The sequence below is a fragment of the Dyadobacter sp. HNCC25DJ183 genome (assembly GCF_056895175.1).
The window spans coordinates 402730-460400 of record NZ_JBXHAP010000007.1 but is presented as its reverse complement, the minus strand read 5'-3'; the positions used below and the strand labels follow the sequence as shown (position 1 = coordinate 460400).

The 57671-nt window shown below is 46.6% G+C and carries 44 protein-coding genes (2 of these 44 only partly in view); 14 read left to right on the top strand and 30 right to left on the bottom strand.

Annotated features, from left to right (window positions below; genetic code table 11):
• Window positions 1-1645, bottom strand: partial view of a translocation and assembly module lipoprotein TamL gene (gene tamL, locus AC1XTG_RS19770; protein WP_484843129.1) — the 5' portion only. Its footprint begins 821 nt before the window's first position; the window shows 1645 of its 2466 coding nt (coding positions 1-1645); the start codon lies at window positions 1643-1645; its stop codon lies beyond the left edge, outside the window.
• On the opposite strand from tamL, the gene AC1XTG_RS19765 reads away from it, so the two are divergent.
• Window positions 1645-2406, top strand: coding sequence for a TrmH family RNA methyltransferase (locus AC1XTG_RS19765; RefSeq protein ID WP_484843128.1), 762 nt, complete (start codon window positions 1645-1647; stop codon window positions 2404-2406). The two genes, tamL and AC1XTG_RS19765, sit on opposite strands and share 1 nt — an antisense overlap.
• Here AC1XTG_RS19765 and AC1XTG_RS19760 read toward each other — a convergent pair.
• From AC1XTG_RS19760 to AC1XTG_RS19725, 8 genes are all read right to left on the bottom strand, one after another.
• The gene (locus AC1XTG_RS19760; RefSeq protein WP_484843127.1) at window positions 2403-3194 is read right to left on the bottom strand and encodes a queuosine precursor transporter; all 792 of its coding nucleotides are present in this window, start codon (window positions 3192-3194) and stop codon (window positions 2403-2405) included. The two genes, AC1XTG_RS19765 and AC1XTG_RS19760, sit on opposite strands and share 4 nt — an antisense overlap.
• 4 nt (window positions 3195-3198) lie before the next feature.
• Window positions 3199-4443: a pyridoxal phosphate-dependent aminotransferase gene (locus AC1XTG_RS19755; protein ID WP_484843126.1), complete on the bottom strand. Its 1245-nt coding sequence runs from the start codon at window positions 4441-4443 to the stop codon at window positions 3199-3201.
• A 72-nt stretch (window positions 4444-4515) separates the two neighbouring features.
• Window positions 4516-4686, bottom strand: coding sequence for a hypothetical protein (locus AC1XTG_RS19750; protein WP_484843125.1), 171 nt, complete (start codon window positions 4684-4686; stop codon window positions 4516-4518).
• Between the two features lie 121 nt (window positions 4687-4807).
• Window positions 4808-5713, bottom strand: coding sequence for a BT_3987 domain-containing protein (locus AC1XTG_RS19745; protein ID WP_484843124.1), 906 nt, complete (start codon window positions 5711-5713; stop codon window positions 4808-4810).
• A gap of 10 nt (window positions 5714-5723) precedes the next feature.
• Window positions 5724-7298: a SusD/RagB family nutrient-binding outer membrane lipoprotein gene (locus tag AC1XTG_RS19740; protein WP_056285565.1), complete on the bottom strand. Its 1575-nt coding sequence runs from the start codon at window positions 7296-7298 to the stop codon at window positions 5724-5726.
• A gap of 10 nt (window positions 7299-7308) precedes the next feature.
• Window positions 7309-10464, bottom strand: coding sequence for a SusC/RagA family TonB-linked outer membrane protein (locus AC1XTG_RS19735; protein ID WP_056285563.1), 3156 nt, complete (start codon window positions 10462-10464; stop codon window positions 7309-7311).
• A gap of 269 nt (window positions 10465-10733) precedes the next feature.
• Window positions 10734-12194 carry a SusD/RagB family nutrient-binding outer membrane lipoprotein gene (locus AC1XTG_RS19730; protein WP_056285560.1) on the bottom strand — a complete coding sequence of 487 codons (1461 nt, stop codon included), beginning with the start codon at window positions 12192-12194 and terminating at the stop codon, window positions 10734-10736.
• 6 nt (window positions 12195-12200) lie between these two features.
• Window positions 12201-15476, bottom strand: coding sequence for a SusC/RagA family TonB-linked outer membrane protein (locus AC1XTG_RS19725; RefSeq protein ID WP_484843123.1), 3276 nt, complete (start codon window positions 15474-15476; stop codon window positions 12201-12203).
• 426 nt (window positions 15477-15902) lie between these two features.
• Between AC1XTG_RS19725 and AC1XTG_RS19720 the strand changes: the two genes are divergently transcribed.
• A complete protein-coding gene (locus tag AC1XTG_RS19720) occupies window positions 15903-17222 on the top strand; it encodes an amidohydrolase (protein ID WP_484843122.1) in 1320 nt (439 codons plus the stop codon).
• On the opposite strand, the gene AC1XTG_RS19715 is transcribed toward AC1XTG_RS19720, so the two are convergent.
• From AC1XTG_RS19715 to AC1XTG_RS19675, 9 genes are all read right to left on the bottom strand, one after another.
• The gene (locus AC1XTG_RS19715) at window positions 17223-18023 is read right to left on the bottom strand and encodes an SDR family oxidoreductase (RefSeq protein ID WP_484843121.1); all 801 of its coding nucleotides are present in this window, start codon (window positions 18021-18023) and stop codon (window positions 17223-17225) included.
• A 4-nt stretch (window positions 18024-18027) separates the two neighbouring features.
• The gene (locus AC1XTG_RS19710) at window positions 18028-18960 is read right to left on the bottom strand and encodes a S66 peptidase family protein (RefSeq protein WP_484843120.1); all 933 of its coding nucleotides are present in this window, start codon (window positions 18958-18960) and stop codon (window positions 18028-18030) included.
• Between the two features lie 14 nt (window positions 18961-18974).
• Entirely contained in the window at window positions 18975-19244 is a 270-nt protein-coding gene (locus AC1XTG_RS19705; protein ID WP_484843119.1) for a Txe/YoeB family addiction module toxin, read from the bottom strand.
• Window positions 19232-19435, bottom strand: coding sequence for a DUF2683 family protein (locus tag AC1XTG_RS19700; protein ID WP_484843118.1), 204 nt, complete (start codon window positions 19433-19435; stop codon window positions 19232-19234). Before AC1XTG_RS19700 ends, AC1XTG_RS19705 begins: the two co-directional genes overlap by 13 nt.
• A 36-nt stretch (window positions 19436-19471) precedes the next feature.
• Window positions 19472-19798 carry a DciA family protein gene (locus AC1XTG_RS19695; protein ID WP_056285547.1) on the bottom strand — a complete coding sequence of 109 codons (327 nt, stop codon included), beginning with the start codon at window positions 19796-19798 and terminating at the stop codon, window positions 19472-19474.
• A gap of 61 nt (window positions 19799-19859) precedes the next feature.
• A complete protein-coding gene (locus AC1XTG_RS19690) occupies window positions 19860-22820 on the bottom strand; it encodes a serine hydrolase domain-containing protein (RefSeq protein ID WP_484843117.1) in 2961 nt (986 codons plus the stop codon).
• Between the two features lie 165 nt (window positions 22821-22985).
• Window positions 22986-23411: a helix-turn-helix domain-containing protein gene (locus tag AC1XTG_RS19685; protein ID WP_484843116.1), complete on the bottom strand. Its 426-nt coding sequence runs from the start codon at window positions 23409-23411 to the stop codon at window positions 22986-22988.
• Window positions 23412-23464: 53 nt separating this feature from the next.
• Window positions 23465-24607, bottom strand: coding sequence for a chromate efflux transporter (gene chrA, locus AC1XTG_RS19680; RefSeq protein WP_484843115.1), 1143 nt, complete (start codon window positions 24605-24607; stop codon window positions 23465-23467).
• Between the two features lie 58 nt (window positions 24608-24665).
• On the bottom strand, window positions 24666-25622 hold the full coding sequence (locus AC1XTG_RS19675; protein WP_056285538.1) for an isopenicillin N synthase family dioxygenase: 957 nt from the start codon (window positions 25620-25622) through the stop codon (window positions 24666-24668).
• A 153-nt stretch (window positions 25623-25775) separates the two neighbouring features.
• On the opposite strand from AC1XTG_RS19675, the gene AC1XTG_RS19670 reads away from it, so the two are divergent.
• The 4 genes from AC1XTG_RS19670 (at window position 25776) to AC1XTG_RS19655 (ending at window position 33172) form a co-directional block, all read left to right on the top strand.
• Entirely contained in the window at window positions 25776-26366 is a 591-nt protein-coding gene (locus AC1XTG_RS19670) for an RNA polymerase sigma factor (RefSeq protein ID WP_484843114.1), read from the top strand.
• Between the two features lie 87 nt (window positions 26367-26453).
• Window positions 26454-27590 carry a FecR domain-containing protein gene (locus AC1XTG_RS19665; RefSeq protein ID WP_484843113.1) on the top strand — a complete coding sequence of 379 codons (1137 nt, stop codon included), beginning with the start codon at window positions 26454-26456 and terminating at the stop codon, window positions 27588-27590.
• 166 nt (window positions 27591-27756) lie between these two features.
• Entirely contained in the window at window positions 27757-31257 is a 3501-nt protein-coding gene (locus tag AC1XTG_RS19660) for a TonB-dependent receptor (RefSeq protein WP_484843112.1), read from the top strand.
• Between the two features lie 16 nt (window positions 31258-31273).
• Window positions 31274-33172, top strand: coding sequence for a RagB/SusD family nutrient uptake outer membrane protein (locus AC1XTG_RS19655; RefSeq protein WP_484843111.1), 1899 nt, complete (start codon window positions 31274-31276; stop codon window positions 33170-33172).
• A gap of 115 nt (window positions 33173-33287) precedes the next feature.
• Here the strand turns inward: AC1XTG_RS19655 and AC1XTG_RS19650 are convergent, their stop codons facing one another.
• From AC1XTG_RS19650 to AC1XTG_RS19635, 4 genes are all read right to left on the bottom strand, one after another.
• On the bottom strand, window positions 33288-34142 hold the full coding sequence (locus tag AC1XTG_RS19650; RefSeq protein WP_484843110.1) for a sugar phosphate isomerase/epimerase family protein: 855 nt from the start codon (window positions 34140-34142) through the stop codon (window positions 33288-33290).
• Window positions 34139-34318: a hypothetical protein gene (locus AC1XTG_RS19645; protein WP_484843109.1), complete on the bottom strand. Its 180-nt coding sequence runs from the start codon at window positions 34316-34318 to the stop codon at window positions 34139-34141. Before AC1XTG_RS19645 ends, AC1XTG_RS19650 begins: the two co-directional genes overlap by 4 nt.
• 116 nt (window positions 34319-34434) lie before the next feature.
• On the bottom strand, window positions 34435-35811 hold the full coding sequence (locus AC1XTG_RS19640) for a M16 family metallopeptidase (RefSeq protein ID WP_484843108.1): 1377 nt from the start codon (window positions 35809-35811) through the stop codon (window positions 34435-34437).
• A 40-nt stretch (window positions 35812-35851) separates the two neighbouring features.
• Window positions 35852-37174, bottom strand: a complete 1323-nt coding sequence (locus AC1XTG_RS19635) for a M16 family metallopeptidase (RefSeq protein WP_056285516.1) — start codon at window positions 37172-37174, stop codon at window positions 35852-35854.
• A gap of 113 nt (window positions 37175-37287) precedes the next feature.
• Between AC1XTG_RS19635 and AC1XTG_RS19630 the strand changes: the two genes are divergently transcribed.
• Complete coding sequence (locus AC1XTG_RS19630) at window positions 37288-38091, top strand: endonuclease/exonuclease/phosphatase family protein (RefSeq protein WP_484843107.1); 804 nt, start codon at window positions 37288-37290, stop codon at window positions 38089-38091.
• A 2-nt stretch (window positions 38092-38093) separates the two neighbouring features.
• On the opposite strand, the gene AC1XTG_RS19625 is transcribed toward AC1XTG_RS19630, so the two are convergent.
• Window positions 38094-39821 (bottom strand): VRR-NUC domain-containing protein, encoded by a 1728-nt coding sequence (locus tag AC1XTG_RS19625; protein WP_484843106.1) that lies wholly within the window; start codon window positions 39819-39821, stop codon window positions 38094-38096.
• 224 nt (window positions 39822-40045) lie between these two features.
• Between AC1XTG_RS19625 and AC1XTG_RS19620 the strand changes: the two genes are divergently transcribed.
• On the top strand, window positions 40046-41236 hold the full coding sequence (locus AC1XTG_RS19620) for a phosphoglycerate kinase (protein ID WP_484843105.1): 1191 nt from the start codon (window positions 40046-40048) through the stop codon (window positions 41234-41236).
• A 116-nt stretch (window positions 41237-41352) separates the two neighbouring features.
• Here the strand turns inward: AC1XTG_RS19620 and AC1XTG_RS19615 are convergent, their stop codons facing one another.
• Entirely contained in the window at window positions 41353-43806 is a 2454-nt protein-coding gene (locus AC1XTG_RS19615) for a TonB-dependent receptor (RefSeq protein ID WP_484843104.1), read from the bottom strand.
• 285 nt (window positions 43807-44091) lie between these two features.
• On the opposite strand from AC1XTG_RS19615, the gene guaA reads away from it, so the two are divergent.
• Entirely contained in the window at window positions 44092-45621 is a 1530-nt protein-coding gene (gene guaA, locus AC1XTG_RS19610) for a glutamine-hydrolyzing GMP synthase (RefSeq protein ID WP_056285503.1), read from the top strand.
• Between the two features lie 57 nt (window positions 45622-45678).
• On the opposite strand, the gene AC1XTG_RS19605 is transcribed toward guaA, so the two are convergent.
• A complete protein-coding gene (locus AC1XTG_RS19605) occupies window positions 45679-45843 on the bottom strand; it encodes a DUF1328 family protein (protein WP_031526823.1) in 165 nt (54 codons plus the stop codon).
• Window positions 45844-46148: 305 nt separating this feature from the next.
• Between AC1XTG_RS19605 and AC1XTG_RS19600 the strand changes: the two genes are divergently transcribed.
• Window positions 46149-48011 carry a M1 family metallopeptidase gene (locus AC1XTG_RS19600; protein ID WP_484843103.1) on the top strand — a complete coding sequence of 621 codons (1863 nt, stop codon included), beginning with the start codon at window positions 46149-46151 and terminating at the stop codon, window positions 48009-48011.
• Here the strand turns inward: AC1XTG_RS19600 and AC1XTG_RS19595 are convergent, their stop codons facing one another.
• From AC1XTG_RS19595 to AC1XTG_RS19585, 3 genes are all read right to left on the bottom strand, one after another.
• Window positions 48012-50579 (bottom strand): DUF5686 and carboxypeptidase regulatory-like domain-containing protein, encoded by a 2568-nt coding sequence (locus AC1XTG_RS19595; protein ID WP_484843102.1) that lies wholly within the window; start codon window positions 50577-50579, stop codon window positions 48012-48014.
• Between the two features lie 210 nt (window positions 50580-50789).
• On the bottom strand, window positions 50790-51494 hold the full coding sequence (locus tag AC1XTG_RS19590) for a DsbA family oxidoreductase (protein ID WP_484843101.1): 705 nt from the start codon (window positions 51492-51494) through the stop codon (window positions 50790-50792).
• A 12-nt stretch (window positions 51495-51506) separates the two neighbouring features.
• Window positions 51507-52136, bottom strand: coding sequence for an NAD(P)H-dependent oxidoreductase (locus AC1XTG_RS19585; RefSeq protein WP_056285493.1), 630 nt, complete (start codon window positions 52134-52136; stop codon window positions 51507-51509).
• Window positions 52137-52231: 95 nt separating this feature from the next.
• Here AC1XTG_RS19585 and AC1XTG_RS19580 point away from each other — a divergent pair, with 95 nt between their 5' ends.
• Window positions 52232-52600 (top strand): winged helix-turn-helix transcriptional regulator, encoded by a 369-nt coding sequence (locus tag AC1XTG_RS19580; protein ID WP_484843100.1) that lies wholly within the window; start codon window positions 52232-52234, stop codon window positions 52598-52600.
• Window positions 52601-52602: 2 nt separating this feature from the next.
• Here AC1XTG_RS19580 and AC1XTG_RS19575 read toward each other — a convergent pair whose 3' ends face one another.
• Both AC1XTG_RS19575 and fbaA read right to left on the bottom strand, forming a co-directional pair.
• Window positions 52603-53433: a retropepsin-like aspartic protease gene (locus tag AC1XTG_RS19575; protein WP_484843099.1), complete on the bottom strand. Its 831-nt coding sequence runs from the start codon at window positions 53431-53433 to the stop codon at window positions 52603-52605.
• A 389-nt stretch (window positions 53434-53822) separates the two neighbouring features.
• Entirely contained in the window at window positions 53823-54902 is a 1080-nt protein-coding gene (gene fbaA / locus AC1XTG_RS19570; RefSeq protein WP_056285487.1) for a class II fructose-bisphosphate aldolase, read from the bottom strand.
• Window positions 54903-55363: 461 nt separating this feature from the next.
• On the opposite strand from fbaA, the gene AC1XTG_RS19565 reads away from it, so the two are divergent.
• The 3 genes in view from AC1XTG_RS19565 to AC1XTG_RS19555 are tightly spaced (at most 60 nt apart) and all read left to right on the top strand, a layout consistent with a single transcriptional unit that may run on beyond the window.
• Window positions 55364-56569, top strand: a complete 1206-nt coding sequence (locus AC1XTG_RS19565; RefSeq protein WP_484843098.1) for a hemolysin family protein — start codon at window positions 55364-55366, stop codon at window positions 56567-56569.
• Window positions 56570-56629: 60 nt separating this feature from the next.
• Complete coding sequence (locus AC1XTG_RS19560) at window positions 56630-57250, top strand: ABC transporter ATP-binding protein (protein WP_484843097.1); 621 nt, start codon at window positions 56630-56632, stop codon at window positions 57248-57250.
• Window positions 57251-57268: 18 nt separating this feature from the next.
• Window positions 57269-57671, top strand: the beginning of a protein-coding gene (locus AC1XTG_RS19555) for a DUF7948 domain-containing protein (RefSeq protein ID WP_484843096.1). It continues 3056 nt past the right edge of the window; only the first 403 of its 3459 coding nucleotides appear in the window; the start codon lies at window positions 57269-57271; its stop codon lies off the right edge, out of view.

Sequence of the window (57671 nt, the reverse complement as noted above, 5' to 3'; positions counted from 1 at the left end):
GCAGGCTCTGGAAATCAGCCCGGATATTCTGGGTGTTCAGAATGTTCAGGTCCACCAGCGACACATTGAAAAGTGTTTTGTTCGTCGGCTGCCATGAATAATTCATAGCCACCTTCACGTTCGTACGCGTGTATTCGGGCCTGTTTACGTAATTATAACCCAATCCAACTTGCGTACGGGGATTGTAATTGGCCGTTTTGCGTTGCAGGAAAGTCCCGGGTGCCAGCAGACGCGGGAAGATCAGTGAGGTATTTAACCCGACTTCTTCACTCCGGTAAATATCCTGGTCACCGATAAATCCGGGTACCAGCTCAATGCCGCCGCGTAAGTTGGCCTCGAAGTTTTCCAGTCCGTTGAACACATTCCTGATCTTGTAAGACAAATTGGCAAACGGCCCTGGTGCACCTTGCAGCTGGATTACATTCAAACCGACATCGGTAGAAATCTGGTACTTCTTTAAGGGGATAACCTTGAAATAGCTGTTGATACCATATCCTGTCGAATCCAAAGTGTAGCTGTAATTGACAAAATCAAACTGGTCAGTGAGCGAAAGCTGCTGCTGCGTTCCCCTTTCCTTGGCCTGGCTGTAAAAATCGCCCGGGCGCATCTGGATCTTGCTGTCGAGGATCCTTTTCGAAAACCGTTTTTCACTAAAAACGTACTGGATGCCTTTGAAGCTGCTGGTATCTTTCCTGAAAAGTGAATCGGGAGTTCCGGCTGCGGGCAGTACTTCGAAGTGTACGGAGTTGATCTTGTACCTGACAGGATTGTTGTTTTTACCCGGCATTTCCACGCGCACATTCACGTCCACGGATTTGAAAGTGCTGTCTGTTTTCGGATTGGTGATGGTATCATTTACGAGATAGGATACATTCTGTCGGGAAAAACCCATGTAACCTTCGTTCCGCATTAAAGTTTCTATCCTGATACGCTCTTCTTCAAAGCTATCTCCATCATAACGCTTCTTGCTCGCCAGTACCGCATTCTTGGAAGTCGCATTGATAATGCTGTCGGCAAGCACGTTTTTAACCTGGTAATAAACATCGCGGATGATCGTCGGCTTGTTTTCGGTTACCAGGTAATTGATCTTGACGCGGTTCAGGATTGTGTCTGGCTTATATCCTACTTTTGCTTCAAAAAAGCCGTTATTATAAAGGTACCGCTGCATTTTATCCGCATTTTGGGCGACCTCCTCCATTCGGAAATAAACAGGCGCTTCGCCCAGTATGCGCATCCAGAAGTTACCCTGCGCAGCGCGCACCTGCGCTTTTTCAAGTTTTTTGGCATAGCGCCGCTGTGCCTTTTCGAGCTTTTTGGGAGAATTTTCGTGAATCCGGGATTCTTTCTGATAATTTTGCGTGACCTCGATTACCTTCCTTTGCTTTTCCTCCTTGTTGTAGAACAGCTCACCAAAGCGATAGAGGCCGACATACGGGAAAATGGGTAATCCCAGCAACCGGCGGTTTGGTTTTTGAGGGATCAATGCGTCGAGCTCGGCGTCACTGATGGCGCGGTTGCCTTTAATCGACGAGTTTCCGAGATAATAGTTATTGTTGGTAGGGGAAGAATTGGGTGTGCAGGAAAACAATCCTGTGAGTACAAGGAAGACGACGAAGCTGTATGTAATCCTAGAATTGATATTCAATGCTGTCAAAAAATCGTATTAAGTATATTAACTCGCTCAAAATCAAAAAGTACAGGCAACTGCATCAGGCTTTTATAGTCGAAGGTGCCAAAAGTGTTCTGGAATTATTTGATTCCGATTTCGAAATCGAGTTTGTATTAGCCACAACCGAATTTCAGCAAAAATACGCAACTATTCTATCCCGGCATAGTGCATCCATAGAAACGGTCACCATGCAGGAGCTGGAAGGATTAGGTTCTTTCCAAACCAACGATTCCTGCCTCGCTGTTGCTAAAACGAAGCAAAATACGTTTTTGTCTCAGGAAGGAAATGAATTTGTGTTGATTTTGGACGATATCCGCGATCCCGGAAACCTCGGTACCATCATCCGGGTTGCCGACTGGTACGGAATCAGCAAAATTGTCTGCTCGGAAGGTACTACTGATTTTTACAACCCCAAAGTAATCGCAGCTGCAAAAGGTTCTTTCACCCGGATCAAAAGTTTTTACACAAACCTTGATACTTACTTAGCTGAAAACAAGCAGGATAAGCCTGTCGTCGGCGCATTTCTCGGCGGTGCTTCCCTATATGGATTTGAATTTTCTCCCAATGGAGGGTTTATCGTTATGGGGAATGAATCCAATGGGATCAGTGACGAAATCGGTGCATTCGTAAGCGACAGGGTTACCATTCCAAGGGTAGGAGAGGCCGAGTCACTGAACGTGGGCATTGCCACCGCGATTATGCTGGATAATATGCGCAGGCAGATCCCGCTGCGTTAATTCTCGTGCGCCGCCCGGTGCGAAAGTTCTTCCGCGTATTCTTTCCCGAGGTAATTGTCTATAAAATAATGGGCAATGTAAATCACCGGAGTGAGCAGGATTGCCACTACTCCTTTGTATAGATAATTGATTGTGCCCACAGAAAATATCTGTTTCAGGTCCCAGTTTCCAAATACATAGAATGCGATCGTGATGACCACGAAGCTGTCCACAAGCTGTGAAAACATGGTTGATCCGGTAGCACGCAGCCAGATGTACTTACTGCCTGTTTTTCTGCGAAGCCACGAAAAAACGAAAACATCAAGCAACTGGCCAAGCAGGAAAGCAGTGATAGACCCGATCATAATACCCAGCCCCTGGTTGAATATCTTTGAAAATGCATCATTGATATTGAACACATTTCCGTGAGAATCGGTATTGTTCAAATCCAGCCAGAACTGCGCAGGAGGTAATTTGGTTGAGAAAAAAATCGTGATAAAAGTATAAACAATGAGCGCGGAGGTCAGATAAGAGATCCTTTTTACTCCTTTTCTCCCAAAATACTCATTGATAATATCGGAAGTAATAAACACGACCGGCCAGTTTACAACTCCTGCTGTCATGTTGAAATCCAGCCGCTGTCCCCCGATGAGCAGGTTTGCCGGCGGGATACCCAGTAAGGTTTCGACGGAGAATATTTTCCCGCCGGTAATCTCGGCGCTCAATGCATTGGTAATAAATATAGCGCAGAGCACTAAAAAGAGCTTTTGCCGCTTGGCTTCCTGAATCCTGGTTTCCGGTGTGGACATTTGTTTAAACAATCAGGTCCTCAACGGTGCGTGAAGAAAGTACCCGCCGGTTCTCAAGGAAAAATTCCAGCTTATCCATGGCCTGGTTGAGCTCGTCCACGGTGGGTAGAAAAACAATGCGGAAGTGATCGTCGGATATGTAGTTGAAACCGGTTCCCGCTACTACCAGTACTTTCTGGTCAGCCAGCAGGTTAAACACAAACTGGTCGTCGTTTTTAAGCCCAAATTTTTTCAGGTCAATTTTCGGGAACACGTACAACGAACCTTTGGGCTTTACACAGGTTACGCCGGGAATGGACACGAGCCTGTCGTACACCAGGTTCATTTGCTTGTAAAGCCTGCCCGACGGGGCTACAAGTTCCTTAATACTCTGGTAGCCGCCTAATGCAGTTTGAATCGCATATTGTGTGGGTACGTTGGCGCAAAGCCGCATGCTGGCCAGCAGGAGCAAACCTTCTGAATACGATTTTGCTTTATGTTTTGCGCCGCTCAAAATCATCCATCCGCCCCGGAAACCAGCCGAACGGTAGTTTTTGGAAAGTCCCCCATAGGTAACACAAAGGGTATCTGTCACCAGCGAGCCCATTGGGTAATGTACTGCGCCATCGTATAAAATCTTGTCGTAGATCTCGTCAGAGAAAATGATCAATCCGTGTTCTTCGGCAATTTTGGCAATGCGCATCAGCACATCTTTCTCGTAAACTGCGCCCGTTGGATTGTTCGGGTTAATGAGAACGATCCCTTTTGTGCGGGAAGTTATTTTCTTTTCAAGGTCGTCGAGATCGGGGTTCCAGTCTGATTCTTCATCACAAATGTAATGCACGGGAGTGCCGCCGCTGAGTGCAATGGAAGCAGTCCAGAGCGGATAGTCCGGCGAAGGGACCAGTATTTCGTCGCCCGGATTGAGCAGCGCCTGCATAGAAAGCAGGATCAGCTCGCTGACGCCGTTCCCGATGAAAATATCGTTAATCTCAACATCCTGAATGCCAATTGTCTGTGTATAATGCATAACAGCCTTGCGGGCCGCAAATAATCCTCTGGAATCCGAATAGCCTTGCGCATTGCGCATGTTCATGATGATATCGTGAACAATTTCATCGGGTGAATCGAAACCAAACGGAGCCGGATTGCCGATGTTCAGGTTATGGATCTTATAACCCTGGCTTTCAAGCTCTAATGCTTTCTGGTAAGTAGCGCCGCGAATTTCGTATTTGAGATTGTTGAGGCGCTGGCTTTTGAGGAATTCCATTGTATTATCTTGAATCGGTTTTTTTCAAAGTTAAGCAAATATGTTAAAGAGACGCTCCTGAGCGGGATTTGCTTATCGGTTTTTAAGACTGTCGATGATCACTGACATCAACAGGAATCCGACCACACCATAAAAGAACGGACTGATCTCCCAGTGCTGGATTCGAAACACAACCAGAACAGCAATCATGCCGACAAGCAAGATGATCGACAAAATGCGAAAAGCAGCGAGATACGTTTTCATGATTTTTCAACTGGCTAAAAGTGGATAAGAGAATAGGAGATGTAATATAGCAAAAGCCGGCCATTTGGCCGGCTTTTGCTATATTAATTGAAGAGTTAATATGGATTATATGAGATCCCGATTATTGTCTAACCAGAATCTCTTCTGTAACACGCCATCCGTTCCCTCCCATATACCCATATCTCAGATAGAAGGTTTTGGTTGCTGGATCGTAGGTGTTGTTCGCTTTTGCTGCATCAGCCCATTGAGCTGTATAGGGGCTGGGCAACGCAGTATCAAACTGCGTGTAAGGCGCGCCGGCCGCTCCTGCTGCTGGTGTGATTGTTACCTTATTGGTTTTCGGATCCACAGTCACGTTTGCAAAGTAGCCTGAACCGCCCAAATCTCCGAGTTCTACTTTCACAGTATTCGGTGATACTGTTTCCATGTGCTTATCTGCGTGAACCGCACGAGGAGCCGTCGGGTGATATACATATCCTGTTGACTCGTATGTTGCATCGTAAATGTTCTTAGCCTTCAGTGCAAGCAGAATCGTGCCGAAATTACCGCTTACAGTAGCAGAAGAAGCCGATTTGATCTGAATGGGGAGTACATAGTTTTTTGAAAAATCAAATTGCGATGGCTTCACCTTGATCATTACCTGAGCAGTCCGCTGGCCTTTCGGAATTACAACTGTTGCAGGAATCGTATACAAAGTCGGGTCAATTACATCAAACTCTTCTTCCTGCTCCGTGTTGTATTGCGTTACCGCGGCTGTGTCAACACCCAGGGTCACCGTAATGTCCTGGGGAGCGACGTGCGCGCCGGAGTAGCTCACCGTGATCGGGTAATCAGCCTCAGGTGCCAGGTCAAAAGATTTTGAATACATCGAATAGGTACTTCCGCTTGGTGAAGTAAAGCTGGATGGATTCTTGAACTCAACGACATTGGTCGATGTGTCCGGATCCAGGTTCATGTCATCTTTCAGACAAGAGGTTACGGCCATACCAAAAAGGAATAAGCCAGCTATTTTTATTGAATAGTTCATATCAAATTTTTCAGTTAGGATCCCAGAAGATCAAATCAGTAAACGGGTTAATCACTCTGTAATTTCCGGCATTGTATGATTGCTCGGAAGTCGGATAAAGGATTCTCGAAGGAAGCTTGTCAGCACGTGTGGAGGTTGACAGCATAGAGGCAATGTTACGATAACCATCACCATTTGGCTGTGTAACGGGATAGCCTGTTCTCCTGAATTCATTGTAACCCTCTTCTGAGTTGATCATATTTACTGCAATCCATTTCTGGGTGATAATTGCTTCCAGGCGCTGCGCAGGTGTTGTGGCCAGCTTGATGTTTACAAGGTAACTTTCGTCATTGTCGGCTTTGTAAGCTGCAACGTCTGTGGCCACGTTCTTTCCTGCGGCCACTACGTTAGTTACATCTTTATACAGGTAAGTGTAAGATGCCGCAATACCAGCATCAAAAGTTGCCGCATAGTCGCCGGTAAGCAAGCCTTTCAATTGCGCCTCTGCCTGCAGGAATTTCGCTTCTGCCAGTAGCATTAGTACTTGTCCCTGACCAGGTCCTTTCAAGACACCTAATGCATTGCTGATGCTGGAAGCGCTGCTGAAAGTTCCGGTATACCAGGTAGAGTAATTGGTAATGATTGTTGGTGCATCTACCTCGTCGCCAAGCTGGTTCACCGGCGTGTTGGTTGCGAAGTTTTTGTAGATCACCGAGCCTCTCCCATTGTCAGTTAATTTTGGACCTTTGTAAAACCCGAAAGCGAATTCAGTTGGAATGCGGGAAGAGTTGGCAAGTGCGCCGGTTGTCTGATATCCCCAGGTGTTCCAAAGTGGATTTGGCTTATCTTTTACATAGCCAGGATTCACAATCGCATCATCAGCAATGAAGCCAAGCGTTTTGTCCATCGCAGCAAATTTCGTTGTGACAAATGATGAAAGTGCAGGCACGCCAGAAACACGGATCAAAATGCGCAGCTTGATGGTGTTAGCAAATCGCTTCCATTTCGTCATATCCCCGCCGAACATCGGATCGGAAGACGAGTTAAGTGCAGTTGGAAACTCTGCTGCATCAATAAGGGCAATTGCTTCGTCCAGCTTCGTTACCAGATCCTGGTAGATGGTTGCTGCATCGTCATACTTAGGTGTCAGGTTTGCATTGTTCTGCAAAGCCTCCGTGTAAGGCACGTCACCAAATGCATCAACGAGCTTCTGAAAATTATATGCAACCATGATGTTGGCAGCGGCATTGGCATAAGCCAGCTTGTCGTCGCCTTTTGTCTGGTCCATTACATATTTGTAATCGTTCAGATTGTCATAGGCATTTACCCACAATGCATTGTAGTTGTCAGGGATTAGCTGGTAGTTGAACAAATTGCCAAAACCTGAGAAACCGCCCGCGTTAGCAATATAGCCGCCAAAATGACCGCCATAGCTATTATACTGGCTCGATACCGAAGCCGTTCCCGTGATAGCTGCCGGTAATACGAGCAGTGGCTGTACAGTTGTAGCCTGGTTGGGGTTGGTGTTGATATCGAGATAATCACTACAAGATGACAGGACCGTGACAAGCACTGCCAGCATCCAACTGATGTTATATCTTTTCATTGGTATTTAATTAGAATGTTAGTGATAAGGTGCCGCCGAAATAACGCGCAGGCGGTGTTTGTCCAAGGCTGGTAAAACCTACCGCATTGCTGTCTGAACCTAATGCGCTATACTCTGGATCGGTGTACAGGTTTGATTTTGGCGCCCATATAAAGAGGTTTCTTCCCTGAACGCTGATGCTTGCACCTTTAATTACTTTTGTTTTGTCGAGTAATCCGGCAGGCAGGTCGTAGCCAATGGATGCTTCACGCAATTTCCAGAAACCCGCAGAGTTGGTGTAGTTCTGACCAATGTTGGTATTTCTTGTTCCATCAGTCCAGAAATCAGCACCACCACTTCTTACCGCAATGTTGGTGTTCTCTACATACTGGCCTTCTGAATTCAGGTAAGAAGAATTTGGAATCACAAAACGGTCCCTGTTGTACCAGCCAGTGCGAACGCCAGCACCAGAAAAGTCATATCCTCCGGAAACTGAGTTAAAAATATAATGACCATTACGGTACTCGAACAGTAAGCTCAATCTCAATTTCTTGTAGCTAACTGTTCCATTCAAGCCAAGAATGTGCGGCGGGTTGGTAATACCTACATCCTTGAAAGTGCCATTCGTAGAAGGGTACCCTGTTTTCGAATCAACGATGATTCTTCCCTGGTCATCGCGATTGTAATCAGTTACCTGAAGAAGCGGGAAAGGAGAGCCTACTTTAGCGATAACTTTCGCAGCAGAACCCGAAGAACCAACACTCAGCTCATTTGATTGTGCAGAAAGAGAAAGTACTTCATTCTGGTTGTAAGTGTAGTTACCACCAAGTTGAACTGTCAGTCCTGTTGCGGTTTTGATAGGTGTAATGTTCAAGGACGCTTCAATCCCTTTGTTTTCTACCTCACCGATGTTAGTTCTCAAAGATCCGAAGCCGGTCGAGTTAGGAATCAAAACAGTGATGGTTTGATCAACTGTGTTGGTTTTGTAGAAAGTAATACCACCACCTATGCTCCATGGGCGGAATTCGAAATCGATACCACCCTCAATTCCTGTTGTGATCTCAGGTTTCAGGTTGGAGGAAACAAGTGTATTATCCAGCACAAAACCGGCACCACTTGTATAGGGATATCCGTAGCCTTGTGAGAAGGTGCTGCTCAGTGAGTATGCGCCGAGGTTATTCAATGGAATAGGGCCGAAATCCCGGTTGTTGCCCAGGTTCACCTGGCCAACCTGTGAGTAACCCGCGCGTAACTTCAAGCTTTGCAGGATGTCGGAATTGGTAAGTGCCGGAATAGCGTCGCTGGCGATGAAAGAAATGTCAGCAGACGGATAGAAGAATGAACGGTTTTCTTTTGCCAAAATTGAACGCCAGTCATTTCTTGCTGTCACGTGAAGGTAAAGCAATTCTTTAAATCCAAGACGTGCTTCTCCATACACACCGATTTGGCGTGCTTTATAGTTTCCTTCGTTTGCAATCGGCGGGTTAAGGCTGTTGCCGATGTTGTAAAGTCCGTCAATTACGAGACCATTAGCTACAACACCCATTGCTTTTGTTGCATTCTCACGAACAGTCGTTCCCACGGCAACATTCAGGTTGAATGCAGGACTCAGATTTGTTTTAAATTCAGCTAAGAAGTCGTTGACAAACTGCGTCGTATAACCTGCATAATCAACAACCTGACCAGCGATATCTGTCTTCGAACTTCCTGAGATGCTTTTTGTATAATCAGTATAAGTGAACTTACCTTGATGTACTTTACCAGACAAATTCCGTCCGCTCATACCCACTCGGTAAGTGAATGTTAATGGTTTCAGTGGATTCCATTTCAATTCCATATTACCCTGCAGATAATCATTACGCTGATTCCAACGGTTGTTGGATAGTGTGAAGTAAGGGTTTTGATAATATTCGTTGAAATAACCATTTGGGTTAGCAAATGGATTATTCTGCCAGTCCTCATACTTCGTTACATCCACTTGGCTGGGCGACATCAAAAGGTTTTCATACGCCGCGCCCGTCGCGCTACTTGTGTTGGTACGGCCTGCTATAAAGTTGGTGTTGAATGACGCCGTCAGGTTTTTGTAAATGTGGCGCACAACATTGGCACGCACGCTGTAACGCTTGTATCCGTCATAAGGAACAGTTGATTTTTGGTCAAAATACTGTGCAGACAGGTAGAATGTGCCTTTGTCATCTCCCGAAGTAACACTAAGGTCAGTCTGGTTTGCAACGCCGGTGTTCCAGAAATCTTCACGGAAATTTTGCGCTGAATAAGGTACAGTCTGAATAGAACCATCTTCCAGCGGCTTTCCAATATTCACCATCGAACCATCGAACGCAGGTCCGTACTGCTGGTTTTCGTAAGGGGTATAAGATGGTACATCATCCGGTGTTGTTCCTGAACCAAAACCTTTCTGCAGCTGAGGAAGAAAACTTACTTTCTCAAGCGTAGTTGTGTTGGAGATCTTGAACTGGGTTACACCTGATTTACCTTTTTTGGTAGTCACGATAAGTGCACCGTTGGATGCATCCGATCCGTACAATGCCGCTGCACCTGCTCCATTCAACACCTGGATATCCTCGATGTCCTCAGGGTTGAGGTTTCCAAGTATATCATTCGTGGAAATGATGTTGTCGATGACAACGAGCGCCTGGTTGTTACCCGTAAGTGAACGGTTACCGCGAAGTACTAAACGGTAGTTAGGGTTCACCCCGCTGCTCACACCCATTACCAGCAATCCTGGCACACGACCTGCAAGACTCGCCGCCACACTGATCGGCTTACCCTGTACAATGTCCTGCGCTTTTACGGTAGTGGACTGGTTACCCAGCTCGCGGCGCTGTGCAGTTAGACCGCCGGCCGTGATCACAACCTCATTCAATGCAAGTTCGTCTAGTGTCAGAACTACATCTAAATTGCCCGACGCCGGCGCTTTCAGCTCCTGGTTAAGGAAGCCGACGAAAGAAAAAATAAGTGTTTGACCAGGGCGCGCATTAATGCTGTATTCGCCTTTGTCATTGGTAAGCGTACCGGTGTTTGTTCCGGCAACCCTGATAGATACGCCGGGAAGAGATGACCCGTCGTCTTTGGAAGTAACCGTCCCGGTCACCTCTCTGCTTTGGGCGTAGACCTGGCTGCAAAGCAGCAGCAAGCCCCCCAAGAAGGGTAATAGAAATTTTTTCATTAAGTTAGGTTTGTTATAAAATAATTGTCTGTAAAAATAATATTTGTCCTGACAATTACAACAGCATTTTTATGAAACTCAAAAGAATATTTACTCCAAAAAGATTTATTAGGCCGAAATTGCATGTAAAAGGGTTTTTATTCAAAATTATCTGTACAATTGAAATGTGACCAATCGGTTACAGTTAATCTTGGCTAAATTGTATTTTACTGCTAAAGCAAAAAAAGGCGGACAGTGTCCGCCTTTTTTTGCTTTGTATGACTTTCGGGCTAGAATTTGTCCCACCACAATTTGGTAGTAACAACGTCTCCGCCGATAGCAGTTGCAGCTGCTTCACGGTTTGCTCCGTTCAGCGTTTGCTCATTGATCGGGTAGATCATCCGGGTAGGGATTGCAAGTCCGGCAGGTGCATTACCACCTGTTGGAGGCAACAATCTCGGGAAATCCAATCTTCTCCATTCAACCCATGCTTCCCAACCTCTGTTGTAAAGTGCAAGCCATTTCTGGAAGCCGATTTTCTCTTTCCAGTTGGCAGCAGCAGTAGCATAAGCCACTTTTGGTTGTGCCAGGTAAGCAGTTGTAGCAGCTGTAATTTCAGCAGCAGGCTTGTTGATATTGCTCATCCAATATTCGATAGAAGCACCAATGCCTTTGTTGTAGTGCTCTGCAGCAGTACCTGCAATGAAACCTCTTTCAACAGCTTCCGCCAGTAGGAACTCCACTTCTGCGTAATCCAGAAGAATGCCTTCCAGATCCGGCTCGATGATGTTATCACCCACGTGAGAGAATGCCGAGTAGGTATTTGAAAAACCGTAGTTTCCGCCAACATATTTACCGTTAATATCAGTAAAGAATGCAGCACGTCTGGGGTCATTCAGATCATTCATCGGGTTAACGATCGTTGCTGAGGCTACAAAATCCTGACGGCTGGTATACAGCGGGTTCAGATTTTGCGCAATTACGTTATAGTTTGGCGGGGTATCAATGTAAGGGAATGCCGCATTGTCGTTGTTCGAAGTGAAAACATTTGGTGCCGCTTGTGCTACCAGTGTTTTCGCTTTTGCAGGATCGCTGTCAGCAATGATCATCGCCAGTTTCAGTTTCAAAGAATTTGAGAACTTAACCCATTGCGAAAGATCTCCTTCGTAAAGCAAATCGCCGTTTTCAAATCCAACTCCGTTCGTGCTGAATTTCGGGATTGCAACGTCCAGACGTGCAAGCAAATCGTTGTAAACAGTTTGTGCATCGTCGTATTTTGGAAGAACATTGTCCGGGTTCAAAGCTTCTGAGTAAGGAACGTTACCAAACGTGTTCACAAGCGCGGCCCAGGCCATTACTTCCACAACTTCGATCTGAGCGAGCTGTACATCTCTGTTTGCAGGAACGATGAATTCGTCCTCTTTCAACAGTCTGCGTGCTTCGTTCAAGTCAGAGATCACACCTTTGTAAATTCCCTGCCAAAAAGCCTGAGGAACCGTACGTGCTGTTACATTGTAGCGAGGCTCATCCAGGTAAGTGGTTGTTGCCCAGTGTTGTACGTATAAACGGTAGTTGTTCACATTCACGTTGGGGCTGGTCAATGTATCAGCAAGCCCTTTCAAAGCATTGGAGAACAAAGTAACCGGCGGTACCTCCGACGGACGCTTTGCATCCACATTGTAATCATCCAGGCTGTCGACACACGCGGTCATCAGCAGGATTGGAAGAAAGAAAATGATTAATCTTTTCATATTTTTTTAAAAACGCAGTTTAACATTGAATCCATAACTTCTAACTGCCGGATACGCACCACTTTGATATCCACCTGCACCGTTCAGCTGTCCTGATCCCAAACCTTCTTCCGGATCCTGGAAATCCATGTTTTTGTGGATGATCCATAGGTTACGTCCAATTACAGAAACGTCGATTCCTTTGAATGCGCGCAGTTTCGCAACGATATCCTGAGGAATTGAGTAAGTCAATGCAACCTCTCTCAATTTGATATAGCTTGCATCGTAAATGTACATCGCACGTGGCGGGTTAGCAGGGTATCCGTATGCCGTGTTTCCGTTACCGTCAGAGTTTTCTGCTCTCACGTCGTTTGGAGTACCATCTGCTTTTACACCTGGGAACAACACACCACCTGGTTTGTCTGTCAAGCCTAGTTTGTTACCCTTTGCATCGTAGTTGTAAGCAGGGTCTCTTTTTGGGTTGCCAAGTTCGTTAAGTCCGGCTGTGATCGGATAAAGACCAGTTCCTTCTCCATACCACTGATCCAGTGACCACACATCTCCACCGTGACGAATATCAAGCAGGAAGCTCAATGCAATGGATTTGTATTTCAAATTGTTGCTAACACCACCGATCCAGTCTGGATTAGGGTTACCAATGATCTTAGCAGAACTTGCAGATGCTGCATACATACCATTTGAACGAACGATTTTCTGTCCATTTTCGTGGTATTCGAAATCTGTACCTCTGATGATACCGAAAGGCTGTCCAACAGCAGCATTCAGGGAAACTCCACCTTGCAGGGAAGCAACAGGAACGTTTTCAACACCTTCATACAGGCTGATTACCTTGTTTCTGTTACGTGCAAAGTTTGCATTGATTGTCCATGAGAAGTCAGCTGTTTTAACCGGAGTTACGTAAGCAGAGATCTCGATACCTTTGTTTTGTACTTCCCCTGAGTTGATATACTTGAAAGCAAATCCAGTTGCAGCAGAAATCGATACCGGCAGGATCTGATCAAGTGTTTGTGAGCGGTAGTAAGTGAAATTAAAACCTACACGGTCATTCAGGAAAGCAGTTTCCAATCCGAACTCATAGCTTTTTGTACGCTCTGATCTCAGGTTAGGGTTGTTTTTCGTGTTACGCAAAGTAAAGTATGGAATTGATCCGATACCGGTCGGTTTGTCATACACGTCCAGGATACTTCCCCATGGTGCATCATTACCTACTTCTGCATAGTTGGCGCTCAGCTTACCCATTGTCAGCCAGTCCAGTCCAAGGCCAGGAAGATTTGAGAAGTTGAAGTTGGCACCTACCGCTGGATAGAAGTAAGTGTTATTGTCTTTCGGAAGCGTAGAAGATTTGTCTTGTCTTGCGGTAAGGTCAAGGTTAACAAGGTCTTTGTAACCAAAAGAAGCCTGTGCATAAAGACCATCCACACCAATGCGCTGGTAAGTTTCAGAAGGAGCTTCGATCGGGTTGATAGAGTTCAGCAGGGAGTAAAGCCCTGGTACAACCATACCTCCGTTTGTTTTAGCTCTTACTGCATTCAGCTTGGATCTGCGCATGCTTCCACCCGCCAAACCAGAGAAGTTAATGTCTTTGGTAATTGCTTTGCGGAAGTTGAAGATCACGTCAAGGTTGGTTTCATTAAAAGCACGGTTGTAGCGGCTGTATTCAGCTGGATCTGCGCTACCGAATGCAATTCTTTCTTCCTGGAAATCCTGTGTTCCGTTGTAAGCGAAGCGGCCTGTCACGTCAACCCACGGAGCGATTTTGTAGACAGCCTGCGCATAACCGAAGAAGTTATCACGCGTATCATTTGAGTAGTTCTGGTAACGGGAGTAGTATGGGTTTTCTGAGTAGATAGGTCCATTGTTCTCGAAACGTGCTGTCGGGCTACCCCAGTTCCAGGTTACATTCTGCTGGTTTCTGAAATACGCATCCTTTTGTTCAAGTATGTCAACGTTGGTCTGGAACCACTGTCTGAACTGCTGGTTAGGGTTTTTGCCATCATAACCAGTTCCGTAGCGGCCAAGACCTTTGATTTGCGAATAGTTCGCATTTGCCTGAACAGAAAGCTTTTTCGTAATGTCGAAAGTAGCTGAGAAGTTGAACAGGTTTTTTCCAAGTTTACTGTTTGGCAGCACACCTTTTTCGTCGTTACGTGTGTAACCAACTTTGAAGGTTGTGTTTTCGCCGCCACCTGTGATGCTGATGCTCTGGTTTGAGTTTAAGCCTGTTTCATAAAAAGAAGCAGGGCCGTTTTTAGCTGCAACCCAGGGAGTCATTTTTTGGTAGTTAGGAGAGCTTGGATCCAATGCATCCCACTGATAAACCATCACAGAAGGATCAAATTTCGGACCGAAAGAAGCATCTGCATCAAATAGCGTGATGTTACCTTCTCCTGAGCCCAGGTTGCCACGGTAAAAACGGGTTTTAGCCCGGTCACCATCGTAACCTGCACCATATTCGTTCTGATATTTTACAAATGTCGACTTGTCAATTTTACCCCAGGTAACACCGCTGTTGACAGTTATGTCAAAGCTGTTTTTACGTCCCTGTTTGGTAGTAATCAAAATAACACCATTTGATGCACGTGAACCGTACAATGCAGTTGCAGCAGCACCTTTCAAAACGTTAACAGAAGCGATGTTGTCCGGGTTGATATCGGCTGCGGCATTACCGTAGTCAGTTCCCGCGCGTCCTGTTTGCTGATCAGAAGTGTTCGTGTTTGCATTAGAAACGGGTACACCGTCAATAACCCACAAAGCCTGGTTGTTACCGGTAATGGATTTGTAACCACGGATAACCGCGCTGGTCGATCCACCCATGTTGTTATTTGTCTTGATATCCAGACCGGCCACTTTACCAGAAAGTGCATTCATTACACTCGGGTTACGTGCCTGTGTGATCTGTTCTGCATTTACCGTCTGGGCAGCGTATACCAGCTCATTTCTTTTTCTCTCTTGTCCCAGGGCAGTTACAACAACTTCCTGCAACTGGCTCACGTCATTTTTAAGAGATACATTGATCGTAGTCTGATTGCCTACCTCCACTTCCTGAGACTGGAAGCCGATAAAACTGAACACTAAAGTAGAGCCTTGTGAAGCTGAGATCGAGTACTCACCCTGCGTGTCGGTAGTAGTACCGCGAGTAGTACCTTTCAAAGAAATGTTGACACCGGGGAGCCCTGAGCCATCTTCAGCGGTGACCTTGCCAGTCACAGCCCGATCCTGCGCATACAATTGCGTGCACAAAAGCACCATGCAGCCCAGTAGGGATAATAGAAACTTCCTCATACGTGATTAAAGAATTAGTTGTAGTTATGTTAACACAATGTTGCAAAATTAATTATTAGTTTAACCATTACAACGTTTCTATTGCGAATTTTCAAAATATACTTTGGTTTGACATGCGTTTTTGGAAAATATTATAATTCATATCAGGGTTTTTTAACGATTTTGTAAATGTTGGAAATTTTGCTAAAAACAGTCTCTTGTTATATAAATGTTAACATAACTCTCTATTTGTTAACTTTTTCGTATAATTACCTTTAACATCTTTTAACTTTTACAATCTGCACGCCTTAGCTATACGCAGCTGTTCAAAAGAATAGATCTAAATAGTATTTCCCAGTTTCCGTTGGACGTATCTTAGTCTAAGTAACTTTTTCAATGCCTTTTCTGATTGTACTATTTTAATATATACTACAAATTAAACCCCATATGTCACCAAAGGTAATTTTCGTCGCCGGAGCGCTCTTGTTTGGGCACATTGCATTCGCGCAGCCAATTGCTGCTGTTAAGATCGATCAGAAAGCGCAGTCGCTGGAAAAGAAGCTTTCGGAGTGGCGACGTGATTTTCACCAAAACCCGGAACTGGGAAACAGGGAATTTAAAACCGCAGAGAAAATTGCAAATCACCTGAAGCAGCTGGGGATTGAGGTGAAAACCGGCGTGGCACATACAGGTGTTGTCGGAGTGCTGAAAGGTGGGAAGCCAGGTCCGGTAGTGGCCCTCCGCGCAGATATGGATGCTTTGCCCGTAACCGAGCGCGTAAATGTACCTTTCAAATCAACCGTAACAGCGGAATTCAACGGGCAGAAGACGGGCGTAATGCACGCCTGCGGACACGACACCCACGTGGCTATACTGATGGGGGTAGCCGAGGTACTTGCGTCCATGAAAGCCGACCTGCCAGGAACCGTGAAGTTCATTTTCCAGCCTGCCGAAGAAGGCGCGCCGGAAGGTGAAGAAGGCGGTGCAAAGCTGATGATTAAGGAAGGTGTTCTTGAAAATCCGAAGGTCGATGCCATTTTCGGGCTCCATATCGATTCAAAAATCGAAGTAGGTAAGATAGGATATAAGCCGGGGCCGACAATGGCCGCTGTGGATATACTGAACATCAATGTTACCGGAAAGCAAACCCACGGTGCATATCCCTGGTCGGGCGTAGATCCCATAGTTACCTCCGCTCAGATCATCAACTCATTACAAACCATTGTGAGCCGCAACCTGAACCTGACGCAGGCGCCGGCAGTAGTTACCATCGGAATGATCAATGGCGGGATCCGGCAGAATATTATTCCGGAATCTGTGAAAATGGTTGGAACAATCCGCACGTTTGATGAAGGCATGCATCAATATGTCCATAAGCGGATCAATGACATTGCTACTAATGTGGCCGAGAGTGCAGGTGCGAAGGCAGACGTAAAAATCGATATCCTCTATCCCGTTACCGTCAACGATATTCCGCTCACCGAAAAAATGATCGGTACACTTCAGAATGTGGCAGGCAAAGAAAATGTAAGTCTCATTCCCGCGAAGACAGGCGCCGAAGATTTCTCATACTTTCAGCAAAAGGTACCCGGGCTTTTCTTTTTCCTGGGCGGAATGCCGAAAGGGAAGGAGGTGGAAGAAGCTGCGCCGCACCATACACCTGACTTCTATCTGGACGAAGGCAGCCTCGTACTTGGTGTAAGGTCTCTTACCCGGCTCACAACAGATTATATGCAGGCAAGCAGCGCGAAACCGGCGAAAAAATAATTATTCAGGAATATTCTTCCTCACCTGATCAAAAAGCAGGCTGGGGAAGAATCTTTTTACATAAATCGCCGCTACCTCTTTCAGCCCGCCGATGTAAATCTCCTTTTTGTCTTTTCTTACCGCATTCAGGATCTTTCGTGCACATTCATCGGCAGGTATTCCATTCGCCTGATTGGAGTCCATTTTGCCAAACTTACCGCCCGACTCATTTAATGCACTGAGCGAGATGTTTGTGCGGATATACCCCGGGCACACAGTAGTTACTTTGATGTTGTCCTGATATGCTTCTGCACGAAGTGAATCGTAAAAGCCGTGCAACGCATGTTTAGCTGCATTATAGCCCGACCGCATGATTGTACCTATTTTCCCGGCCACGCTGCTGATCACAATGAAGTGCCCGCTTTTCTGATTTGTCATAAATGGCAGCACCGCCTTCGTAAGTGCAACTGTGCTGAAAAAGTCTATCTCCATGATCTTTTTATACACATCCAGGTCAGTATCCCTGATATAGGATCGCTGGCTTACGCCTGCATTGTGTACCATAATATCAATGCGCTGAAAGCGATCGATTACTTGTTGGGCAGCAGGTACGGCTTTTTCCAGCTCAGTTACGTCCATTGGTAACACCAGCACAGCTTCTTCCGGCAAGCCCGTCGCCTTTTTCACTCTTTCCAATTGCTCTCTTCGTCGCGAAGTCAGAACCAGTCGTGCGCCTTCGCGGGCAAACTCCATTGCCAACGCTTCCCCAATGCCCGAGCTCGCACCGGTAATCCAGACTACCTTATTTTTAAAATTGTCCATAAAATTAAATCGAAGCGGAAACAGGCAGGAATTTCAGATGGGCTGCCTCCGTATTTACGTCGAGTTGAGCAGGCATACCTACGCACATGGCGCGGTTGTCACCCACGTGGCCGACTGGAAAATTGAAACATACGGGATAGTTATACTCCTTAATATGTTCATAAATGATCTCATTCGCATCTTTCCCGAACGTAGGTGCACTGTTGTCTTTCATATCGGTAAACTGTCCCACCACCAGCCCGGCCAAATCTTCCAGTTTTCCTGCTCTCTTCATCTGGATCACCATTCTGTCCAGATTGTAGAGATACTCGTTAATGTCTTCTATAAAAAGGATCTTACCTGTAAAGTCGATTTCTGTTTTGGAGCCGATCAGGTGGTTGAGGATACAGAGATTTCCGCCCACTACCGGCGCGGTCGCTTGCCCGGTCCTGTTCAGGGGATATGCGTCGATAGAGTATTCGGGTAGCTCTCCAAACAACAGCTGCCTGAGCGATTCTTCCGCCTTTTCGCCTCCGTAAGTAGTAATCGATTTCGCCATTGGCGCGTGGAGACTGGCGTAACCCAATTGATATACCTGTGAAAGCAGTACAGTCAGGTCACTGAAACCGACGATCCATTTAGGATGTTGTAAAAACCGGTCGAAATCGAGTCCGTCCACAATGCGGGAGCAGCCATAACCACCGCGCGCTGCAATAATGGCGCGAATGTCCGGATCGTCAAGCATTTTTTGCAGATCATTCCTGCGGGTTTCGTCATCGGCAGAAAACTGGTTGAATGCAGTGTTCAGCGTTTCGCCTTCTTTTACCTGCAAGCCCCATTTATTTGTAAAAATGTCAATGCCGCCGAGGATATCATCATACCTGATCACACTTGCCGGCGCCACTATGCCAATCTTATCGCCGGGTTTGAGGAATGGGGGGAGATGGATTTGATGCATTGATTGTTTGTCGCTCACTTTTGAGGCACATAATGACCTCTTAGCGAGTGAATCTTGATTTTATTTTCGATGATTTGATAAACAAGCCGATGTTCACGATCTATCCTTCTCGACCAATAGCCCGAAAGATCATGTTTTAGGGGTTCGGGTTTTCCAATGCCGTGGTAGGGTGTATTCAATATTGAATCGAGCAGCGCTCTTATCTTTTTTAATATCGACGTATTATTTGTTTTCTTCCAATAATCAAGATCCGAATCGGCACGTTCAGAGATTACAATTTCCATACGTCGTCCAGAGAAATTTTTCTGAACTTACCTTCAGCGAACTGCTGCTCGCTCTCATTGATTTTTTTTACAAATTCAGGATCATAAGGACTTGTTTCTTCAACCTCAACTTTGCCTTTAAAAGTAGCCAGATACTCTTTGATCGCGTCCAGAATTCCCTGGTCTTCGGTTTTAATCGTAAGTGTGCTCATAATTAGAATTATGATTTAATGTATTTCAAATATACCTCAAATAAAAATCACATCATCAACCAGATCACTCTTCATCTCCCTGTTGATAAGCTCGATGATTTTGCTTTTGGCGCGGAAAAGTTCGTTGCGCAACGGGGCAGATTCTATTTGCAGGAAGAGTGTCCGCTCGTGGATATATACCTTCCGGGTGCGTGTGGCAATTGCCGATCCCATGATCTTGTCCCAATGCGCCACCACGTACGACTGGTCAAACCGGGTACGTAGCCTGTACTTTTCCAGCATCTGATCTATCGCGTCTTTCAGCGGGGTTACGCCCGGTCGCCGTGACGCTTTTTCCTTGTCAAACCGATAGTGTTGTGCCATATTGTTGGAGAGGTGAGTAGTACAAAGGTAGGAATATTAAAGCCCTGCTGCCAGTTGCTGCCTACTTTTTCAGCAGCTCCTGGTACACCACATCCATGATCGACGTCCGTATGTTCAATGTCGATATCTTGCTGTTTTCCCTAGTAGGATATACTCTGTTCGACAGGAAAACGTAGTTCAGGTTCCATGCAGGATCGGCCCACGTCATAATGCCTGTGTAGCCGGTATGCCCGAAGCTGGACGGACTTGCATATTTAGGCGCATTGCCTGAATACTTGAATGTAGGCTTGTCAAATCCGATCCCGCGGCGGCTGCCTGTTTCAGGATACTGATATCTTGTAAACTCTAAAAGCGCATCTTTGCTAAGCAGCTGCTGGCCGCCATAGTAACCTTGCTGCAGGTACATTTGCCACACTTTCATCACATCATTTGCATCCCCGAAAAGTCCGGCGTGGCCGCTCAATCCGCCAAGCATCGCGGCGGCTTCATCGTGCACTTGTCCGTGCAGCTGTGTCATCCTGAAAAACGTATCGCGCTCGGTCGGAACGATATCTTCCAGCTTGTAAAACCGTTTTGGGTTAAATGTCAGCGAGTTGGCGCCCAGCTTGTGGTAATAATGGTTTTTCAGGTAATCCTCAAAATTTTCACCCGATAACCTTTTCACGATCTGTGGGTAAAGTATGAACGACAAATCGCTGTATACATAACCTTCCTTTTCATTCAATGGAGAATCGCGGATGGATTTGAATATCGTTTTGTCATAATCTTTAAAGATAAACAAGCTGTCGCCCACAACTGAGATCGGGTATTTCCTCGATTGTTTGGTGCTGAAAGTCTTCTTCTTCCAGCTTCCGTCGGCATTTTGTGCCTCTTTCCAAAGTACGATAAATGCTTTCAGCCGTGCGCTGTGCGTCAGTACCTTTCTCCATTCCAGGTCCGCCTTGTTGGATTTTTCAAAATCAGGCAGATAATCCTTCATTGTAGCATCGAGATCAAACTTCTTCTGGTCCCACAGGCTCATCAATGCGAGTGTCGATGCCGTGATTTTGGTTACGGAAGCCAGGTCATACAAGTCAGTCAGCTTTACATTCGCATTGCCTTCATAGGTATGTTTTCCGTAAGCTTTCCTGAAAAACACTTTCCCGTCTTTCGCGAGTTGCACCACGCAGCCCGGCGTCGCTTTTTGTGTTACTGCAAGATTTGCAATGGAGTCGATTTTGTAAGTAATGATCCTGGAATCCATTCCAAGTTCCTCAGGAATTGTGTATTTCAGTCGGCCGATCGCAGGCGTTTCAATACCTGCATTGTACGGAAATTGTGCATTTACAGTAACGGGCAATTTGCCGCTCGCCGGTATTGCACCGAAAATCAGCTGTGCAGAAAGGTCCTGCGTGTAAGGTGTCAGCTGATACGCCATCACCAGCGCTTTAGTATTTGCCGCTTTTTCGATCTTGTTTAAAGAATATGGATTACCGAATATCGAAACCACCGACTTGTTTGTCGCGATCAGCTCCTGCAGTACTGCATTCATCGGCTCTGTCAGCCCGTAGTTGGTTTTGGGAGAGATACTACCCAGATGTACACCCACAAGCAGCAAGTTATAATCCTTTATCTTGGCCCTCAATGCAGCAATCTGAGCCTCCGTAGCTTTTGCCGGAATGTAGAAATGATCGACAGATGTATAAAGTTCGAGTGTTTTCTGGAAAGTGGTGACGGTATCGGCACCCAGCGAGACGGACGCGATTTTCAATGTATCCAGGTCGCGCAGTGGCAGCAGGTTATTGTCATTTTTTAAAACGGTTAATGCTTTTTCCGTCAGCAACCTGTTGATCAGCTCAGCCGATTTCGGGTTCAGGTCTTCATACAGGTTATTCATATCAACCGGTTTATAGCGGTCGAGTCCGGCCCAGGCTTTTGCCATTAAAACCTTTTTGCAGCGCTCATCGATTTCCTGCTGGGATATCCTGCCCTCCGCAATGCTCTTCTTGATCTCGGCTATGGATTTGTTCACATCCTCTGTAAATTCCAGGATATCCATTCCGGCTTCCAGCCCCATTGCGTCGGCTTTCCCGTCAGGAAAATATTTGGTAACTCCCTTCATATTCATCGCGTCGGAATAGATCAGCCCGTCGAAACCCAGCTGCTTCCTCAAAATGTCTGTCACAATCGGCTTGGATAATGTCGAAGGAAGGTTAGGGGTTTTGTCCAAAGCCGGAATGCTCAAATGCGCGATCATAATACCGCTGATCCCATTGCTGATCAATGCTTTGAACGGGTACATTTCAAGTGAATCGATGCGCGTCACATCGTGTGCGATCAACGGAAGATCAAAATGCGAATCAACCCCAGTGTCCCCGTGGCCCGGAAAATGTTTTGCGCTGGTAAGTAGCCCGTTATCCTGCATTCCCTTCATGTAGGCCACAGCTTTATCGGCTACCTTGAACTTGTTTTCACCAAAAGAGCGAAAGCTGATCACCGGGTTGTTCGGATTGTTATTCACATCAGCAACGGGAGCAAAGTTGATATGCATGCCCAGCCTTTTCGCTTGTCCGGCCAGCTGCGCTCCCATTTCATAAATCAGGTCGTTGTTGCCCTGGATCGCGCCGAGTGTCATTTGATAGGGGTACCGGACTGTGCTGTCAATGCGCATTGCCAGTCCGAACTCCGCGTCCATTGCTACCAGCAGCGGTACTTTTGAAATGGATTGATAGTGGTTTGTCAGTCGCGCCTGTGGTACCGGCCCGCCCTGGAAGAACACGATGCCCCCAACTTTATTTTCGCGAATCAGTTTTTCAACCATCTCCGGGCTACTCGCCTTCGGATCGATCAAAGCCCTTTTAACATCCGATACCGCCGGGATCATGATCAGCTGGGCAATCCGCTCATCGGGAGTCAGCGAAGCAAAAACGGAGTCGACCCATTTTTGGTTTTTAGCAAGATATGTCGGGGAGTTGCCGGTCTGGGCAACGGAAAGGAAACTGTTTGCAAGTAGAAAAAGAATTAGCGAGGCAAGGATTTTCATTACAGGGATTGGTGTATGCTATTTTCTAAATTTGAATGGTATGGTTCTGGTACTTTAAGTATGTTACTACTCCTTTGTCACCCTGAGCGGAGTCGAAGGGAGGAGCGATAACGCATGCCCTTCGACTCCGCTCAGGGTGACAAAGTTGTTGGTAACTAACTTCATTTATTTCTTCTCAATGACTCCCTTCAACATTGCCATCATTTCATCTTTCTCGTTCAACATTCGCTCATACAAGGCGATCTTTTCTTCGTGATATTGGATGATCTTATCAATAGGTTGATGAAATGTCGGATAAATATTTAACCCATTTGACTGGTCGTGATTGTTAAAGGTGTTTGTGATAATATTGATAGCCTTTTCTTCTTCGAAATGTTGAATTGCTTCGGCTGGTATTTTCAGAATTGCGGCTACCTGATTCAAAATATTGGCGTCTATCTTCTCTTTTTGTTCAAGAAGCGACACTTTCTGCTGGTTCCAATCTTCGCCTAGCTGAAATGCAAATGCATCTTGCTTGATACCCAACATTTCGCGGAAACGTTTTAGATTGCGTCCCTCGTGGATCTTCGAATTTGAAGTAGTATGTGTCATCAAGGAGATGAAGTTTAGTGAATAGGCAATTTAGGGAAAAAAGGCTGCATTCCTTAAAAGAGCAGTCCCAAAACCAATCCGCCGAGGATAATGAAGTAGGAGGGTATTTTGGCGAAGGTGAGCACGAGGAGTGTGGCGATGACTGTTGCGAGTGGTTGCCAGTTCGTCATCATGGGTTGAAAAAGGGAAATGGCTGCCGCGATAGTCAGCCCGCAGCTGGCTGCGTGCACTCCTTCCAGCGAAGCCCTAATGCCGCGGTATTTTTTAAGCTGGTTCCAGAATGGATAGGCAAAGAAAATGAAAAATGTACCTGGTAAGAAAATGCCGGCAGTAGCCACAAACCCACCCACAATCTGTCCGAAAATACCGTGCGACTGCAGCGACATGCTTCCCACAAAAGTAGCAATGGAGAACACCGGCCCCGGTACCACCTGCGTCAGCGCCATTCCCGCCAGGAATTCCTGCTCTGTGAGATAGCTTTTAAATTCAACAAACTCGTTGTAAAGAATGGGAACAAGCACCTGGCCGCCGCCAAATACCAAACTTCCATTCCTATAAAAGTTTTCAAAAAGGCGCACCGGAAGTGAGTTGGTGATCTTACCTACAATCGCCGCCGCCACCAGTACTGAAATCCAGAAGATAATGGGCCGCCATTTGATCCGGATCGGTGCCTTCTCCATTTTTTCGTGTTTTTTGAAATTAAGGGAAGCTGCTACTCCGCCCAGAATGATCAGCACCGGCGTCATGTAAGGCGAAGGGTAGAGGTAAGCCAGAATCGTGGATATGATCAAAAACGTCCATCCCAACCTGTTATGAACAACGCGGCGCGTGATCGAAGAGGCGCCGTGCATCAGAAATGCAACCGCCATGGGACCTACAAAACGCGTAAAATCCAGTGAAATGGATTTTGTTTCAAGATAATGGATCCCGATAGCCGCTGCGGTCATCAGTACCATTGCGGGGATGGACCATACAACCAGGGTGAGGTAAGCAAGCGGCTGCCCCCCGATCTTCAAGCCGATCGCCGTCACGGTCTGCGTGGAGCTTGGCCCGGGCAATACCTGGCAAAGTGCTTGCAATTCCAGCAGTTCTTCTTCTGTAATGTACCTTCTTTTGCGGACCAGCCGCTCGATCATCATCATCAAATGTACCTGAGGCCCGCCAAATGCAGTGAGCGAGAGCAGGAGGATATCCATCAGGTAAATGATGTATCTGAAACGGCGAATGGGTGGGGGAGCCAAAATGGTCGCAGCGTTATTTTTTCAGTCCCAGTTCCCGCAGACGTTCATCCAGGAATTCGCCGGCTGTCATATCCGTGTACAATTTTGGTTGCTCCGGTGTAATGCAGCTTTCCAGGCTCGTCAGGTCCATGTCTGCGCGTGGATGCATAAAGAATGGGATAGAGTAGCGCGAAGTACCCATTTTCTCCCGCGGCGGATTGACCACGCGGTGGATCGTGGATTTCAGTTTGTGATTTGTCAGCCTGTCGAGCATATCGCCTACATTGACAACAATCTGGTCTGGCAATGCAGTGATTGCGATCCATTCGCCGTCGCGCCGCAACACTTCAAGTCCCTCTGCACTTGCGCCCATCAGCAGGGTGATGAGGTTAATATCTCCGTGCGCCGCAGCCCTCACCGCACCTTCGGGTACCAGCTCAGGGTTTGGGATAGGGAAGTAATGCAATGCGCGGAGCAGACTATCCCCGTTTTTTACCTTATCTTCAAAATAATCTTCTTCCAGATTCAGGTAGACAGCGATAGCGCGCAGAAGCGTTTTTCCTGTACTTTCGAAGGTTTTATAAACTTCAAGCGTGTATTTTTCAAAATCCGGAAAACCTTCTGGAAATACATTGGAAGGCATATTCCCGATTGGCTCCGGCTGACCAACGTGGTAAAACTCTTTCAGGTCGGCTACCTTAAAACCTTTTGCTGTTTCTTTCCCTTTGCTGATATACCCGCGCTGCCCGAAAAGGTTCGGAAATTCGTATTTTCTCTTGATTTCATCAGGTTGTCTGAAAAACTCCTGCACTGCGGCATATAATTTTTCACGCAGCTCATCACTCAGTCCGTGATTTTTGATCGCAACGAAGCCGATGTTTGTAAAAGCGGCACCGAGGTCAGCCACGAACTGTGCTTTTTGCCCGGGATTTCCGGAAGTGAAATCGGCTAAATCCAGCGAAGGGACTTGATTCAACAATGCAGGTTCCATTTTGTCCTTTTTTGTGCAAAGTATAAAACTATCGCGGAACTTGGCAAGCTAATCATGCAACATATCAGGCCGTGCAAACCGGATATGTTCCAGGCGCACTTGCTGTGTTTAATTTAATTATTATAATTTTAATTAAAATTTTGCTACTCAGCTATGACACATACACTTCCGGAAACTGAACTGTGGGAACGTTTTGTTTCTGGCGATCAGCAGGCATTCAGTCAGCTGTATGATCAATTTTCAGACAGCCTTTTTGCATTTGGAATGCGGTATACTACTGATGATGATCTGGTAAAAGACTGTATCCACGATCTTTTCATCGACCTTCATAGTTATCGCACGGGCTTGTCGCAGGAAGTGAATGTGAAATTTTATCTCCTCAAATCTTTCCGCCGAAAACTTTACGCGGCACATCGCAAAGCAACCAGGCTGAGGTTGGACCGGTGGAATGCAGACGATACTTTTGGAATGAATGCGTTTGCATTCAGTATAGAACAGGAAATTATCATAGACGAAGTCCAGCGCGAACTCATGCAGCAGCTCGCCGCAGAATTGAACCAGCTTCCCGAGCGCCAGCGGGAAATCCTTTACCTGCGGTATAATCAGAACCTGGATTACGATCAGATAGCCGCCGTAATGCAGATCTCGGTACCGACCTGCCGCACTTTCATTTACCGCGCTTTGAAGCAGCTCCGCGGAAAGCTGGAATTTGGTTCAGTTATCCTGATTTTCTGCTGGCAGTAGATATTTCCAACTTTTTATAAAAATAAATCATTTTACGAGTCTATATCCTGACGAAAGCTTTCTCTTCTATGTCAAACAAGTTTGCGCATGAAGAAAAAACTACCCAGGAAAGGAAAATCGCAGGATGCTGAGCTTCCGGAGCTTTCCCCGGAGGATCAGAAAACAGCAGAGGCGACGCGCCAGCTGATGCAGCATATCCGCCACGAAAGTCTGCCGCTTACGGAAAAAACTTACTTGTGGACGCGGGTGGAGGAAAGTATTCAGCAGAAGAAGCATGTTAGATTGAACAGGCTGTGGTACTCGGTAGCAGCTTCTGTTGCTATTCTGCTTCTTTCCGGATTAGCGTATTTCAGTCTGAACAGAGGTGCCGGCACCGCAATGCAGCAAATAGCTTCGGCAGCAGTGATTGACACAGAAGTAACGCAGCTTGTTTTGGCAGACCGGAGAATGATCAGTTTGCAGGAACAGAATTCCTCCCTCACTTATGGAAAGAATGGCAGTCAGATTCGCCTCGACTCTGTCACCGCGATTGATCAGCAGGTTCTGGGGCAGGAATTCAATACGCTGATCGTACCCTATGGAAAGCGGTCGGTGGTCACATTGACAGATGGTACCAAAATTTGGGTTAACTCGGGCTCCAAGCTGGTTTACCCGGCGCAATTTACTTCGGCAGACCGGGAGGTATATCTGGAAGGCCAGGCTTACTTCGCGGTAACCCATGCCGAGGATAAGCCGTTTTTTGTACATACCAAAAACATGAAAGTCCAGGTTTTCGGGACAGAATTCGACATCAGCGCCTATGCCGACGACCAGCTTACGTCAGCGGTGCTCGTGAATGGAAGCATTGAACTTACTGCGAACCAGCAGTCGCTTTTCAAAGCTCAGAAACGCAAACTGAAACCGGGAATGCGTGCGGTTTATAATCCCGGAAATACTTCGCTTAACGTGGAGCAGGTGAATGTGACGGAATATGTTTCCTGGAAAGACGGGTACCTGTTAAACAATCACGCTCCGCTGGGGGAGATCCTTAAGAAGTTGTCGCGCTACTATAAGGTGGATATTGAACTGGGCGAAGCGGACAGCAGCACGGAAACATTTTCAGGGTCGCTGGATCTGCAGGAAGACATTACGCACGTGCTGGACATATTGTCGGCGGCAACATCACTTACGTATCACCAAACAGAAAGGAGGTTTGTTTTAAGGAAAGGCACCATTACGCAATAAAAAACGGAAGACGCGGCAACGTCTTCCGATCGATTACACTTGCCGGCAAGCAAGTGATTTCTGTAACCATTGTATCAACAAAAGTCATATCAAATTTATGAAAAAATTTGACCATTCGGGGCATCGCCCTTTGGGAGTGCTGTGTTCCCGGAAATTCCTGAAAATTATGAGGTTGACTATACTGCTGTTGTGGATCGCAATGATGAGCGTTCATGCGACAGGCTATTCCCAAAAAAGTCGGATGGATGTGAAAATCCGCAACGGGAACCTGACCACGCTGTTCAGGGAGATCCAGGAAAAGACAGATTACCGGATCTTTTACAGTGATGATCTTTTCGCCGGAAAGCGGGAAGCTTCTTTGAATCTCGATGTAAAAAACGAGACCGTTACTTCCATTCTTAACAAGGCGCTCAAAGGATCGGGGCTGGCTTATAAAATCATAGGAAAGCAGATCGCGGTGTTCAGGAAGGAAGAACAACAGAGCCAGACGCTCATTCGTACCATCTCAGCAGAGCCTGCCGAGCCAGTTGCAACGATCCGGGAGATCACGGGTACAATTCAGGATACGAAAGGAGTAGCGCTCGCCGGCGCGACGGTGATAGTTAAGGGTACTGACAAAGGTACCTCCACCGACGCAAACGGAAAGTTCACCATTGAAGCGGAACAAGGCGATGTGCTCGTCATTTCATTCATTGGGTTTCTGGGAACAGAACAGGTTATCGATGCACAAACTTCAATCAACATACAACTGCAGGAAGACCTGGGCGGATTAGAGGAAGTAGTGATCGTAGGCTTTGGTTCGCAACGCAAAGCGACCATTACCGGCTCGATCGCGACCATTACGACCGAAGATCTGAAACAAAGTCCGACTGCCAGCATTACCAATGCGCTGGCGGGCAGACTTCCCGGTCTTTTTGCAAACCAATTCAGCGGCGGTGAGCCGGGAGTTGACAGGAGTGATATTTTTATCCGCGGTACCGCCACTTATGGAAACCAGTCTCCGATTGTGATCATCGACGGTTTGGAAAGAAGTATGGATTACCTGGCACCTTCTGAGATAGAGACATTTACAATCCTGAAAGATGCGAGTGCGACAGCTCCGTACGGGGTAAGGGGCGCAAATGGCGTAATCCTTATTACCACGCGTCGCGGGAAAGTGCAGGATAAGGCAACTGTGAATTTTAAAGCTTCGGTAGGTGTGAACCAGCCCGTGAAATTCCCGACTTACCTGGGTTCGGCTGATTATGCGATGTTATATAATGAAGCAAGAAGAAACGATAATCCCGACGCAGATCCGTCTACCCTGAACCTGTTTTCGGAAGCCTCCATTGCGAACTGGAGAAAGGCAAAAGGCGACAATTCTGACGGGCTGGGCTACAATTGGGATTATTTCGATTATGCATTCAAGCCTGGTGTGCAGCATGATTACAGTTTGTCTATTAGCGGTGGATCTTTGAGGGCCAGATACTTTGTTCTGGCCAACTATTTCCAGCAGGATGGTAACTACAAGCACACCGATTTGAGTACCAACAGTACGCAGGCTGTTTTCAAACGGTACAATTTCCGCTCAAATATCGACATTGACATAACGGATAACTTTTACGCCAAACTCGACATTGGTGCCCGCATTACCGATCGCAATGCACCGGGTACGTCGGCGGCGAGGATTGTGGAGCTCGCTAACACGCAGCCTTCGTATCTGCCGATAATTGTTGAGCCAAATGACGATCCTGCGAACCGGGTTTTTGCAGCGAATAACCCGCTCGGAATGCTTTATGGCGATCAGATTTACAGGTTTAACATCCTGGGTGAATTAAGCCGGACAGGCTTTTTAAATGAAAAGAATACTTACCTGAACGGATCATTCTCGCTGGGGCATAAGCTCAATTTTATCACCGAAGGATTGTCAATTGACGGAATGTTCTCCTACGATGCCAGCGATGGTGGCTGGATCAACCGGAAGGTGAATACTTACTCCGAAGGTTACCGGGAGTATCCTGGTTATGCCACATTCGTGCCGGTTGATGGGAGTGACGTATATCGTACACCGGGACGCTATACCGGTGCGTATAAATCGGGTAACAAGTATGATATTGACCAGACGATCGGGAATGGATATGATAACAAAGACAATGAAAGCCGGACTTATATTCAGGCCAAGATTGATTACATGCATAACTTCGGTTCGCATCATGTAACGGGGATGGTCCTGGGCAACAGGTCGCGCCGGATTATCAACAACCAGGTTCCATTCAGCTACCAGGGCGTTACTGCCCGCGCCACTTACGGTTACGACGACCGCTATCTGCTGGAATTCAATGCGGCATATAACGGATCGGAGAACTTCGCCAAAGGCAAGCGTTATGGCTTCTTCCCATCGGTATCAGCGGGCTGGGTAGCTTCCAAAGAAAGATTTATGATCAGTTCACAAAACTGGTTGAACAACCTGAAAATCCGCGGTTCTTACGGTCTGGTAGGCAGCGACCGCGTACCCAATGACAAGCGGTTTATTTACCTGCAATACTTTGGCGGAAGAGACGGTGACTACAATTTCGGTACCGATAATTTTGGTTCGGGAGCAGGCGGGTATTTGTCGGAAGGCGACCTGGCCAATCCTGATTTAACCTGGGAAAAGGCGAGAAAAGCGAATATTGGTATCGACGCCACATTTTTCAAGCACCTCACATTCACCCTCGACCTTTTCCACGAGCACCGGTATGACATTATTACGGATATGGGTGGCGGCAACAAGCTGGGCTTTCCGGATCTTGTTGGAAAAAACGCTCCTTATCTTAATTCGGGCATCGTCAACAACAAAGGGTTTGATCTTGAAATAGGATGGAGTGGCAGCATTGGTAAAAACGTCACCTATTTTATTCGTCCAAACCTTTCATTTGCGCGCAACAAAATCGTGTTCATGAATGAGATACCTTATGCCTACGGCGGCCGTGCCAATACAGGTAAACGGATCAAAGAGCACTTTAACTACATATTCGATCATTTTGTAAGCAACCAGGAGGAAGCGGATGCATTGAATGCGATGAACCAGGGCAGCGGCTACCAATCGTGGGGTACGCTGAGACCCGGCGACGTGGTGTATAAAGACCTGAATGGCGACGGGCGCATTGATGATCTGGGCGACAGAACTGCTACCGGAAATCCCGTAAACCCTGAGCTGATGTTTGGTCTCCCGGTTGGCGGTCGCTTCAAAAACTTCGATTTCAGCATGCTTTTCCAGGGTGCGGCCAGCGGTTCCATGCAGCTTTCGGGGGCGGCGGTATACGACTTCCCGCTGTTCAATCAGGATAAATATGGTAAAGTGAAACCAATGCATTTAAACCGGTGGACTCCCGAAACAGCGGAAACCGCTACTTATCCGGCGCTTCATTTTGGAGATCACAGCAACAACAAGAACAATGCGAGCAGCCTCTTTTTGTATGACCGCAAATATGTGAGGTTAAAAACCATAGAGCTGGGCTATAATCTGCCAAAGCCTGCGATAAAGAAGATTGGCCTGGATCAGGTGAGATTTTATGTGCAGGGAATGAACCTGCTTACCTGGGACGGGCTGGGAGAAGTAGATATGGATCCTGAAACAAACGAAGGTACCGGCGATTGGTACCCGATCCAGAAAGTGGTGAATTTTGGTGTTGACATTTCATTCTGATCATTCCTTACTATTTATGAAAACCAGAAAAATATATACAATAGCCGCATTAATGATAGGTGGAATGCTGGCCTCGTGCGACCAGGACTTCCTGGATAGAAGACCCGATGATCAGGTGGATGCCGAGCAGGTTTTTACACGATATAATAAAACCAACCAGCTGATCACTGATCTGTACGACAATGCAAGAGGCTCGAACAGTCCGCTTGTGTTCTTTTCCCACTTTTCAACTGCCCCTGTGACTGACGAGGCCGAGGGATCAACGGCGGAAGGAAGTCTTACAAACAAATTCAACACGGGCGACTGGAATTCGAATACAATGCCCGACCGCAGCAGCCGCGGCCAGTACTGGTGGGATCTGTACGATCGGATCAGAAAAACGAATGTAATCCTGGAAGGTGTGCGGAAATACAAAACGCCCGACAATCCATTGCAGGCAGGGGATTTATCCAAAAGATTGGGGGAAACCTATTTCATGCGGGCGTACTTCCATTATCTGGCTGCAAGAATGTACGGTGAGATAGTATATATGAACCGGACCATTTCACCTACTGAACAAATGGATTTCAAACAGGAATCCTTCCACGCCATTGCCGCCAAAATTTCAGCGGACTGTGACTCTGCGATTGCGCTGGTACCAGGCAGCTGGGGCGGGGCGGATTTTGGTCGGGTGGATAAAGGCGCGTGTCTGGGACTGAAAGCGATGGTAGCCTGGATGGCAGCCACACCTATGTGGAATGGCGGTTCTTTTCCGAACGATACCCGCGCATTTGCTGCGGAATATGCATTCAATGCGGGACGGTGGACTGCAGCAAGAGATGCGGCCAAAGCTGTGATCGACTTCAAAGTTGACGGGCGGCTGCGTTATAGTTTGTACAAAGGTCACGATGCCAGCGATTTCAGGGACGATGCAGGCGTAAACAACAACAATTCAAAGGTACCCGCACGGCTTTGGGATTTGTACCATAACATGGAAGCATTTCAGAATGAGGCTGTCTTCTTTGTAACAAGGGATAAGGACCACAACTGGCAGGGCGACATTTATCCGCCAAGCTGGGGAGGCAGCTCGCGCCAGATGCCGGTGCAGGAGCAAGTTGATGAATATGAATATGTAGCTAAAAACGGGTACGGTTATCCCATTTACGCAGCCCGGGCAAAAGCCGACGGGTACGATGATGCGAATCCATATGAAGGCATTAAACGTGATCCGCGCTTCCACCGCGACATTGTCTACCACGGTTCGACATTCAAAGGAAAGGTGATCAATACTGCTACCGGAGCGGATAAGATAGGGGCGACCAATTCAACTACTACGGGGTATTTTTTACGTAAAATCCTGCGGGAGTCCTGGAACCGTGACAAGAGCTTTGCGATCAGCGGCCCGCCGGTCTGGCGGCTGCCTGAGTTTATCTATATCTACGCCGAAGCTGTCAATGAAACTGCCGGTCCCAACGCGGAGATATATGCGATGATCAATGAGGTGAGAGCACGTTCATTTATGGCGCCAATGCCGCCGGAAGTACAAGCAAATAAAGCTTTGATGGACGAATACATCAAGCGCGAGCGCCGGGTGGAGCTGTTTTACGAGAACAACCGGATCTGGTCTTCGAGACTTTACCTTGAACCAAGTTCGGCGAAAGAGCTCGCGAGAGAGCAGGCCTGGCAAAGTTCGGGCGCTACCAACGAACAGCGCGCGCAGCTGGGCTGGCCCTATCCGAAAACGCAGAGAATGATCAATGGAATGAAGCCCGTTGAAGATCCGAAAGGAAAAATTGAGGTAGAAGGCAAGAAGTATAAAATGCAACGCTACTTCATAGAAAGCCGTGTCTTCGTCGCGCCAAGGCATTACCTGTTCCCCATCATGCAAGACGAACTGCAAAGAACACCAACGTTGAAGCAGAATCCTGGGTGGTAGCCTTCGACCGCCCGGCGGCCCGGTGCGCTCAGCATGACAAGGCAGTGATGCTCAATATGCTTTGTCAGTCTGAGCGCAGTCGAAGACCTGTGCACAACTCCATTCTCCCTTTTACTTACTCCTTAATCGACTTAATATAAGCAATCGTCTGCGGAATCTGCTTCAGGTAGCTTGGGCTTTCGTCTTCAATGAAATAATGCTTGATCCCTACTTTCTTAGCGGCTTTTAATGTTGCGGGAATATCTATCTGGCCGGTTCCTAATGCTACGTCGTTGGTAGTGGGCGTGCCGCCTGAGAGGTTGCCTACTACACCTTTTTTCAGGTCTTTGAGGTGCATTAGTTTCCAGCGGGTCGGATATTTGAGCAGCAGCTTCGCAGGATCTTGTCCCGGGAATGCGGTCCAGAGTACGTCCATTTCGAAGTTCACGTATTCGGGATTGGTGTTTTTGACAATGTAGTCAAACAGGGTACCATCTTCATAAGGCTCAAATTCGTAGCCGTGATTGTGGTAAGTCAGCTCAATACCTGCTTCTTTCAACTCCTTTCCTGCTTTGTTGAAGTCAGCTACTGCCTTCTTTGCCGTTTCAAGGTCGAATTTTCCGTTATGAGGAATCCAGGCTACCATTACGTATTTGGCGCCCAACGTTTTCGCGTCTTTGATCGTTTGCGCTGTACTTTCGGCCAGCAGCTTGTAATCTGCGCCAATGGACACCATTTTAATGCCACGCTTGTCCAGCTGCTTACGGAGTTCCTCAGTAGCCATTCCCTTGATCGGGCCGCCCTCCATTTCTGTTACGCCCAGCGATTTGATGGTATCGAGCGTCGCTTCAATGCCTTTCGGCCAGCTTCCGCGAAAAGTATAAGCCTGCAAGCCAATCGGGCTGGTATAAACCTTACCCTGCGACATAACAGCCTCCTGCCCCACCAAAGTAGCAGCCGCAAACAGGCCCATTTTTAATAGTTTGTTCATTTTTTCATTTGGTTAATGGTGACTTTGTGCCTTGTGGCTTCGACTGCGCGATCGCTCGTTGCTTCGACTCCGCTCAGCATGACAAAGGTAGGTGTGCTAAGCATAATAACGTTGGCTACGCTCAGCTTGACAATGCTGTTGTGCCGGCTTGACAATGCGTTTGTACCTTCTCGCATTAAGCTCTTTCATGCTTTCCAAGCAAAATGCCTTGTCATGCTGAGCGCACCGGGCCGCCGGGCGGTCGAAGCAACGGGCACAATGCAACTAAAAGTAACAGCCCCTCCAACTTATACTAAAACCCATCCGCCTTAATCTGCTTCTCGGTAACATCCCCATACTTCTTTACCTGATCGCGGATTTCGCTTGCTTTTCCGATGAGGACAAATTGCAGCTTGTCTTTCGGGAAGTAGGTATCAATGATTTCTTTTGCCCGGGCCGGCGTCAGACCGTCGACTTTGGTTTGGAATGTATTGATATAATTTTCGTCAAAACCATAAATGTGCATATCCGTAAGCAGCCGCGCAAGTGCTCCGGCCGATTCGAATGTGGGTGGGAAGCTGCCTTTTACATACGCCTTGGCAGATTTAAGTACTTCTTCGCTCAGGCCGGTTTTATGCAAACTGTCCAGTACCTGCACTGCCATATCAATGGCCGGAACTGTGGTGGAGTTCTTGGTAAAAGTGAAAATGCTGAATGTGCCTGCAAATTTATTGCGCGAAAACTGGCTTCTCGCACCGTAAGTCAGACCGGAATTCACCCGTAATGCATCGTTGAGCCAGGAAGTAAACCGGCCGCCGAGTACCGTATTTACCACCATGATCGGTACATAATCCGCGGAATTATAGTCAACACCCTTTCCGCCGATCATGAATGTGGTTTCTCTTGCGTCGGGCTTGTCAACCAATAATACTCGGCTTTTCTCGAATTCCAGATCCGGCGCCACGCGTTTTACCATGCGGTAATCTGCCGTTTTCCAGGAGCCGAAAAGGGCGGTGATTTTCTTCTTCATATCGGCAGCTTTGAAGTCACCAACTACAGCAATCGCGCCGCGCCCGGAGGTGTAGTTGCTTTTGTAAAATGCCTTTGCATCTTCCGCAGTCATTTTCGAAACAGTTGCCTGCGTACCGTCGCCGGGAATCGCGTAAGGGAAATTGCCGAAGAGGAATGCATTGTAGTAGTGCCCGATCACAGAGCGCGGACTTTCTTTTTGCTGCATTAACTGCACGAGTGTCCGCTGCTTGTATTTGTCGAACTCCGTTTTATCAAAAACCGGGTGTACCAATACCTGCTGAATGATATCCAGTAATTTTTCCTGGTCCTTTGTGGCAAAGGATGAACTGATGCCCGCCATATCCTTCGATGCGAATGTATTCAGCGTAGCGCCGACGAAATCAGTGGCTTCCTCAATCTGCGGCTTCGTGTATTTTTCGGTACCAAAGAGTAATGCATCTGAAGTCACCAGCGCCATCCCTGCACGGTCGCCATCGTTGATTGAACCAGCGTCGAAAACAGCAGATACATTGATCAATGGGACTTCGTGCTGCTCCATCAGAAAAACGGTCAGCCCGTTTTTCAGCTTAAACTTTTCGTATGTCGGAAGCTTAAAATTGTTTTGTGCAGAGGCAGAAAGCGAAAGCAGCGCTGCCCACACAAATAGTATCTTTTTCATATTTCAAAAGTTATGAATGAATGTCAATGAGATAGGCGGACTATTTCGATTTTTCTGGAAGCAGGTATCCCACTGTGCGGTTGCGATCGGTGAAGTATTTGGCCGCAACCCGCTTGATATCCTCTATCCCTACTTTTTTATACAATTCCGGTGCCTCAAACATTTTTTTGTAATCACCAAAAAACACATCGTAGCTCCCCAGACTGTTTGCTTTTCCATTGATTGTTTCCAGCGTGCGGTAGAACTCCATTAACTTCTGATTTTTCACTTTTTGAAGTTCCGTATCAGTCACGCCCTCTTTGATAATTTTCTCAATTTGTACGTCAATTGCTTTTTCAAGATCAGGTGCGGATACATTACCCCCGGCGATTGCATAGATCACAAAAAGGCTCGGATCAAAACTCTGGTCGGTAAAACTTGATACGCTGGTCGCCAGGGTAGAATCCATTACCAGCGACTTGGTAAGGCGGGAAGAATTACCAGAAGTGAGCAGGCTGCTCAGCAGGTCGAGCGCGTAATAATCTTCGTTTTTTGTTTCCGGCACGTGGTACGCCATTAAAATGTTTGGCGTAGCAATGTCCTTGTAGGCGGTCACTCTTCTTTCTCCATTTTGAGCAGGCTCCACAGTCCTGATTTTCGGAGGTAACCCGCGTGCAGGAATGGGCGCCATATATTGATCGGCCAGTTTTTTTACTTGCTCCACCGTAATATCGCCCACAACCACAACGGTCGCATTGTTCGGTGAGTAGTAAGTTTTGAAATAGTTTTCCAGGTCTTCCTGTGTCCAGCTTTTAATATCAGACTCAAACCCGATCACAGGGAACATATAGGGATGCTCCTGGAATGCAACCGATTGTACAAGTTCGCCGATCAGGCGGTAATTGCTGTTTTCCAAACCGGTACTGCGCTCTGATAACACCACTCCGCGCTCACTTTCCACCATTTTTGGGTCGATGGACAAGTTGGCAATGCGGTCGGATTCGAGCTTGAAAATGGGCTCCAATGCATCTTTCTGAAACCAGTCGGTGTACACCGTTACGTTTTCGGTGGTATATGCATTGTTAGAGCCGCCGTTTGCTTCCATAAAACGGTCGAATTCTTTTGGTCCGAAATTCTTCGAACCGTTGAACATCATGTGCTCAAAAAAGTGTGACAAGCCGGTAATGCCGTGCACTTCATTGCGGGAGCCTACCTTCCAGAAAAGGTACATATTGGCATTTGGAATGGAGTGGTCTTCGAGCACGAGGAACTTCATTCCGTTGGCTAATTCGAAAGTTTTCACATCTCCTGGTTTTGTCTGCGCAAATGCATTGCCCAAACCTGCTGAAACGGCCACTAGCAGCAGTAAAAATTTTAGCCTCATAAAAAATCGCTGGTTAATGATTTCGTAATGATAATGAAAATTAAAAAGCTGGCGTGGAAAAAATCTAAACGCTTATTTTTGGCAGTTGAATAATCCTAAACCATCAGATTTTTATGAAAAATGTTTTCCGCGTCCTGCTCATTCTGGTAGGATTTGCAACCCTCGCCGGCTTTTCAAAAGAGTATTCCGAAGTGCTGCGGAAAGACCAGCGTTTCAAAGTAATGACTTACAATATCCACCACGCCAATCCGCCTTCTGCGGGTAATAAAATTGATATTGAAGCAATTGCGAAAGTGATCAATGCGGAAAAGCCCCATTTCGTCGCATTGCAGGAAGTAGATGTAAATACCGAAAGATCCGGAAAAGGCAAGAACCAGGCGCAGCAGCTTGCCGCTTTGACAGGCATGAAATTCTATTTTTCCAAAGCCATTGATCATGGAGGTGGCGATTATGGTGTGGCTGTTTTGTCCAAATTCCCGATTGTTGATTCTGTTCGCTACAAGCTGCCGATCCACGCCGAACTGAAAGAGGAAGACCGGACCGTGGCGGCAATTACAGTTACATTGCCCAATAACAAAAAGCTGATTTTCGCGAGTACGCACCTGGGTTTGAAGGAGCCTAACCGAGTGTTGCAGGCAGAAACGATTATTGAACATTTTGGAAAAACAGAACTGCCGATGATACTGGCGGGAGATTTTAATGCGGTACCTGAGAGCAAAGTTATCACCTATCTCGATCAGCACTTCAAAAGAACCTGTTCCGACTGCGGATTTACGATCCCGGTTGAAAAGCCGAACAAAACGATTGATTTTATTATGTACAAATCCGAAAACCTGAAAGCGTCAAACACAAAGGTTATCGATGAAAAATATGCTTCCGATCACTTGCCGGTTGTGGCTGATTTTATTTTGAAATAACCTTAATCCCTGAGCCAGTTCACGCGCACAATGCGGCTGGAAACTTCGTGCTCCGCAAAGAAATGCTGCCAATGCAACTGGCGGGAAGAAAGGTGGTCGGTAGGGGATTTGATCTCTATAAATGCATATTCCGTCTCATTCCAGACCAGCAGATCGGGAAAACCGCGGGTGTTTTCACGCAGGTTCAATGCAATTTCCATCATCACCGCGCGGATCTTTTCGGGCGTGAGCAGGGAAGTGAGGGTAAGTACCTTTTCAAGCGCGCCTTCGTACCAGGGTACCAGCACATTGGTGATCCCGAATTTATCCTGGAAAGTCTGGCTAACCAGCTCGTCGATAATCTCCCGCGTACTGGCAGCTTCCAGTCTTTCCTTCAATTGCGCCGACCTCCTGAAATAGAAATCGGGCAAAAAGAAATCGGATGGGATGCGTTGCAGCGGATTATGGATCGTCTGCACGTTGGTATCATAGATAATATCCCAGAAAAGCAGTCCGAACAAAGCCCGCCAGGGTTCATTTTCGCTGAAAAACGCATTATAACCCTGTGCGCGATAGTATTCGATCGCGCCATATTCCACCTGAAACCGGAATGTGATCGGGACCTCTATTGCGGTCGCATCTTTGAGCGCCTGGGTAGTCCGCTTGACGAGCTTGCGCTTTTTGTTTTTGATCTTCTCCTGAAAATCGAGGCTGAAATATCTTTCGTCTGCATTCTGCGGGTTTTCTGCGATCTCCTCGCAAAGCGCAAGTGCCTCTTCGACTTCACCCAGGTTGTACAGGAGCCGCACGCGCCGCTCGCGGGCAGGGGCATCGTTGGTCAGCTGGTAAATTACCAATGCCTGCGAAAGCATCTTCTTACGTTCTAGCCAGGCTCCGATTCTTAATATCAGCAGGTTGAATGAAGGCAATGCTTTTGGCGCGAGTCCGGGTCCATTGCCTGCATACCAGTTCATAAACCAGTCGTAGATCTCCTCTGGCGGCAGTTCATTTTTGATCACGTCGAAAGTTTCCTTCATCAGCGACACCGTAAGCGTGTCATCAACTTCCTTTCTGGTTTCAAACTGAATGGACAAAAACTGCTCATCGAAAGACTGAAAGCGTACGTGTCCCAGATCGCGGATTACAAATTCGGTCATATCTGCGTGACGGTTCCCGAAAAAGAGGAACTTCATCAGCATTACCTCCGCCTCGAAAGTGACTTTCACCACCGGCTCTGTTTCAGTAATGATCTCGCACAGGGTTTTGAAATCGTAATCATGCATCAGCCAGCGGACCAGGTCGGGCTTTTTGATGCTTTTGGCCGGCATCACATCCGGTTCAAGCAGCTTTGTGAAATGCAGGTGTTCCGGTTTGGTAAACAGCTCCATGATCTCGCCAAACCGTGGTTCATGTGCGTCGCAGATCGATTCGATAAAGCCGTTTTCATGCAGCTCTTCCAATACTGCCGGCAAATCAGTGATCTCGGAGTAAGAGAGGCTGTTTACCCTGAAAAACGATTTGCTGCGGTTGCTGAAACGGATAAAAAGGCATTGTGCATCCTCCGAAAGCCTGTCGTAGGTTTCGAGAAAGCCAAGCTCTTTTTCAGTCAGCAGGTGCGCGTAGCGCTTTCTCACAAATTCCAGCACATAGCTGAAATAATCATGGTAGTATTTGGGTGGAAGGTCAATGGGGAACCCGGTCGGTAACTCGGCTGCAATCCCAGCATTCTCCACAATTTGGTCCGAAGGCACGTCTTTCTTAGCTGGATTTTCTGGTTCAATAGAAGTATAAAGTTACAGCAAGATTTTAAAAGATGGGAGGATATTAAAATTTTGTTAAGTATCAAGAATTTAGAAAAATGAGGAGCTAAAATTGCATTATACCTATTTCAAAACCTGCGATTTCTGACTTATATAGTATATAATAAAGAAATTGGATTACATTTGTTACCTATGGAAAACAATTTTACCTGCCCATGACAACATTAGATTCTTATGATTTCTCAGGCAAAAAAGCCTTGGTCCGCGTGGATTTCAATGTCCCGCTTAATGACAAATTTGAAATCACGGACGATACCCGTATCCGTGCAACAATTCCCACAATCAGTAAGATTCTCAACGACGGAGGTGCCGTTATTTTGATGTCGCACCTGGGCCGCCCCAAAGACGGACCAACAGAAAAGTATTCTCTTAAACATCTGGTGAACCCGCTGTCACTGATACTTGGCAAAACCGTGAAGTTTGCCGACGATTGTATCGGTGAAAGCGCAACCGAATTGTCTTCTGCACTGCAGCCGGGAGAAGTGCTTCTGCTTGAAAACCTGCGTTTTTACAAGGAAGAGGAAAAAGGTAACGAAGAGTTTGCCGAAAAGCTGTCGAAATTGGGTGATGTTTGGGTAATGGACGCATTCGGAACTGCGCACCGCGCGCACGCTTCAACTGCGGTAATCGGTAAGTTCTTTGCTGATAAAGTATGCGGCTATGTCATGCAGGCTGAGCTCGACAATGCAGAAAGATTGCTTGAACACTCGGAAAGACCATTTACCGCGATCATGGGCGGAGCTAAAATCTCAGACAAAATCCTCATTATCGAGCGTCTGATCGACAAAGTGGATAACCTGATCATCGGTGGCGGAATGTCTTATACATTCTCGAAAGCACAAGGCGGCAGCATTGGAAAATCGCTGCTGGAAGCGGACAAGCAGGAACTTACACTGGAACTGGTTCAAAAAGCCAAAGACAAAGGTGTTAACCTGATCCTTCCTGTGGATACCGTTATTGCAAATAAGTTTGCGAATGACGCAGAACGTAAGGTGGTACCAGCCGGCGAAATCCCTGACGATTGGGAAGGTCTGGATATTGGTCCTGAAACGGCTAAAATCTTTGCAGAGATTATCAAAAACTCCAAAACCGTGCTTTGGAACGGACCAATGGGCGTATTCGAATTCCCGAACTTCGCACAAGGTACCAATGCAATTGCCGAGGCAGTAGTAGCAGTGACCGAGGAAAACGATGCATTCTCACTGATCGGCGGCGGCGACTCTGCTTCTGCGATCAACAATGCAGGTTACGGCGACCGCGTGAGCTACGTTTCAACCGGTGGTGGTGCATTGCTTGAATATATGGAAGGTAAAGTGCTTCCCGGCGTGGCGGCATTGGAAGCATAGTCTTCACAACATAGATTAGTTAAAAAAGAAATCCATCCCGCAGCTTGCGGGATGGATTTTCTGCATAACAAACCTAACTAATTTATGAATACTGGTCCTAAGACCGGGATTCCTCTCTAACTTCCGCCATTTGCGCGTTTTTGCAGATCATCAGAACCTGTATTGCGCTGGCGGGCACCTTTCACATTTTGATTACCAAAATTGTAGGTGAATGTGAGCCTGAACTGGCGGCTCGGCCACTGTGATTTCACGAAGAAATCAATATCCTTGTACACTGCCCTTCCACGGAACCGGTTGGTCCAAAATATATCGTTGACATTCAGGCGGACCGTTCCTTTTTTGTTCCAGATATTTTTCTGTAAACCTGCATTCAGCATTCCCATTGGCTTCGCCTGATACAGTCCGTAGAATGCGCGGCTGTTGTACCAGCCTGAAATTTCACCCGACCAGGTTTTTGAAATCGTGAACTGGTTGGCAGCGTACATGTTCCAGGAAGCCTGACTGATTACCAGCTTTTCTTCGAGGTATACTGAGTTATAGTGATTGTATACCCCCGTGAAGTTGGTTTGTATGTTCCACCATTTGGCTACTTTGATGGGAAATGAGACTGTAAGGCTGAGATTGTCCTGGTTATCGAGGTTATCCGATGTTACAAAAGTCTTGTTCTCGGAAGCAATCTGCTGTGGCAGTTCGTCGGCGATCATATCCTTGATCCTGCTGTAAGCCAGTGTGGTATTCAGGAAGCTTTTGTAAACGTGAACAAGCTGGAATGAGTTGGTATACTGTGGTTTGAGGTTTGGATTTCCTTTCTGAAAAGTAAATGGGTCCAGGTAAAATTCGAATGGATTAAGCGACTGGTAATTGGGTCTGTCGATCCGGCGGCTGTATGAAATGTTTAGTACGTTATTGGTATCGAGCTGGTTCGAGAGGAACACACTTGGAAAAAAGTTGATGTAATTCCGGTCGCGTTTTTGGTTCAATGTTACCGAGTTACCAATTGAATGCGTATGCTCTCCGCGGAGACCAAGCTGGTATTTCATTTTTTTGGTCAGACTGCCGCTGTAATTCAGGTAAGCTGCATTAACATTCTCTGTGTACTTAAAGCGGTTGGAGCGGGTGGGGTCGAGTACCCATTCATCCGCTTTGGTTTCAAAAACCATATCATTGTCGGAAGCCACGTAGCTGGATTTCAAACCAGTTTCAAACTTACCTTTCCAGAGTGGCTGTGCGTAGTCCAGTTTGGCAACACCAATATTGATATCAGAGGGCATATTGTTGCGGACATTTTCAGCGCTGCCGTCCTGCTGGCCGCCTGGCAGATAGTACTTCGTATCTAGGTTGCTGCTTTTTTTGCCGCCGTATCTCACATAGTCTACGTCGAACGTCAGCTCTTTTCCTTTATCGTTAAACTGGTGTTTAAAGTTGAGGTTTGTACTGATATTGTTTTGGGTACCCCCATTGAACACATCGGTACGGAAAGTCCGCTGCAAGCTCAGGTCTTCATTGAGAATGCGTGTATTTGTTTGTCCGAAAGGATTGCTGAATTCGCTGTAAAAGCCTGAAACCAGTACACCCAGTGTGGTTTTGTCCGTTGCGAAATAGTCAACACCGGCTCTTACATTATAGTATTCAGATTTGTTGGTTCGCTCGGTGCGCTGATCGAAAATGGTCACTTTGCCTTCAAACGGAATGGTGCGGTAAATGTCATTATTGTTAAAACCCTTGTTCAGGAAAGCGCCGCCGCTGATAAAGGAGCTCAGTTTGCCCGCTCTGTGATTAAGGGTAGCAGTTGCATTGCCTCTTCCGTATTTTGCCCACGCAGCACCAAGGTTGATGTTTCCATTGGTACCATAATTTTTGTTGCGTTTCATCTTGATGTTGATGATACCGGAGTTACCGGCTGCATCGTATTTGGCCGAAGGATTGGTAATCAGCTCAATCTTCTCGATGTTGTCACTGGGCGTGTTGCGCAGCAGGGTAATGAGTTCCTGTTGTGATAAAAAGGTCTGTTTGCCGTCGATCTGCACGATCACACCTTCTTTACCTCTGAGTTTCAGCTGCTCATTTTGTTGGTCAACCGTTACGCCAGGCGCTCTTTCCAGTACTTCCAGGGCAGTAGCGCCAGCAGAAACAATGCTGTTTTCCACATTCACGACCGTACGGTCAATTTCCTGTTCGATGAAAGGCTTCTTGGCAACAACTGTTACCTCGTTGAGTGCCTGTATGTCTGTTTTGAGGTTAAATGGGGGAAGAGCGATGACGTTATTGTCAACTGTAAATGGCTGGCTGTAACTTTTCTGGTAACCTACCATCGAAACCAGGGCCAGGTAAGTGCCGTTTGAAACCTGGTCAAACAGGAATTTGCCACTTTCATCCGCTGCCAGCCCTTTGATGAGTGTCGAATCTTTGGCTTGGAGCAGGAGTACATTCACGAACGGGAATGCCTGTGATTTTTCGTCGATAACAGATCCGGAAACTTTGCCGCTCCCTGGCACACCTGCCGAGAGTTGGGCGAACGCAGCATTTCCGATCAGTAGCAGTGCTACAGTTAGGTTTAGTAAGAATTTCATGGCTAATAAATTATGGTCAATGTATCAGAAGTGAATCGCTGAGTACATTGCAAATGTAAGTACTTGGTATAACATAGAACCTTTCATTACACAAGTGGTTTTTATGTTATATAAGCGGATGTGTGTGCCTTGTCACCGTTTCATAGATACAAATGGAATAAAGAATGTTGCATTCCGGGAGAAAAAAAGTTTGAATGGTAAAATAGCGCCAGGAGTGACAGCGCGAAGGATTGGTTTTTTGATTTCGGTCAATCTGCCTACCTTTACATTTTAGATAGCATATATATGACTGAACAAATTCTGATCTTAGATTTTGGTTCACAGTATACTCAGTTAATCGCGCGACGTGTTCGTGAGCTAAATGTTTATTGTGAAATCCACCCATTCAACAATTACCCCGATCTAACTCCAAATATCAAAGGTGTCATTCTCTCAGGAAGCCCTTGCTCCGTTCGGGACGCTGATTCTCCAAGAATAGATCTTGACAAATTCCGCAAAGTAGTGCCTGTTCTGGGCGTTTGCTATGGCGCTCAATTGCTTGCTCAGGAACTGGGTGGCGACGTGAAGCCTTCGCAACACCGGGAATACGGCCGCGCAAGACTTGAAATCGACGATAATGATTCTTCATTACTGGCCGGCTTGTCCGACTCTTCGCAGGTTTGGATGTCACACGGTGATACCATCGTGCGTGCCCCGGAGAATTTTCATGTGATCGCTTCTACCGAATCGGTGAAAGTGGCTGCATTCAAAATTGAGAATGAGCTGACATACGGTATACAGTTTCACCCGGAAGTAACACATACAACCGAAGGGAAGAAGCTGATGCACAACTTTGTAACTAATATATGCGGCTGCAAGCAAGACTGGACTTCCGAGTCTTTTGTTGAGCAGACTGTTGCGCAGCTTCGCAAAAAGCTGGGCAATGATAAAGTAGTAATGGCGCTTTCGGGCGGTGTGGATTCTACCGTTGCGGCGACATTGGTTCACCAGGCAATTGGTACCAACCTGTACTGCATTTTCGTAGATAACGGACTTTTAAGAAAAGACGAATTTGCGGAAGTACTGCATTCTTATCAGGATATGGGGCTGAATATCAAAGGCGTGGATTCGAAGTCTCACTTTTATCAGCTGTTGACCGGATTGAGTGAGCCAGAGGCCAAACGCAAAGCGATTGGAAAAGCATTTATCGACATCTTCGATCAGGAGGCACATTTGATCGAAGAAGTGAAGTGGCTGGGACAGGGTACCATTTATCCTGACGTGATTGAATCCGTTTCCATTAAGGGACCATCTGCTACGATCAAATCTCACCACAATGTAGGCGGGCTGCCCGACTTCATGAAACTAAAAGTGGTAGAGCCGCTGAATACTTTGTTTAAAGATGAAGTAAGAGCAGTGGGTCGTACATTAGGTATTGATGATAAAATTCTAAGCCGGCATCCATTCCCTGGTCCGGGACTTGCGATTCGTATTCTTGGAGAAATAACTCCTGAAAAAGTCGCAATACTGCAGGAAGTTGATGCGATTTTCATCGGCGGACTCAGAAAATGGGATCTATATAAGGAAGTGTGGCAGGCAGGAGCGATGCTACTTCCTGTGCAGAGCGTGGGTGTAATGGGCGATGAGCGGACTTACGAAAGTGTGGTTGCACTACGCGCAGTAACTTCTGTGGACGGAATGACAGCGGACTGGGCGCATTTGCCTTACGAGTTCCTGGCCGAGGTTTCCAATGATATTATCAACCGCGTAAAAGGTGTAAACCGCGTCGTGTATGATATTTCATCCAAGCCACCGGCAACAATTGAATGGGAATAAGCTAAAATGAAAAAAGCGGCCTAAGACCGCTTTTTTCATTTGTTATTTTCTCGTGGCTCAGGATCGCCCGACGCCGCGGCTTAGTAGGCTTAACACAAATAGTACAAGGAATACGAAGAAAAGAATTTTAGCGATTCCAGCTGCACCTGCTGCTATTCCACCGAATCCAAGTACACCGGCTATAATAGCTACAATCAGAAATATTACGGTCCATTTAAGCATAATTGACAAAGTGTTTAGTTTTCTAATATCTATGCTCTGTTAATTACCAATTATGTGCCAAAAGCTTTGAATCTGTAAAAAGTGGCTAAATCGCCGATTCAGGCGTTTTGAGCCGCATTTATCACGCTTTGTTGTAGAGAATGATGCCCAGAATAAGGAGGAAAGTTCATTTTTTATACAGTTTCATAGCGATTTAATTATAACTGCAATTATGGCGACGGGTCCTGTTACAAAATTGAAAATCCGGTAAAAACGTTATTTTGCATAAACTAACTAATTCACAACCTGCTAATTAATAACTGATAATGAAATTGAAAGTATTGCTGCTGCTTGTCATCCCGATGATCACCAAAGTATCAGCACAAAGCGACCGGTGGCAGCAACGCGCAAAGTATCAGATGGAAGTCGACTTTGACGCTACCAAACATCAGTATAAGGGAACTCAAAAGCTGGTTTACAGCAATAATTCACCTGATACCCTTCATAAGGTTTTTTACCATCTGTACCTGAATGCATTCCAGCCGGGAAGTCAGATGGATGTTCGTTCACGGACGATAAGCGACCCCGACGCCCGCGTGAAAGACCGGATCTCCAAATTGTCACCTTCTGAAATCGGTTACGAAAAAGTGCTCTCATTGAAGCACAATGGAAAAGCGGTGAAGTACGAAGTTGTAGGGACAATCCTGGAAGTCACATTAGCCGAGAAGATCCTGCCCAAGTCGCAGCATACATTTGAAATGGAATTTGAGGCGCAGGTGCCCATCCAGATCAGGAGAACGGGTCGTGACAACCGGGAAGGTATCGATTATTCGATGGCGCAGTGGTATCCCAAAATGAGTGAATACGATTATGAAGGCTGGCATTCCAATCCTTACATTGCCCGTGAGTTTTACGGTATCTGGGGTGATTTTGATGTGAAAATCAAAATGGATGCAGCTTATACAATTGCTGCAACAGGCTACCTGCAAAATCCTGACAAGATCGGCCACGGCTATTCCCAGAAGGAAGTAACGCACAAGCCCGGTGAAAAGCTGACCTGGCATTTCATTGCCCCCGAAGTACACGATTTTATGTGGGCCGCCGACCGGAACTACAAGCACGATGTAGTGAAGGTGGATGATAAATTGGATATGCATTTCTTCTACCAGCCAGAAACGGACTCCATTGCCAAAGCCTGGAAAGACATGCAGCCGCTGGCAGTACGCTGTTTCCAAATTATGAATGAGAAATTCGGAAGGTATCCTTACAAACAATACTCGGTGATACAGGGTGGTGACGGAGGAATGGAGTATCCCATGGGAACGTTGATACTGGGCAGACAAAAACTGGCCGGACTTGTGGGTGTAACTGTGCACGAATCGATACACAGCTGGTTCCAGATGATATTGGGAACCAATGAATCCAAGTACGCCTGGATGGACGAAGGTTTTACAACTTATGCCGAAAACCTGGTTATGGCTGAACTTTTCCCTTCCAGAAATGATCCGCATAGAGGAAGTACCGCGAGTTACAGGAGTCTAGCAAAGTCGGGACTGGAAGAGCCGCTGACTACGCATTCAGACCATTATAATACCAATCGCGCTTACTCGATCGGCGCCTATTCCAAAGGCTCTGTGTTCCTGAACCAATTGGGCTATATTATTGGTAAAGACAAGCTGGCGAGTGGAATGAAGCGTTATTTCAATGAATGGAAATTCAAGCATCCAAATCCGACAGATTTGAAAAGGATTATGGAAAAGGAATCGGGTCTTGAACTGGACTGGTACCTCGAAGATTTTGTGGGAACTACCAAAACCATTGATTACGGAATCAAGGAAGTAGTATCGAATGCAGGAAAAACCGACATTGTGATTGAGCGTATCGGGCAAATGCCAATGCCGCTCGATGTGGTGGTAAGCTATAAAGACGGCACGCAGGAGAACTTTTACATTCCATTGGAAATCATGCGCGGCGAAAAGGATGAAAAGCTGTATTCAAAAACAACTTTAATGCCCGACTGGGGCTGGACTTATCCAGAATACAGTTTCTCGATTAATCGTAATGTGGCCGATATCTCGCTGGTGATCATTGATCCAAGCATGAGAATGGCCGATATCAACCCGGAAAACAACGTTTATCCTTCATTGCCCAAAGAGACGCCGCGGTTCAAGGCTCCTGCAGGCAAATAATTAGCGGCCAATGCGGATGGAGGTTCCGAAACGCCATCCCATTCCCTGAAATTTGGTGCCGTGAAACTGGGCAACAGCTTCCAGTCGCAGCACTCTCAGGATGTCGTCAATTCCATACACGATTTCGGAATAGTTGCGGATCGTCGGTACACTCAGATAATGCAGTTGCAAAGTCTCAGAGATGCCGGTGGTCCGCAACGCTTCTATCCGGGTGATCACAAACCGCTGCGTGCTGAATGTAGCATGCGCCTGGAAAAACGGGCTTGCAGTACTGTATTGGTAGTAAGGCAGCATCCGGAACTGATCAGGCGGGTAGGCATATTGAAAGAAAAACTCATTTCCCATAAAGTGGCGGAAATCGGGGAAATACATCTGGTTTTTACTCAAAAACCCGCCTCCATTCACGAAATATTCCAGGTTGCTTCTCGGGCCAAGGCTGAGGTTCTGTCTGATTGTTCCCTGCAAAAGTGAATAATCCACGTCTCCTGCGAAGGCAAGCCCGCTTTTATAATTAACAATAAATGAAGGGCCTTTACTTCTCAGGTAACGCTTTTCCCCATTCCGGATCAGGTACCTTCGCCACGGGCGGATAGTCGCTGTGAGGTCGAGGATAGTGGCATTATGGATCGGAAAGCCGGTATTCGCCAATTCTTTATTATCGGGGCGGTTTGAGGTGTAGCTGTATTTATTCCAGAAGAAAATCGGCCGGGCGCTTTCCTGGTTAAACAGTTCTTTCCGGTGTTCGAATTCGACTCCTGCATTCAATGTGACTACGTCAGCGATATTCTTTAATGAAAATTCAACTTTGCCAAATTGCTTTTGGTATAGTTTCATGAAGTTCCGGTCGAAAAAACGCGCCACCATACTATTGGGAAGAGGCGGGATCGGATTCTCATTATTGATCTGCGCCGCCATTTCCCCTCCGGTCAGAAAGAGGTTCCATTTGCTGTTGCCAATGTTGGTTTCAACATTTCCATAAACCCGCTTTCTCCCGAAAGAATACCTGACCAGCGGGCGGACGCTCAGATACGAAGATCTGCCCCACCGCTTTGTCCATTCCGTGATCAGGTTCACTGAATTTCCCTCTACCGTATTGTAGCTGATTGCCCAGATCGGACTTTTGAAATAAAATGTATTACGGTTTCCCAATGCATAAGTATTCCCTGTCAGGATGTGCATTGGTTTAAAGTAAAGAGAGTCGGGCCGTTTTCTGACGCCGGCAGAATCTTTGACAACCTTGATGCTGTCCTGCATCTGATAGCTTGATATTTCCGACCTCGTAAGCGGAATGGGCCGCAGCGCCTGCCAGTAAGTGGTATCCCGCTTGTTCGCCATTGAGTCAATTACAATAGAGTCCGAGCGCACCAGCCGGTCATCGTTAATTGCGGTTTTCTTTTCCTTTTTCTGTTCTTTCTCGTATTGTCTGGTCAGCTTCCGGAAGTTTTTGGTTGAAAACTCCTTTTGCTCTTTGATCAGATTGTTCAGGTTTTTCGTAGAGCCGGCAACTTCTTTTTCGGGCGCTTTTTTATGATCGTTGATGACGATATCTTCTTTCAAACCCGGATCGACGTCGAGCTTCTGGTAAGTCAGTGAAACAAGATATTTGAATTCACCCGCGAAGCCGAGGTAGCTTCCGGTAAGCCGAAATTGCTGGTTGACCGGGATCCATACGTTTTGAATGGGAGTGAAAAGTTGCTTTGCAGAAATGTCCAGACCACTTGTTGTAGTCTGCAGATCGTAGCTGTGAATAGCCCAGCGATCTTCCAGGATAAAGAGACTGCCTTTAAAAACACCCTCTCCGTAAGCTTTCGGGACCACCCGGATCTTGTTTACAATCTGTCCCTGCTCCTCAAAGTATCCCTCATATTCAAATTTGTAATACGAAAATGCTTTGGGCGAAAGCGGCGAGATGGTACCTGCTATCTCAGGACTATATAAGCTGGCGAGAATGTAATCGTTGGGAGAAGGAATGCTGTTGTCCAGACTGTTGCGTGTAGATACGATACGCTGGCTGTAACTGTTAGGCCGGCGGTATTTGATTTCCGCGACACTCTCATTAATAAAAGCTTTGCCTTCCTGGATACCTTCTTTTTTTAGTCTTTTTTCAAGAAGGTAGGGGATCTTGGTCGGAAGGGCAGTGCTTCTTGCATATACCTTTGCTGTATAACCGCGCAGCTGCAACTGGTGGAAACGTGCTTTTGCAATAGCGCGTCGCATGATGCTGTACGCAGGATCTTCCTTCGTTTTGCCGACAGTTGCCTCATTGAGGTTAAGTGCCTGTTCTTCCAGCGTTACATTCAGCTCAACGAAATCACTTGTGACTGTTACAGCTTTGGTCAGAGACTTAAAACCAAGGAACTGGAAATTGATCTCGTAAGTGCCTGCGGGCAATGTAAACTCATAATCCCCTTCTGCATTGGCCATTGTTCCATTGCTGGTTCCCTTCACTGCAATACCCGCATAGGGCAGGGGCTGGCCGGATTTTGTGCTGATCTTTCCGCGAATACCGCCCGCGTATGAAAGTCCACATAAAGCGGAGAACAACAAATAGAGCAATCCCAAACGCATAGTATTAGTGTAAAGTGCTGATAGAAACGGTAGGGTATCTGCTTATTATGCAACTATTTGCGCAATAAGCACAAAATAGTTGAAATAACTTAACCCTTGTTCCTGACTTTACTACATAACCATACCAGCCCGTCGACCGCCCGGCGGCCCGGTTCGCTCAGGATGACAAGCTACTTGTCACCCTGAGCGAACCGGGCCGGAGCCAAAGAGCTAGCAAGAACCGTCTACGTCGCAGCTGGCACCATCGCCAAATGCCACCAGCGGCTGGGGATTGGCTTTTTCCCATTCTGTAAAAGACTGCTTCAATGCGCCCAGGAAGGTTTCCGAGGGCTGTGCTCCGGAAACTGCATACTTACGATCAAGTACAAAGAAGGGAACACCGCGTGCGCCAACCTGCTGTGCTTCATAAACGTCGCGCCGCACATCCTCGCTGAAACGGGTACCTTCAAGCACAGTACTCAATTCAGTACTATCCAGCCCGATTGCGGTACCCAGTTCCACAAGTGTAGTATGGTCGGCAGTGTTTTTCCCGTCGGTAAAATAAGCTTTAAACAGCTGCTCTTCTGCTGCGTCACCCCGCCCTTTTGTTTTGGCGAACTGTAAAAAACGGTGGGCATCGAACGAATTCGCGAGCACAGCTTTATCCATGTTGTATTCGAGTCCCACTTCTGCCGCCATATTGGTGACGTGATCATTCACCTGGCTTGCATACTCGGGAGTCCAGCCTTTTGTTTCGGCAAGATATTCGTTGATGCTCTTACCAGGCTCTGTCTTCATTTGCGGATTAAGCTGGAAACTCTTCCATTCCACCTGGATTTTGTCCCGCTCCGGAAACTCAGCCAGGGCGTTTTCGAACTTCCTTTTCCCGATATAGCAGAACGGGCACATCACGTCACTCCATATTTCGACTTTCATAGCAGGTATTTTCTAAACAGTTATAAAGAAATCATCATGTGGTCTTCTGACCTTCTTGGCACCGGAAAGCGGATCCTTTTCACTGTCGCGGTAGCCCAGAGTTACGATGACAACACTGCGAAGTCCTTTTTCATTCAGGCCAAGAATCTCGTCGAGTGCTTTTGCATCGAAACCTTCCATGGGTGTTGCATCTACCTGTTCCACTGCGGCTGCTACCAGCGCGTGACCGAGCCCGATATACGCCTGGCGGGCGGCCCATTGAAAGTTTGCTTCTTCTGTTCTGGACAGGATGCCGCCGTTGATGCTGCTCTGAAAACCTGCAAGCGATTCTTTTGAAATGCCGCGCGTATCAGCGATCAGGTCGATGTATTTCGAAATATCCTGCGTGCTTATTTTTTCCCAAGCTGCAAAAATGAGAATGTGTGAAGCTTCCAGTACCTGAGGCTGGGGAGCAGCAACGTGTATCTTTTCTTTTGTTGCCTGATCCTGAACTACGATCACGTTATAAGGTTGTAACCCGACGGAGGAGGGTGCGAGGTTAATGGATTCAAGTATGTTGTTCAGCTTTTCTGCGGGTATTGTTTCGCCCGTCATACGCTTGGCGGCATAGCGCCATTTCAATTTTTCTATGAGTTCGCTCATGGTTTTTAATGCTTTATTAAATTCTTTCACAAACTTATAGCAATAAACTATACATTTGTAAGTACTATACAAAAGGATAGCTAAATTGATTCATTATGGAGCAGGAACTAATAGCTGCGCAGCTGACCAGGAAGGAAGAGTGCTCCAAGTGCATTCTGCCTGTAAGAGATGCATTGGAGGTGTTGAATGGAAAATGGAAGCTGCCGATCATCATATCTCTGATGTACGGAAACAAACGTTTCTCACAGATCGCCAAGGAGATCCCGGGCATCACCGACAAGATGCTTTCGAAAGAGCTGCGCGACCTCGAATCCCACGAACTTGTAAAAAGGACAGTTTTCGCCACCATCCCGGTGACAGTTGAATATTCCTTGACCGAATACGGACATTCACTCAAAGTAGTAATAGAAGTCCTGCGTGACTGGGGCGCCAAGCATAGGGAGCGGATGATGACCGAGGAGTAAAGTTATTCCAGTTTCAACAATTGATGTTTTTGATCAATTGTCAGCCTATAATTCTTGAAGAAGCCCATTCCTACATTGACAAACGTAGCTTGTTCAGAATAGTGAACAGTCAGGTTGGCTGCTCTGATCGTACTTACAATAACAGGCGAATTTAGAACTGTCTCTTGAATAAAATATTCTGAATTCGCACGTCTTGCAATTGTTTTTCGGCTTGTGTCTGTGTGCGGAAGATTGTGCATCAAAGCTTTTGGAAAATGCATTGCCAGTACGGAGCCGGTATCTATTGATAATTCTACGGCAGTATCTCCAACCATTGCCTTGATCTTACATCCATTTCGATAAGCAACCACGCCATTATCCTTAGCATTCAGCGAATCATTGGAATATAGTATTTCCCGCCGTGGCGAATCGATTGTTAGGAGGTAATTTTCAAAAAAGTTGCGACCTACTATTCCGTCTATCATAATAGCGCCAGGCTTCCTATTGTCATTGTAGTTTCTTGACAGAAGTAATGCATTTTGTACTTCTATATCACCGACCTTCAGGCTGGATACAGTAAATACGGGTACTACTTTATACTTATTACTTCCATCATTATTTCGGGCAGAGTCGGACGGAACGATTTGAAGCTCTTTTACTATTCGCTCGTCTATTCGACCGATGCCTGAGGCACCAGTATCTACTATAAAATTGAACGGCCCCCTGCCATTCACATAGGCGTTTACAAATAGTTCATTGTTGATAATTCTAGCGGCGATGTGTCCTGATATGGCTTGCGCATATGAATGATCTACAAAAAGCACGAGTGCTGCGAACAGTGCGAATTTCCTCATTGATCCATATTAAGTATATGACTGCTAAGCTACTGAGTTGAACTTAGTGGTGAACTTCTAATGATTTCTAGGTTAAGTAGGGATTAGCGAATGGTTGATGACTTGCGCAGATGCACTACAAGAGTTCCGAATGTGGGTATCCTCCTGATATAGCACTTACCTCGAACGGAAGTGTTTTGTTATATTTAAGTTTGTGGTCATACAGTGCTTTTGGAAAACGGTCTTTAACACTTTGTCAGATGTTAATTTGAAAAGCTCTATCCTGTCCAATCGCAACGTTATTGAGACAACAAGTAAAGTACGTAACCGCTAAACCGAAAGATTTAGGCAACAAAAAAAAGCAACCCGTAAGGGTTGCTTTTTTTAAATCAAAAGAAAGCTCATCTGAATTATCCCAGCTGATTAATGCAATTCAAATCTTCAAATGCGGCTTTCAGGCGGGCAATCATGCTTTCCTCACCTTTACGCAGCCACACACGTGGATCGTAATATTTTTTGTTTGGAGAATCAGGACCATTTGGATTACCCAATTGTGTCTGCAGGAAGCCTTCGTTTTCTTTGTAATATTTCAAAATTCCTTCCCAGGTTGACCATTGCATATCCGTGTCAATGTTCATTTTGATCGCACCGTACTCAATCGCCTCACGAATTTCTTCGCGGGAAGAACCAGATCCTCCGTGAAATACGAAGTTGACAGGCAGCTCGCCGGTACCGAATTTCTCCTGAATGTAGTTTTGTGAATTGCGAAGGATTTTCGGCTCCAGTTTCACATTACCTGGCTTATAAACGCCGTGAACGTTTCCAAATGCAGCTGCAATGGTGAAGTTGGGTGAAATTTTAGAAAGCTCTTCGTAAGCATAAGCCACTTCTTCCGGCTGGGTGTACAATTTTGAGCTATCGACATCGCTATTATCAACACCGTCTTCTTCGCCGCCTGTTACACCCAATTCGATTTCAAGTGTCATGCCGATTTTCGCCATTCTCTCGAAATATTTAGCCGAAATCTCAATGTTTTCCTCAATCGGCTCCTCCGAAAGATCGAGCATGTGAGAGCTATACAATGGAATACCATGCTGGTCAAAATGGCGCTCGCCGGCTTCAAGCAGACCGTCGATCCATGGAAGCAATTTTTTCGCACAGTGGTCTGTATGCAAGATCACAGGAACGCCATAAAGTGCTGCCATTTGGTGTACGTGCATTGCGCCGGAGATACCGCCTGCTATTGCTGCCCGCTGATCTGTGTTTGATAAGCTTTTTCCTGCATAGAATATGGCGCCTCCGTTGGAGAATTGAATGATAACTGGGCTGTTTACAGATTTTGCGGTTTCCAGAACAGCATTCACTGAATTGGTACCTACTACATTAACTGCCGGAAGAGCATAATTGTTTTCATTGGCATGACGGAAGATCTCGCTAACTCCGTCTCCGGTAACTACACCGGGTGCAAAGCGTTTTGTGGTTTCGCTCATAGTAACTTTTTATATTTTTTCAAGAAATGATTAGGCTATCCAGATATCAAAAATGAACTGGGTGGCAAGGTCGCAAGTTAGCCATTTTAGAGAAAATGGAGGAGAAAGAAGAGGTTTATTATGCGTTAAAACGAACATTTATCAACTTACAACCGTTTTGGCACAATCTGTGTATCTTTGAATCTGGTGACAGTAGCAGTCGCCTTTTCTTTATTTCTTCTTTTCTAAATGAACTCAAAACTTTCCAGAACCATACTTTTGGCACTTGCGCTCGGATTTTTGGTTGTGTGGGTATTGGAATTTCGTAGGGCAGGATTGTTTGAGAGCTACTGGCTTCTGCTGTTGAGCATTGTTTGCTTCCTCGTTTTTCAATTCAGCAGATTGAAGGCTGCCGCAGCAGGCAAGCCTGAAAAAACAGATACTCCCGCCCCGCAGGCTAAAACGCGTACAACCGCAAAAAAATGAACACAGTTTCGCTGGCTTTTACTCTTGTCTCTTTCATTCTTGCAGGCTATTTCGGCGCGGTCAGGTCGGTGTTGCTCGATATTTCCATTGACCGTTATTCCTTTCGCCACGAGAAAACCGAGCAGGTGATCCAGACGCTCTACTGGCGGCGGATATTGCGCATGATCAGGTTGCTGACCGTTGCATTGGGGTGTTTTGCAGCCGTAATAACCATTTATCCTTATCTCGCATTGCATGCAGGATGGCAGGAAGTGCTGCTCGTTGCCGGGCTCTTTGCTGCATTGGTTTGCGTATGGATGTTTTGTTATACTACCTGGGTCAAGGTTGGCAGGAGCTTTCCTAAAATACTTGATCTCTCCGCTTTTCCGGTCCGGTTCGGGGAGTGGCTGATGACGCCGCTATACTGGCTGGTTGAGCCTTTTGTAAAAGAAAATATCCTGAATGCTTCCCTGCGCGACGATATCGTCTCGGCTGATGATCCTGATTTTGACGATCACAGCATCGAAGAAAGAATGTTTATCAATGCACTGGACTTCAAGGATCTCAGGATCAGGGATTGTATGATACCGCGGACCGAAATATCCGCCGTGAATGTGAATGCAACCATTGAAGACCTCCGGACTGCATTTCTGACCAGCGGGCATTCGAAAATCATCGTACATAAAGAATCCGTCGACGAAGTGTTGGGTTACTGTCATGCATTGGCGCTTTTTAAAAAACCCAAGGAGATCAGTAACATCATCACGCCGATCATGATCGTGCCCGAAGCAATGCCCGCGCGCGACCTGATGCTCCGTTTTCTGGAAGAAAGAAGGAGCCTGGCCCTGGTAGTCGATGAATTTGGCGGCACTTCCGGACTGATCAGTGTGGAGGATGTGGTTGAACAGATATTCGGTGAGATACAGGATGAATATGATACCACCGAAGACTGGACTGAGCGCCAGCTTGACGATGACAGCTACATTCTAAGTGCACGTCACGAGCTCGATTACCTCAATGAAAAATATGGCTGGGAGCTTCCGGAAGGTGATTACGATACCCTTGCGGGAATGGTAATCCATTACTACGGCGATTTGCCAGACGTAAATGAAACCGTGAGTATTCCTCCTTATTCTTTCCAGGTCGTTTCCATGCAGGATACGCGCATTGAGCTGGTCAAGCTTACGATTGAGGAGAAACATAAAAAAGGAGATAAAGCCTGATCTGCTGCGGCAGTGCTCTAACAGTCAAAACAATTTTAATAATAGCCGAATACCTCAATTGTGCAGATATCTGTTGAAAATCTGGGTAAAAAGTTTGTAAAGGAATGGATAATCCGAAAGGCAACGTTTGAACTTTCGGATGGACAGATGTATACATTCGTCGGCCCGAACGGAAGTGGCAAATCTACACTTCTTCAACTGCTTACCGGCATGGTACCTGCGTCGGAAGGCAGTGTTACTTACACCGACAATGCAGGAAAACCTGTTGAAACCGACCATTGGTACAAGCACCTGGTACTTGCCGCACCTTATCTTGAACTGATCGAGGAATTCACGTTGCGGGAGCTTGTGCAGTTTCATATCAAATTCAAGCCGTTGAAAAATGGACTTACGGTTCAGGATTTCGAAGAGATCATCCAGCTGTCACACGCAAGCGGCAAAGTGATCCGTCATTTTTCGTCGGGGATGAAACAGCGCGTAAAGCTCGGACTGGCATTTATGTCCGATGTACCCATTATTTTCCTGGATGAACCCACCACGAATCTTGATGTGACCGGCATTCAATGGTACCTCGATCATATTACCAAATACACTCAGAACCAGCTCGTTTTACTGGGTTCCAATGTGAAACAGGAATATGAATTCTGCGAAAATATCATCTCGGTTTCTGCGTTCAAGTAGAACACTGGCACTTCTTCTATGCACAAAACTTTACGGCTGATCCTGGTATTGTTATCGGTCCTTGCCTTTGGGACAGGAAAATCGCTGGCCGGCGGGATGTATTTCATCGAAAACCGCGGTCAGTGGGCTGCCGATATTCTTTTCCGCGCGGAGATTCCGGGAGGTTTCCTGTTTCTAAAAAACCAGTCGATGGTTTATGTGCTGTACGATGCTTCCAAAGTAGCAAGCCTGCATGGTAAAGCGCCTGTAAATTCGCCGGTTGCAAAAGGGAATGCACTTGATCCTTCCATGATACCTGCTCACGGGGTCGAAGTTTTGTTTGAAAACGCGAGCAATCAGGTAAAGCACACACCAAAAAGCGCGGTCAAAACGCAGTTCAGCTATTTCTTAGGGAGAGATGAAAGTAAATGGGCCAGTGGTG

Excerpts from the sequence above, each read along its gene's own strand:
- AC1XTG_RS19765 (WP_484843128.1), top strand. The coding sequence starts at position 1,645 with ATGCTGTCAAAAAATCGTATTAAGTATATTAACTCGCTCAAAATCAAA.
- AC1XTG_RS19760 (WP_484843127.1), bottom strand. The coding sequence starts at position 3,194 with ATGTCCACACCGGAAACCAGGATTCAGGAAGCCAAGCGGCAAAAGCTC.
- AC1XTG_RS19755 (WP_484843126.1), bottom strand. The coding sequence starts at position 4,443 with ATGGAATTCCTCAAAAGCCAGCGCCTCAACAATCTCAAATACGAAATT.
- AC1XTG_RS19750 (WP_484843125.1), bottom strand. The coding sequence starts at position 4,686 with ATGAAAACGTATCTCGCTGCTTTTCGCATTTTGTCGATCATCTTGCTT.
- AC1XTG_RS19745 (WP_484843124.1), bottom strand. The coding sequence starts at position 5,713 with ATGAACTATTCAATAAAAATAGCTGGCTTATTCCTTTTTGGTATGGCC.
- AC1XTG_RS19740 (WP_056285565.1), bottom strand. The coding sequence starts at position 7,298 with ATGAAAAGATATAACATCAGTTGGATGCTGGCAGTGCTTGTCACGGTC.
- AC1XTG_RS19735 (WP_056285563.1), bottom strand. The coding sequence starts at position 10,464 with ATGAAAAAATTTCTATTACCCTTCTTGGGGGGCTTGCTGCTGCTTTGC.
- AC1XTG_RS19730 (WP_056285560.1), bottom strand. The coding sequence starts at position 12,194 with ATGAAAAGATTAATCATTTTCTTTCTTCCAATCCTGCTGATGACCGCG.
- AC1XTG_RS19725 (WP_484843123.1), bottom strand. The coding sequence starts at position 15,476 with ATGAGGAAGTTTCTATTATCCCTACTGGGCTGCATGGTGCTTTTGTGC.
- AC1XTG_RS19720 (WP_484843122.1), top strand. The coding sequence starts at position 15,903 with ATGTCACCAAAGGTAATTTTCGTCGCCGGAGCGCTCTTGTTTGGGCAC.
- AC1XTG_RS19715 (WP_484843121.1), bottom strand. The coding sequence starts at position 18,023 with ATGGACAATTTTAAAAATAAGGTAGTCTGGATTACCGGTGCGAGCTCG.
- AC1XTG_RS19710 (WP_484843120.1), bottom strand. The coding sequence starts at position 18,960 with ATGCATCAAATCCATCTCCCCCCATTCCTCAAACCCGGCGATAAGATT.
- AC1XTG_RS19705 (WP_484843119.1), bottom strand. The coding sequence starts at position 19,244 with ATGGAAATTGTAATCTCTGAACGTGCCGATTCGGATCTTGATTATTGG.
- AC1XTG_RS19700 (WP_484843118.1), bottom strand. The coding sequence starts at position 19,435 with ATGAGCACACTTACGATTAAAACCGAAGACCAGGGAATTCTGGACGCG.
- AC1XTG_RS19695 (WP_056285547.1), bottom strand. The coding sequence starts at position 19,798 with ATGGCACAACACTATCGGTTTGACAAGGAAAAAGCGTCACGGCGACCG.
- AC1XTG_RS19690 (WP_484843117.1), bottom strand. The coding sequence starts at position 22,820 with ATGAAAATCCTTGCCTCGCTAATTCTTTTTCTACTTGCAAACAGTTTC.
- AC1XTG_RS19685 (WP_484843116.1), bottom strand. The coding sequence starts at position 23,411 with ATGACACATACTACTTCAAATTCGAAGATCCACGAGGGACGCAATCTA.
- chrA (WP_484843115.1), bottom strand. The coding sequence starts at position 24,607 with ATGGATATCCTCCTGCTCTCGCTCACTGCATTTGGCGGGCCTCAGGTA.
- AC1XTG_RS19675 (WP_056285538.1), bottom strand. The coding sequence starts at position 25,622 with ATGGAACCTGCATTGTTGAATCAAGTCCCTTCGCTGGATTTAGCCGAT.
- AC1XTG_RS19670 (WP_484843114.1), top strand. The coding sequence starts at position 25,776 with ATGACACATACACTTCCGGAAACTGAACTGTGGGAACGTTTTGTTTCT.
- AC1XTG_RS19665 (WP_484843113.1), top strand. The coding sequence starts at position 26,454 with ATGAAGAAAAAACTACCCAGGAAAGGAAAATCGCAGGATGCTGAGCTT.
- AC1XTG_RS19660 (WP_484843112.1), top strand. The coding sequence starts at position 27,757 with ATGAGGTTGACTATACTGCTGTTGTGGATCGCAATGATGAGCGTTCAT.
- AC1XTG_RS19655 (WP_484843111.1), top strand. The coding sequence starts at position 31,274 with ATGAAAACCAGAAAAATATATACAATAGCCGCATTAATGATAGGTGGA.
- AC1XTG_RS19650 (WP_484843110.1), bottom strand. The coding sequence starts at position 34,142 with ATGAACAAACTATTAAAAATGGGCCTGTTTGCGGCTGCTACTTTGGTG.
- AC1XTG_RS19645 (WP_484843109.1), bottom strand. The coding sequence starts at position 34,318 with ATGCGAGAAGGTACAAACGCATTGTCAAGCCGGCACAACAGCATTGTC.
- AC1XTG_RS19640 (WP_484843108.1), bottom strand. The coding sequence starts at position 35,811 with ATGAAAAAGATACTATTTGTGTGGGCAGCGCTGCTTTCGCTTTCTGCC.
- AC1XTG_RS19635 (WP_056285516.1), bottom strand. The coding sequence starts at position 37,174 with ATGAGGCTAAAATTTTTACTGCTGCTAGTGGCCGTTTCAGCAGGTTTG.
- AC1XTG_RS19630 (WP_484843107.1), top strand. The coding sequence starts at position 37,288 with ATGAAAAATGTTTTCCGCGTCCTGCTCATTCTGGTAGGATTTGCAACC.
- AC1XTG_RS19620 (WP_484843105.1), top strand. The coding sequence starts at position 40,046 with ATGACAACATTAGATTCTTATGATTTCTCAGGCAAAAAAGCCTTGGTC.
- AC1XTG_RS19615 (WP_484843104.1), bottom strand. The coding sequence starts at position 43,806 with ATGAAATTCTTACTAAACCTAACTGTAGCACTGCTACTGATCGGAAAT.
- guaA (WP_056285503.1), top strand. The coding sequence starts at position 44,092 with ATGACTGAACAAATTCTGATCTTAGATTTTGGTTCACAGTATACTCAG.
- AC1XTG_RS19605 (WP_031526823.1), bottom strand. The coding sequence starts at position 45,843 with ATGCTTAAATGGACCGTAATATTTCTGATTGTAGCTATTATAGCCGGT.
- AC1XTG_RS19600 (WP_484843103.1), top strand. The coding sequence starts at position 46,149 with ATGAAATTGAAAGTATTGCTGCTGCTTGTCATCCCGATGATCACCAAA.
- AC1XTG_RS19595 (WP_484843102.1), bottom strand. The coding sequence starts at position 50,579 with ATGCGTTTGGGATTGCTCTATTTGTTGTTCTCCGCTTTATGTGGACTT.
- AC1XTG_RS19590 (WP_484843101.1), bottom strand. The coding sequence starts at position 51,494 with ATGAAAGTCGAAATATGGAGTGACGTGATGTGCCCGTTCTGCTATATC.
- AC1XTG_RS19585 (WP_056285493.1), bottom strand. The coding sequence starts at position 52,136 with ATGAGCGAACTCATAGAAAAATTGAAATGGCGCTATGCCGCCAAGCGT.
- AC1XTG_RS19580 (WP_484843100.1), top strand. The coding sequence starts at position 52,232 with ATGGAGCAGGAACTAATAGCTGCGCAGCTGACCAGGAAGGAAGAGTGC.
- AC1XTG_RS19575 (WP_484843099.1), bottom strand. The coding sequence starts at position 53,433 with ATGAGGAAATTCGCACTGTTCGCAGCACTCGTGCTTTTTGTAGATCAT.
- fbaA (WP_056285487.1), bottom strand. The coding sequence starts at position 54,902 with ATGAGCGAAACCACAAAACGCTTTGCACCCGGTGTAGTTACCGGAGAC.
- AC1XTG_RS19565 (WP_484843098.1), top strand. The coding sequence starts at position 55,364 with ATGAACACAGTTTCGCTGGCTTTTACTCTTGTCTCTTTCATTCTTGCA.